Source organism: Photorhabdus caribbeanensis (assembly GCF_018448885.1).
Taxonomy (GTDB): Bacteria; Pseudomonadota; Gammaproteobacteria; order Enterobacterales; family Enterobacteriaceae; genus Photorhabdus; species Photorhabdus caribbeanensis.
Map to the genome: position 1 here is coordinate 57,672 of NZ_RCWB01000005.1, position 57,671 is coordinate 115,342.

Genomic DNA, 57,671 nt, shown 5'->3' on the forward strand with positions numbered 1-57,671 from the left:
GTCTGCATTAACCTTGACACCTTTACCGGCTTTGACTGAAACACCATTACTATCAACGTTAATTCCATTACCGGCTTTGATTGAAATACCATTATTATCACTGTTAATCCCATTACCGGCTTTGACTGAAACACCATTACTATCGACGTTAATCCCATTACCGGCTTTGACGGAAACACCATTATTATCAACGTTAATCCCATCACTGGCTTTAATATTTATTCCATCGCCTTTTGTGACTCCCAAACCAAGTCTTACCGATATCCCTGTAGATTCGACGTTAATTGTTTTATCTTTGTCTTTAACTTTGACAGAGACGCCATTAGTATCAACATTGATACCATTACCGAATTTGACTGCAACGCCATTGTCATCAACAGTAATACCGTTGGCGGCCTTGACCGCCACATTATCACCATTTACAACAATGCCATTGCCTTGACCAACACATATTCCATTGGTTTTATTAATCAAGCCGCTACCGAGGTCTACAGATAAAATATTATCTTTTAGGATTAATGGAGAAAAGTCTTGGCGGGAAAGCGTGCCCATTTTTAAATGAAGCGTACCGTCATCATCCAAATTTAATCCTTTTCCTGGTCCATTTTGTTGTGGCGCTTGACCACAGGCTTTGCGACCTATATCAGCAATATTAATCAGGTCAGCATAATCGGTCTGTAATGGAATACTGCCTTCTTTAAAACGCTGTTTTAAATCATCTATGGATGGGCCAGTTGATTGAGTATTGGCATTCTCTGGATTGCGTTTTGTGCTGTGTAGATTATATTCTTTTTCCATTTTTATCACCTGATATTATGTGTGCTATTGCATTAAAATGTATGCAAATAATAGTGGAGTTTTTAAAATTCTATTATGTGGGAATAAATTAGATATCTATTTTAGAATAAGGTACATATGATAGCTGATTATCTTTAATAATTTCTTCGTTCCATTGATCGCCCGATTCACCAATCACCTTAATACGCTGCTGTTCGGTGGCAATTCGCATATTGCCAATACCTGTCGCGGCTGAAGAGAGTCTTCCCAAGGTTAAGGTTTCTAAAATATAGTATGCTTCGTCCCCTAAAGGCGCACCATTGTTTTGCCAGCGTTTATAGGTATTGGCGAAATTTTCAAAATGCTTCGGTGACAGCCAGTGAATGATCATGGAAATGTGTGCGGGAAATTCCGCTAGAATTTCTGTTTTTATCCAAGATTCCAGTTTGTAAGGGGCAACTTTTTGACTCTCAAGAAATTGGTGATCTACAACTACGCTGACTACAAATGAAAAGCGATCGGCCAAGGCATATTTTTCGTTGGAGAAGTACCAACGATAACGCCATGCTTCTGCTTCATGTGGGAAATTATCCCGTGAATCTGCGTTGCGTTTAATTAATATCTTACCTTTAATGCGATCAAATTTAATAACGTTTGCTTTAAGTTCATATTCGTATTGTGGTTCATTATGAACTATGTCAGTTAGTATTTGTTTGGATGGCTTGGAAGGTGTAATGACATATTTCAGGGTGATTTCGTCATTTTCTTCAATCATGGCAGGAAAGGGGCTTTGAGGGCTGGAGGTGATCCAGCGTTCATCTTCGGCATTATTTTGATATGTCGCGTCGGCATAAACTAATTGATAATCCATATCTTCCATCCATACCGGGCTATTACACCAATACAGATTACCTTCATTATATGCTTTCTGCACGTCATTCAAATTGTTCTCTAGCGCCGTGCTATTACAGGCATTCAGAGAGAAGGCGTCTCCCGTAGTATTAGTGATCATTTGGCCCCGTAGGGTGAATTTGGTTTTAGCTTCTTTGTCTTTAATAATCAGATTAATCACTTGCCCGTATTGTAATTGGCCTGACGTTCCTTTCTGGGTAATGATTAATTGATGATGGGGAGAGTTGGGTTCGTTTTTTATTTCAAGATTGTCAGGCTTCTGTTCATGGTCGAATTTCTTGTTGGGTTTTACCGGTAATAGCTGGCGATGTTCAATCAAATAGAAAGGCAGGTTAGCCAGATCTGGCGTTTCATTGAAACATTCTCCACCCAAGCCAAGTCGGGCAGTAATACGTTTTTGTAGTGCTGATACTTTATTAATACGGATATTATTACGCTGATAAATCAACTCAGGTTGCTGCGCCAGATAACCGCGTTGAGTAGAGAGAAAATCCAGTGAGTCTTGGGGAAGTGGTCTGGCTGTACGATGAGTGCCAAAATATCCTAACAGATAGTCTAGAATAGCGAGTTCCTGAGTATAATTTTGATCCTGGATTTTACCTTTGTTATAGATTTGAACGTCACTGTCAAATTTTTCTTTTAAATCGGATTCTATATTCTGGAGAACTTTTCCACTGATGGTATTAGTTTTATAGGGCCACTGTACACCATGTACATGATTTCCCCGTTGTTTAAAGGCCAATAATTTCGGCAATAGGGCGAGTTCGGCGCAGCCATTAGCCAGTATCTGTTCGAAAGGCAGCATAAATTGGTGCAACTGTATTTGTTGCTGGGTGCTGGCGTCGGTTTGTAATCCATAGCAGGCGGGTAATTTATTGCTTACTGGGTAGTAGTCTAGAACTTTACGATATTTTCCCCAATTCAATAATTCCGCTTTTGTCTCAATTAGCGGCTCTGTAATTATCTTTTTTGCGACCTCTTTTTTGGAAACGAGAATATTAATCCCACCTTTGGCGGTAATTTTGAGGGGATTTGTTGTTGATGATGAAGTAATGAGTTTTAGTGGATCATGCCCCCATAGTTTGGGATAGTATCCTTGAGCGATTTCCCAAGACCAGTTATCTTTCTCCTGAACTGGAGTAATGATCTTATTTTCCTGACTTAAATCTAATGTCAGTCGGCTAATACTCTGTATCCCTGGAATGTCCAATAATTGATTAACCAGAGGGCTTAAGTTTACTATTGTCGATTTGGTATAATCTTTAGCCGCCGGTAATTCGGGAATCCAGCCGTGATGTAAATAAGGTCCGTCAAAAATTTCTTCATGAGTGTAATCCTGTTTTATCATGGCCTGCGTGGTATAACGTATAGGTTTTGCCTGTACCATTTGTTCCGCCGTCATATAAACTTTGGCAAAGATGTCGGCAATATCTTTAACGTCATCATCCAGCTCAATATCAATCTGTAATAAGAAATTTGTTGGTTTTAACCAGATAATATTACTGATCGATTCCCCCAGATTACGGTTCTCTTTCAGGAAAACTTCCAGCTTTTCCTGAACCAGTTTATTATTGGCCTGAGCTTCCCGACTGGGGACTAAATAGAGCCAGTAGTTTCCTCTTAATGCTAATTTGCTGTCTGAACCGGAATTTCTAAAGCTGTATTCACGTTTCTGTTTGTTATACCAGTATTCATAGCGCCCGCTTTCAGGTTCACGAATAAGTTGTACATCGTTAAAGAAAAAATAACCTTCTTTTGTCTCATTAACGGTGTCGCTGCTATGAAGATCCAGTAAAACCCGACGATAATCTTCCGCAGTAATGGGGCTACAAGTCAGGGTTTGTTGTGGGCCGAATTCTTTAGGGAAAATACCATCGCCGGGTGTTTGTTCTTCTTTTTTAGGCGTAAGCAGATCTTTGAGTGGTAATGTATGGCGGTAAGCTAAGTCGGATGCATTATAACAACACGCTTCTAATAAAGTGATGCCGGGATCACTGATATTTGTATTGCTCCAGTATTGGCCGGATTGCTGCTCAATCACTATTTTGGCCTGAGTGAGTAAGGCATCGAAGGTAATATCGTCTTTGACGATAGGAAATAGGGCATTTTGATTATTCATTAATTCACTCCTTGGCTTGAGGAATTCGTCTCTGGCCAGACTAAAATCAATACTTCATCATCGGCGGCCTCAATACTTTTACCTACGGTGGTTGTGGATTGGTCAGCGTTATTTTCATGGATATTACTCACCGTCGGCATCACTTTTTCCAGAGTTAAATCTGTGACTCGTTTAACCAGAGAGGATTGTTGGATGGCGGCTAATAATTGGTAATAGTCAATGTGATTACCGGTTGTCACGCTGATAGCTGTATTTTCTCCCCACGGCATATATTTCTGACTAATTTCTTGCTGTAGCTGACGATGACCATATTCAGGATTAACGCCTGAAATAAATTTCACTTGATAATTGACATTGACGTTAATGTATTTTGGATTATCAATCTTAATCTCTGTCCAAGGGCTGCTTAATTGACTTATCCATTCGACCATCTTGGCTAATCGGGCGGGGTTCAGCGTTGGACGCAGTGCATCATCGTTATCTTTGTAGCGGCTGTCTGGGATCACAATCAATTGTTGTGTTTCCGGGGCCGGTATTTTCGTTAAGTCATTGCTGGAAGGGTATTTGACATCAAATAAGCTGATAAAACGCTCTTTGAGTAAGGTGACAATATTTTCCCAACTCTGCGCTCGGTTACGATGAGATAAACGAGCCGGGATGCGCGTCAGGAAGGCTTGTTCTGTCTCTTTTGGGCGGCCATTCCAGGATGACCAAGGTTGAGTGATGCTGCTGATTGCAACTGATGCGTTGACCGGCTGTTGAATGCTGCCGGCGGCCAATCCGTTAATAAAGTGGGCATTCTCAACCCGTTCTGCGTTGATTAGGGTGGCGGTGGTGGCGTTATACAGTATGCTTTTAATGATTGGATAATCCTGAGGATCATTCTGATGCGCCATTCTCGCTTTTATCCAGTACCGTCCTGCCGGCATCATAACTGCTTGATTTGATGCGTCTTGTGGCAGTCGCGCACGCCAGATGCCTTGGTTAAATAGATTATGCGTTTGGTCATCAACTAATTGATCCAATTTGTTCCAGTTATTGCGCTTACTGAGATAAAACCAGGATAAATTGAGCGACTTGAAGCCTTCTAATTGCCAATATAGGGATAAAATCTGTCCCGGAACGACACCGGTAAAGCCTAAATAGAATGCTTCATGGGTTAATGCCGGTATTTCTGCTGTTGTCGCGCTTCGGCCGAAAGGCGCTAAGGGATAGACGGAAAATTGCTTGGTCTTAGCTTTGAATTGGATCTGCAACGTACTGATTTGTGGCGTATAGGGCAGATTTTTACCGGTCGGATCTTTCCAATATTGGGGATGCATAAAATCTTGTTCGATCAGTTCTATGCGCACTGATGCAGGCCATTCATTGGGTGATGGGCTGTTTGCGACAGGGTAATCCATCGCCGGTAAGGTAAAATTCAGGTTCTGTCCTTGTGGTGCGCCTGTCCCGCTAAATAATGACTGGGCTGCATTGAGCGCCTTTCTTCCCTGTGGCGTGACTAAATAACCCTGTACTTTAAATACGCCATTGTTGCCGGGTTTGGGATCATACTTTTCATACCATGTTGAAAAGTTCACTTTGGGCAAGCCAATCCATTGAGGCGTCAGGGTAAGTGTCGCGTTTTCTGAACTATACCAATCAGGGGCAACCAGATTAAAGCCGGAGCCCAATGATGGCAATTGACCAAAGGGAAAGCTGGTTTTATCTGCGGGTTCAATACCGGCGTCAGAGGCGTAGCGCACACTGCGGTTGCCGTTAATGTTGATTTCAATACCGGCAATTTTGGGTAAAGTAGGTTTCTGAGTGGTGCCTAATTTTAATACCGGTACGTCAAACGTTATCCCATCAAGGTTGTCCGGTGGACTCGTCGGATCATCAAAGGGTGATAATCCCAGTTCAATATTCTTGTTGTCGATAAGTTTTACTGACAACGATAACCAACGATCTTTTGCACTGATTCTCGCGGTGATATTTTCAGCTTTACCTTGCCAATCATTTTCCAGCGTCACTTTAATACGACGCTCTTCTGTAGACATGGCAAACAAAGAGGAGGTAATCAGATAACCGAACAGAATCGGCACATCATTGGCTGTTGGGCCAAGAAGCCGGATACCGTTTTCAGGTAATGCAACGTTATCTGAGAGATTGAGGAGAATTGCCGATTGCCAACCGTCATTGTCTCGCCAATACCAACGCAGGTCGGTTAGCGCTCCCTGATTCGCCGATAAATCTGTGTCTGAGGCATACTGTAACGGATTACCGCTACTATCTTGCCCGGCATCAAACAGGGTGCCTTGTGCGACCAGAAATTCCGCATTATTTGTATTGAGATTAATGCCGATGGCAACACTATCCGCTTGGGCGCCTTTGGGTTTTAATCCTAATAATTCTCGGTAATAAAGATCACGGTGTCGGGCCGGGAAAGTATTTAATAAGAGTTTGGTTGTTTCTAATAGTTTTAAAAAAGCCAGTACAAAAGCTTGATGTGGCGGTAAAAGGCCATTAGCTTGATTAACTTGTTGGTAAATATTGGCTAATTGTTGAGGATCATTTTTCTGAATAAAGTAGAAACTGTCCCAAAACTGTTTTTTAGCTTGATCGAAAGGAATAATTGCGGCGTAATCTTTAAGCCAATTTAAAATATCCAGCGTACTTCTTCCATCAAGTTTAAACTCAGTATTTGGTACGATAGCGGAGAGTTTATTTTTCAGCTCGGCTTGTCCCATATTTATGGCACCTATTATTTGAATAAATTTCTGATAGAGCTCAGGAGATAAAAATAGAGTTGAGGGGATGAATTATTTAGCTCTGACGATATATTGGTTGGCAATAAATCTACCTTTTCCCATGCTTGGTATGATGATATCCGGGCCTAACGGACCATTTGCCGGTTGTATCGGGATAAAATGGGCGGTAAATTGCTGTCCGACCACAATCACGGTAGCTGGGCTGCGGCAAAAGTTTGCCTGCTGGTTAGCATTCAACTGAACAATAATGACCATCCCCATACCGGGTATCGGGTGATTAGGGGTGATATATTGCGCCTGAAATTGGAGCTGTTTTTCGTCACCCACAATGGCGATCTTTTTGCCTCGGATTTGGGCGTGCCCGCTACCCCTGATGGTTGCTGGCCTTAGCAGAGTGACGAGTCGGTTGCCGAATAATGGTTCAAATAGTAGGCTGTCGCCATCCACCACCAATCGTTCACTCATAGGTTCACCTGCACCCGTCCTTCGCTGATCTCAAGGATGCCGTCAAGCTGTTGGTTGATTTCGCTGCCTCTCAGGGTGTAAATGACCTGAATATGCAGGATATTGGGTGAGTCCATTTTTTGAATGACTTGAATGTCGGTAATGTTTGCGCGCGGTTCATAACGTAGTATCCGTTCTTCAATCCGGGTTTGGAGTTCTGCCATTAATTCATCGCTGATATTGGCAAACAGATAATCATTCAGGCCACAACCGTAATCTTCACGCATAATGCGTTCGCCAGGTTCGGTGAGAAAAAGAATTTTTATACTTTGGCTAACATTCTCCGCACCTTCAGACATTTTGACACCGGTGGGTATTTCAGGTTGCGCATTATCTTGGATAAAAAACTGTGGCGGAAATGCCCAGCCACGGCCATAAATATTGACTAATATGTTGTCTGTCATCTCATGGTCCTGTTATTGCGTTAAGTTAATTTTTATACCTTTAATATCGACACTAAACTTTCCTGTGGCTGATAGGGATCTTTCGGCCTGTAGGTTAATTTCCTGGGCATTCGTGTTTAAATTTCTAGCCGAATTAAGCGTAATATCTTTATCTTGTTGCAGTGATAGCGAATGTTTTCCGCTATTAAGGGCGGCAATTTTATCTTGATGATTGAACATTAATGCTTGTTGATTATTTCCTTGTTTAATAACCAGGGTTTTTATCAGGTTTTTCTCACTGGGTTCGATTGGCGCTTTATTTTTCGGGTTGTGCATGGCGCCTAATATCACCGGGAAGCGCGGATCACATTCAAAGAAGCCGATAATCACCTCATCCCCCGGTTCCGGGTAGAAACAGAATCCGCTTTCATGACTGGCATAAGGTTTACCTAGCCGGGCAAAAAGTACGCTGTTGGTTAAGTTTAATGCCGGTATCCTGACGGGAATACGATTCAGCGATAGCTTGTCTAATTGGTATTTTTCCACAATACCGATATGCAATTCTTTAACTTGCGGGACCGCCGGTTCTGTCTCCGACAACAGGCCCAGGGTTAACCGGGTACGCCAGCCTTGCCGCTGGCTGATGGTCTGACTGACGCCGGTGATAATCCCTTGACCATCCATCCCTTGACCAAAGCCGGTTAATGCCAGCAGATCACCCGGTTGATAGCGGTTATCTCCTATAACTTCAAAATTGCCGGAGACATTATCGCTTCGCAGGTTATTCATCATGCCTTGAGCAAGGTGTTTGGCTTGTTCATTATCTTGCGGATAGCTAAAAACCCATTGCCATTCCTGATCGGTCAAGGTTGCCAGACTGTCCGGCGCGAGCTGATCACTGCCAAGTCCGCTGTTTTTTGCCTGAGGAGCCTGAGACAGTTTTTGTTGAGCAATATCCCAGGATTGTATGCTCACCGTTTTGGGGCTGTGTTGGTTATCAAAGCGTAGATCTGCTTCAAACAGTACAATGTCCTGATCGCTGCCGCGTTGTTTAATCGTATGCACGGTTGACTGATTAAGTGATTCCGGCGTCGCCAGCGTGACAGTTTCATTGCCGGGCAACAGCCAGGTGTTGGTCGCGGCCAGTCGGCTTTTTAAGAATCGCCAGTCATTACAGCGAAACTGGACCATTTGTTCATGTTCAATTTTAAGCTGAGGCGCCTGTTTTATCGTGACGGCTATCCCTGCCTGACTGAATAGCTTCTTGATAATGGTTTCATCACTCTGTTGGCTGAAGAGTTGCGAATGGAAACCGTCGGTGAGTTTTTGCAGTGGATGTTTTGCCGTTAAGGTAATCAGACTGTCCTGACCTTTGAACTTAAGCGCTTGCCGAACAATGATCCCTTTGAACAACACGGTTTTTTGCATCTGAACGATAATTTCTTGATTAGGACGGCAGCTTGTCAGTTCAGCCTGCGTTTCGGCAGTAAAAATCGCGTTGGCGTCACCGGCTATATCAAGGGTAATTTTGGCTGTCGGGATACCGTTGATTTGATGGTTTACGGTCAGGCTAATCACAGAAAGTTGGCTAAGAGTTTTTCCTGCTATTTTAAGGTCTATTTCTGGTATCTTCATGCATCCCTCTTTGCCTGTAGTGTTTGCCCTGGGGTGAAGTCATTAAGATTATCCATATTGTTTTGCCAGGCCAGAGAGAGATAATCAATGCCGCTTGCCATAGTCGCGCCGGCGCCTAACGCTATTAATGGTAGAGAGACCATATCAGCGACGCTGATTGCGGTAACTGGCGGCGATTTTAATTGTTGCTCGGTGGCTTGAATGACAAAACTTTCGTCCGCCACCAGAGATAAAGTCGCACTGGCTCGCAGCGGGGTGGCGTCCCGGTCAAACAGGGTGTAATTGATGGTGAGGCCAGTGGCCCGGCAGGCGAAATAACCTTTGTTTTCCCACCGCATTTTGCCCCATTTGATTTTAAGAAAGTGAGATACCTTGGTGCTGGCATCCACGGTGCACAGAGCTTTCAGAGTTTCCAGTTGGCTTTCTACCGGGATGGTATTGCCGGGCATGGTGGCGTCAAACAACAGGACTAAGGTCAGCCCGGCGGGTTGCGCTAATATATAGCGGCTGCTTTGGCTGGCATTGTTAATGCTTTCATCCTGGTGATAGCGAGTTTGATAATTCAGTTGTAACCCATCGGGGTTATACATCGCCTGCAAACTGCCTACAAGGCCGCCGCCTTCTCGATCTTTAAAGGCAGTCAGGGTGAGCTTGGACAGGCTGCGTTCAATTAGACTCATAATGGCCTCCCGCTTCACGCAATGCCTCTAACACTTCCTGTTTCACGATCTCAATCAAACGGGCATTGTCCAGCGCTTCCTGAGCTAATGTGCGCGAGGTGGTGGGAGCCTTCGTGGAATCAGTCACTTTGGCCTGAATAATCAACTCCTTAATTTCAACAGTCATACTTTTACTCCTAACCAGCGCATATCTTGATAACGTAATTCCAGTGAGTTCACGAGAATGGCATTGCTATTGGCATCAAAGTCGCCGGTGGACCAGCGTACCGGTAGCGCGTTGCTTAATGTCCAACTTGCCACGGGTAACGAATTTTCATTCAGTAACATAATCACGACATCGGCATAGACCGCTTTTTCGCCACGCAGAACACGATCAAACACCAACGTGAGGGGCGTCACTGTCATCACGCCACGCTCCAGCACCAGACTGCCATGTTGAATTTTTTCGGGCAGCCAGGTATTTCTGGCGTTTTCCCCGCCCTGGCTGTGTTGGCTGGTTTGTAACTCACGGCTCAGGCCCGATATTCGTTGAAAGGCGATATCCAGTGGGCTGGGAATGCTGTTAAAAAGGAAACTGGCGATAAAACGGTGTGATACTGCCGGGGTGTAGAGGTTGTTCATATTTTGCCTCTGTTTAACTTTTGCCTCTGTTTAATTTTTATTTCTGTTTAACTTAGCGGGTGGTACCGGAATGGGTATCAAATGTCAGGTTTAGCTCAATAAATTCGGCGGGAATTAAGACCGCGAGGCTGATTTTTATGATCATTTTCCCGGCCCGGATGTCGGCTTCACTCATTGATTCATCCATACCCAATAACACCTTGAACGCTTGATCTTCCTGAGTGCCTCGTAGCCCGCCGTTTAACCATAACTGGCGCAGCCAGTTATAAGCTTGTCCTTTAAACTTCATCCAGGTGATGGCGTTATTAGGTTCAAACATGAAAGCCCGGCCGAGTTGGGTCATATGAGCTTCGATATAAGAAACCAGACGACGGATCTGGATATAACGCCAGAGGGAACCGGGGGTATTGTCCAGGGTTCGGCATCCCCAGATCCTAATGCCTTTGCCGGGAAAGCTGCGGACCAGATTCAGCGAGGCGCCATCCGGGTTAAACAATGCATTCGCTTCAATATAAGAGCGTACCGGACTGATTACTTTGGCTAACGCGATGTTGGCTGGCGCGGTCCAGACGCCTTGTTGATTATCGTTACGCTGGATAACGGCCGCCACTGCGGCGGTCGGTGAAAGTACGATAGGATTTTGTGTATTATCCTGATAGGCGCTCTTTAGCTGCGGCCAGTATACGGCGCCCCATTGTTGATCTGCGGAAGAAAACTGTTTTAAACACTCAGCGGCTAATGTGGGATCGTCTGGGGCATCCAATAACCCCATGATACCGCGTCGGCTCTTGCAGAGATTGAGCGCCGATTGCCAAAACTGTAACCAGAGATCTCTTTGAGTATAGGAAACCTCGGTCTGATTAAAGCGGATAACATCCGGGGTGACAATCAGGGTAATGTTGTTCTCTGCGGAAATCGTTTGTATCAGCCACTCTTGTTGCAGTGCGGTGATCAATGACGAAAAATCGCTTAATTGTTGCTCCGTACCCAGTGACAGCACATAAGCCTGTTGACCGCCGTTTTCGAAGAAATGGCGCACGGAATAGTACATTAATCCTGTTTTTTTAAATGACAGAGTAAAATCGGCTAAGCTATTGAGTTTGATGGTGGTTTTATCACTGACATGGCTATTTTCAGCAGGTTGGGTATAACCAATAAAAACCGGTATACCGATAAACGTGTCATTTTGCTTTGGGAATATCAGGTTTTCTGTGATGGTGACGCTCGGCTGGGTTATCTCCATTATTATCGTCTCCTTAACGACTGAATAGACGCGGTGTTTAACCGCGTCTCAGTACGATTACTGTGCTACATGTTGTGAAAACTGAAGGATAATAAATTCAGCCGGACGTACCGCGGCCATGCCCACTTTGACAATCATTTTCCCTTGTTTAATGTCGTCGTCAGACATGGTGATACCTTTGCCAATCTGAACAAAATAGGCTTCTTGCGGTTTATTTCCCGCTAATGCCCCTTGTTGCCATAAGGAATAGAGATAGTTGTCAATGGCTGCTTTCACCCGCTCCCAGGTAGGTTGGCTATTGGGTTCAAAAACGGCAATGCGCATTGCCTGTTTGATATCCCGCTCTGCGCTATTAAAGAGCCGCCGTACCGGAATGTAACGCCAGTTGTCATCATCTTGCAGAGTACGGGCGCCCCAGACGACAAAACCTTTATTGGTGAAGTAGCGAATGGCATTGATACCTTTTTGATTCATGGCGCTTTGCTCATCTTCCGTGAGTCGAGCCGCTACATCACTAATCCCGCTGAGAACAACATTCGCCGGTGCTTTCCAGACGCCACGATTGGCGTCAGTGGCGCAGTAGATTCCCGCCATGACAGCACTGGCAGGAATGGTGTTGCCGTTGGCGGCTATTTTATTCTGTATTGCTTGAGCGGCTTGTTGGTAAACAGTGAGGTTTTTCTGTTTGAGCTGCGCCAGATTTTTAATGGCATCGGGCTTTGTTTCTGCATCTTCATAACCTGAAACTGCAATCAGGCTATCTTCCACAGGAATAAGTTGTGAGACTTTCACTGCCGGGTAATACGTTGCAGTTTGCGATTGCACATTAACGCCCGGTACGCTGGTTTTCGTTTGGCTGTCAGCGATCAGGAAATAGCCGGCATTCAATAATGTGGGGGTTAAGCTGTTGTATATTGCACTCTGGTAAGCAGAATCCTGTTCAGGGCAGACGATTAAGGTAATCTCCAGAGCTTGCTCAATTAATTCGGGAATTAATGCCGAAGTGGCAGCGTCTTGGGGATTCACAATCGGCAAGATATAACAAGGTCCGCCGCCATTTTGAAAATAGAGTTTTACCGCATCACTACTTGTGGTGTAGGTACCGACAGTTACAGCGTAAGTGTAACCGGAGCCTGTATTACCTGCGTCAAGAGCGATATCGGTGGTAGCAGCGACGGCTGTATCGCCTGCAACTTTCCCGGAAGGAGGAGTGGGTGGCGTTGGTTTAGTCGATGTGATGGCGATTGACGTAATACAGCCGACATTAAATAAATTGGTAAAATCCAGCCAGCTACTCACGTGTATCATTTTTAGAGTTGCGCTGGTTTTTTTAGGCTGGAAGCGGCCGATAAAAACAGGTATTGCGGTGTTCCCGTGGCTGATAGAGAGCGATAATGACGCATCTTCTTCAATATAAACGCCGGGATAGGTCGGTGTTGTTGGCATGATGCCTCCAATTATTGAGCGGTATTCTGGGTGAACTGCAAGATAATGAATTCGGCCGGACGAACCGCTGCCATGCCGATTTTGACGATCATTTTGCCCTGCTTGATATCGTCATCGGTCATGGTGACGCCTTTACCGATTTGAACAAAATAAGCCTGTTCAGCTTTGTCGCCCATCAATCCGCCTTGCTGCCAGAGGGCATGGAGATAGTTATCAATCGCCCGACGCACCGCTTCCCAGGTCGGTTGGCTGTTGGGTTCAAACATCGCGAAACTCATGGCGTTTTTAATGTCCCGTTCCGCGCTGTTAAACAGGCGGCGAACCGGGATATAACGCCAGTTATCGCTGTCCTCAAGGGTTCTGGCGCCCCAGACCAGCGTCCCGCTCTTAGGAAAGGTCCGGATCATATTCAGTGCCTTACCTTGGTTATATCTTCCTTGCAGATCGTCAGTCATCGGATATTTAGGCTGTAATCCGCCCTGAACAGGAACATTGGCGGGAGCCTGCCAGACGCCCCGGCTGTTATCGACACTGGCATAAATACCGGCCATGACGGCACTGGGTGGAATATCAATGGAGGCTTTATTTTCTCCCCACTCAGCGGTCAGCCAGGGGTAGTAAACTGCGCCATATTGAGTTGCCGGATAAGATTTAACAACATCGTCGGGTTTTAGGCTTGAAGTTATTTGAGTTTTAGGGCCATCAAAAATGGCGAATAATCCTTTGCCTAATTGACACAGTGTCCCGACGGCGGCGCTGATCTCTTCTCCGGCGGCAACCAATAGCGTGACATCATCAAGTACCGGCACTTGCTTTTCTAAATCTTGAGTTTTGACGAGGTAGCCATATCCACCGCCGTTAATAAAATAGGCACGCAGCGCGATATCCAGTTTATCGGTGGGATCAAATTGTCCATCTTTGAGTGTCAGATATTCCAGCCAGCTACCAATGCGAATATAGGGCTTACCTGATACTAATGAATTATTATTTGCGACGGCAAAAACAGGCACTGCCGTTGCACCCGCACGAACTGAGAGTGCGGGTGAGGCGTCCTCTTCAATATAAACGCCGGGATAAGTTGGGGTGATTGGCATATTGCCTCCAAGTTATTGTGCGATATTTTGCGCGAATTGTAGGATGGTGAATTCAGTCGAACTGATGAGCCATGCCAATGTTGATTATCATGTATTGGCGCATGGATAATTGGCTATATCAGACGATTGCTTTATAAACACTGGGATAGATCGTTATTGTGGATCTATTAAGGTGCTTGAATGGTGATTCGATCCGCGACCAGCGCTATTTCTTGAATAGCGATATCATTGCTGGCGGCATCAAAAGAGGGGGAGGTGAATGACGTTGGGAAGGCGTTTGTCACATTCCAGGTCATCAGAATTTCGGTGCCGGCTTCGTTGGTCAGGCTAATGGCGATATCTTTTTTCTCAACCTGATTAAGTTGAATGGAATTAATCCAGTCGAAAAGCTTAGTATCGCCGGGAAAGACGCCTTTACGCAGGGTAATATTGATCGATTGACGCTGGCCGGGCATTTTATAGTAATTACCAATACCGTCTTTATATTCGATGACATCATGAGAAATATCGAGCCCGGAAACGTTGTTAAAAGGGATTTTCTCATTACCAATAGAGACAACAAACCGATAAGTAGGAATGGGATAGTCAACAGCAATTTGTTCTGGAGTTATAGCCATGATTTTTTCCTTAATTGTTTACATTTTAAAGATAAGAAAAACGTCTATTACTTTATTTTCCTTAGTACCTAACGATTGGGTATAGCTACCGCAATAACCTGATTTATAGAGGTCTTTATTTATATTAAAGAGTTTGTTAAATGATTGTTAAATCGCCTTTGATAAAGATAGGTGATTATATAGAATGGATTTTTAGGTGGTAGCATCAATTAATAATGATATTTATTCTTAATTGATGTGGCGGATTTTTATGATTTTGTGTATCAGCGTTAATTTATTACTTTCAGTGAACATGAAAATAAATAACAGGTGTGATTTTCATACTGAATAATATCACGCGATTATGGGGTTTTTCATTGGCAGGTGGTTTTTTCTTTAATAATTTCAACGATAAATTAATTGTTGAATAAAAATATAATCATGAAAATGATTGCTAGTGAAATGAGTTAGAATGTTTATTGGGATGAAAAGAGAGAACAGCGATTTCAGAAGCACGTGGATTCAAACCCACTCTTTCGCTTGGAATGTAAATGTGCCGCTTCTATGCGTTTTGTGCATTGACTCAAGTATTTTTATGCCGATAACGTATCAATAGTAAGTTTGTCGGACGTTTGTTCAAGTTCACCTTGGTGATTTCCATCACCGTTTCACGGTCGAGATTCATTCCTCGGTGACTGTTCTGCCAGTCACCGTAAGATTCTCTTTTAACACGAATCGTTGAATACTGATTAAGAACTCCCAGCACGAGTTAGTGGCGTATTTGCTCAAGTTCGTTTTGACTCAGACCGGTGGTTTCCATCACCGTTTCACGATCGATTCCGCTGTTCAGCAATGCATGAGCAATTTTTAACGTTGCCTCCAGACGTCCTTCCTGACGCCCTTCCTGGCGTCCTTCCTGACGTCCTTCCTGGAGTCCTTCTTGGCGTCCTTCCTGGAGTCCTTCCTGGCGTCCTTCCTGACGTCCTTCCTGGAGTCCTTCTTGACGTCCTTCTTGACGTGCTTTATGTTCCAATCTTTGCGCTATTGTCATCAGTACCTCCTCATACCTCGGTGACTGCTCTGCCAGTCGCCGGATAAAACCCTCTGGATCGGCGGTATCTCCCGCCTGTAATAAGTAGTTTAGCACGCTTCTTAGCTGCTCTTCCGTATGGTAATCATACGCCAGCAATATGGACAGTTTTTGCAGTGATTCCATCATATCACGCTGCCAGATATGCTTTTGTACCATTTCCAGTAGCGCGACCCGTTTATGCGTCAGGATTTCATCATCCGAAATTACCGTCACATCTACCAACGGGAATGGACCGGAATAGAGCTCCTTCGCCAGAGCTGGATCATCGAAGCAGTTTAGCCAATTGGTACTCCAGGGATACGGCTGTATTTTCCCGTGATAAAACAACACCGGAATGACCAGCGGCAATTTTTCATGTCCCTGCTCCAGATGCCGTTGCATGGCTGAAATACTATAGCGCATCAATCGAAATGCCATCATTTTGTCTGGGGAACTCTGGTGTTCGATCACGCAGTACACATAACCGTCACCTTGCACCGTTTTCAGTGAATACAAAATGTCGGAATAATGCGCACGCAGATTGTCTTCAATAAACGATCCTGATGCTAATTGCAATGTATCCAGATCACAAACTGCCCGTAATGTCGCAGGCAAATGTATCTCCAGAAAGTCTCTGGCCGTATCAATATGACTTAAAAACTGTTTGAAAATAGCGTCATGTGGCGTTGGTGTGTTTTTTTTCTTCATAGGCGAATATAGCATACTTTCTTTTATATTGAAGGAATATTAAGCAAGAAACTGAGCGGACTGTGATGTCTTGAATTTTCCTCTTAATCGAAGTTCAGGTTAATTATCAACATAACTTGTTACTGGATTTGTATTGGTATAAAAACGCAAAGCTTGATCATTGCAACTAAAACAATAGCCTAAAATAACATGATAATCCGGGGAATTAATAGTTTCTTCCATCTCCTGATAGGTCATTTTTCTGATATCTTTGATATGTATTGGCTTACTTCTATAATAACTTCCTTTTCTATCATCTTTGTCTTCATTAAAAAATAGCTTTTCACGTAAGTCTTTTCTTCTGACTCCATTAGTATTAGCATCCCAATTGAACCCAAAATCATCTCCGTGAGATCCCGTTAGGATTAAGATTGGTTCACCGCCATAATGATGATTGGATGTAATCATTCTTATTGGGTGGTTTAAATCATTAGCTGTTATTGCGGTATCTGAACCTTAAATTTCTTTACCATTAAATAATATGGAATGCCAATTATTTCCATTAGCATTTCTTCTCTTGAGTTGTTGTTTTGTTAAAATACGTATTTGAGGATCATGCAACTGTTGAAACTCATTAGGTATATTAGGGGTAAATAAAGTTTAAATTGTTATTGATATTTTACTTTCATTTAAGAATTGATTAGATCAACTATAAATATATTAATAGAATGGGTGGTTATATATCTACCCATTTTTTTTACCGCCTTTTATTTTATCGGAAAGTATAGGTGTCTTATCTCGGGTAAATATAATTTGGTGTTTGAAGTTATATTTTTTCCTCATTTTATTTAAATGTTCTTGCATAGGGTTAATACTTAGGTGGGCATCTCCTATGGAGACAATAAATGTATTATTTTCTTTTTCAGCGGCATGCCTTGCTATTTTCTCTGCTAATGTTGGGTTGATATATTCATCACGCCATGTACCAGAAGTAAAACGGAGCATTTCTGACGCAACTTTTTCCAGATCTCCTTTGCTGCCAGCTTTCGCCATAATTTCATTCAATTCATTACCTAATTTTTCGAAATTAGGGAAAAAGCTCTGAATAGCAGTCATATAGAATTCATAAAATGAAGCAATATCTTTTTCCGTTAACTTCGTTGGTTCACTTATTGATGTCATCGATAGATCAAACATCTCCTTCATGGCGTTGGATAACGCTGAATCCTCCCACCCAACAATTTCAGCTCGCCTATTTTTATTCATGAATGGCCATGATCTTGCCATGAAATCTTTTGGTATATACTCTGCTTTATTTTTATTTATCTGTTCATCTGTTGCTTCAATATAAAGTTGAAGTGTGCCAGCATCAAAACTACTATTAACATCAGGTATATTTTTTGCGTATTGAAAGGGTGGTTTATTATGACCATCACCAGCAATAATGATTTTAGGTTGTTTATTTGAGAATATTTCTTTTACTCTTTCTGTAGAGAGTTCAACCTCTATATCATTTTCATAAGTAAACCATTTACTATATTTGCTATCCTCAGCGATGGGGGACGAAGAATTAGAATCTCTTCCTAGTTCTAAACCTAATGAGCTGCTTTCATGATGAGCCGAATTGTTTGACTGTAATAATGGATGTCTTTTTTTCTGCTCTTTTTCGCTATATTCGTGTTCCATGTTATCACCTATTTATTATACCCGTTATCTTTCAAGCTGCCTCTTTGTTGGCTGCACTCACTCACCCCGGTAACATAGTTTGCTATGCTCCCGGGGATTCGCTTCCTTGCCGTCGCGATCCATCTTGAAATCCATAGGGTATATGTTGATGTAATAAATATATTTTAAATTTATAATCTAACTATTTGAATTTATTGGTTGCTCCGTCCAAAATGATTAATTGTTAAGAACTTGTGATGTTTTTTTATCCTAAATTATGATGCATTGGGCAAGGATTTCTCAGCCTTGCCAAATGTCCTGTCATATATTTTTAAAATTTCTATAGGCGCATCTTTATTTGCGACAAAACCTGATTCACTTTCACTACCTAGTGATAAATATTTTGATTTTATTTCAACGACTACTCCATATCTGTTCCTTGAGAAACGATCAAATACGCTTTCATCTACTGAAAACTCGGGCAAATATGCACCTTTGCCGACTTGTTGGCGAACATTTTCTATTGTGGGAGGCGGGGTATTAATATTGGCAGGTTCTCCTCCCGCACTACTATTCTTATGCATGTTGAAGGCTGTTTTGCTGCTTACTCCACGATATAAAATGAAAGATGCCTCTGGGTCTATTGCTTCATTAATAGCTTTGGCTACTGTGTGATACTCTAACGTCTTAAATTTACCAGAAGTTATGTCGTCTGGTAGTGGGCCATCTTCGTCTTCATCTGAATCATAATTATCATCATCGTCAGGAAGTTGATTATAAGCTAAGAGTTGCTGTGAATTATCTTTTAGCCATTTACTCTTATCATCAGATTCATCACTTTTTTCTTGGTCTTTATATATAGGCATAATTGCTCCTTAAGATATTAGGGAAAGCCTTGTTTTTATGAAATTGCCAATTGATATTTATGTTATTAATCGATTAATTATATAACATGGAAAGTTCAAATAAACATATTAAAAATAATTAATTTTAATAAATAATTATTTATTAGATGAGTGATTGTTTGTTATTTTAGTATAAAAATTAATTTTAAATCCCAATTAACTTATCCGCATTTTCTTTAGAAACAACAATACCGACACCATTTATCTTAACAATAGCCTCTTGACTGCTTTTCCATTTGGTAAGTGTATCTTTTATTTGTGGTAAATAAGTTACGCTAGTAATACCCGAAACTTCAACAATAACGTTTTCATTTTCCTGATTTTGATTATTTTCTGTATCAGGTTTGGTTGTCAGATTCACTTTAGCCAAGGCAAGACGTACATCTTCTGTACCGCCTAATTCTACACATAATTTATCTATTAAAGCTTGGTTTATTTGTGAATTATCTAGATTGGGCTTTTGGTCCACAGAAGCAGATATTTTACTGACTGGGATTACATTGTCTTCAATACTTTGCAGTTTCATCGGTACAGTAATGGAATAAAGTAAAGAGAGACGAGGGCGATTACCAAGAGCCTGCCAAAAATTACCTAAGCTATTTAAATTTTCTTGTTGGGGAATAACCCGGGTGTAAGCACCGGGAATGCCGGTTAATTGGCGATTGTTAATCAATGCTCTTAAAACCCGCGTCATAACTTGTGCCGCTTGATTATCCGGCTGACTGTCTGGGTTGGCGCTGTCGTTCGATGGTTTATTCGGCTCCCAGTAAGTCATTAAATAATTGCAGTTAATATTTACCCATCCTGGTAATAATGTATTGGTTGCCGGGTTATAACGTCTTGATTCGGCAGAGCGTAATTGTAGATCTTCATGTATTTCATAAAGAAATACACTGATAGTCGGTTCTGATTGAATGGAATTCATTTCGGGTAGATCAAAACGAATATCAATTTTTTGACCGGGAATGTCTAAATATTTAATTAGAATATCATTTAATGCTTTATTAATTTCAATAATCGCATTGTCAGAAGCAATGATGGTTGTCATGTTGACTCCAATTCTACTTAATTTTTAAAATGCCAATCGGCCGGTTTTATTTAATTCAAGTATCACGGCCCGTTCTATATGTTTATTTTCAATCTGTCCAATGTTGTCATTTGCGGCCAATATGGATGATAATAAGGCAATATTTCTGATGTTCGCTCCGGTTAAGTCAGATCTTTTAGCCAGATGTTCAAAATCAATTTCGTCGGATAATGTCAGTTGTTCAGGCCAAATTTTTTGCCACATTTTCTTACGTAATGCTTCATCGGGATAGGTAAAACGGGTAATAAAGGTAAAGCGGCGATTAAACGCGCTGTCCAAATGGCTGCGGTTATTGGTGGCTAAAATCACTAACCCCGGATAATTCTCCAGCCGTTGTAATAAATAAGAAACTTCAATATTAGCATGTCTATCTTGGGCATCTTTGGTCTCGCTGCGTTTGCCAAATAAAGCATCCGCTTCATCGAAAAACAGCACTCCAGAATCCGCTTCGGCCAGATCAAAAATACGGGCGATATTTTTTTCCGTTTCACCAATGTATTTATTCACCACGGTAGAGAGATCCACTTTAATTAAATCCACGCCAAGATGACCGGCAATCACCTCGGCAGCCATCGTTTTGCCGGTACCCGATTCACCGTAAAATAGGGCGCTAATACCGGTTCCGTAACTGATTTTTTCCTGAAATCCTGCGCTTAGAATCTGGTCACGGTAATGAATGGCAGCGATAATTTCTTTTAACTGTTGCGCTAATGTATCTGAAACCACTAAATCATTGAAACTGCGTTTTGGGGTTATGCGCTGGGCTAATTTACCGAAATTCTGTTGAGCGCGAAAACTTAATGCCTTACGCAGATCTATTTCTTTTATTTGATCTTCTGGTTGCCGAATTATTTGATATTGATGAGCTTCTGCAAGAATGAGCGGTAATGTTTCTGCGGTAAAGGAAAAGCGCTGACAGAGCTGAGTAATATTGATTTCTTGAGCGACATTCTCCGGTAAACTTGCTTTCAGCATTGTTTTTCTCTCTACTGAAGTCATTACTGGCATATCAATTTGCACCATTGGCAGATGTTTAAGCCAGGCTAATCCATCTCCCGATTCTACCAGGCAAACCATACGTAATTTTGGCTGATGCAGTAAAATAGATAATTCATGGTGTAATATTTTCTTTTCCGCCGCAAGTAAAGAGAAATTGCGAATTAATAAACAAGCATCATGTAACCGGGTTTCCCGTATTGCGTCTGCGAGTAGGCCGGATATTAAGGGGGGGGCTTCTTCATCGGGCAGACAGGCTAAATCAAGGATTAAGGTATGAATACTATGATATGTCATAATATTACTGACCGCTAATTCTCTGGCGCTGCCTTCTTTTCCTCTGAGTATGACCAATGGCCGTATTTTATCGGTTTCATTCAATAATATCTTTTCCAGTGAATGATAAAGAGTTTGTGGATACCAATTATGTGAGGTGGGAGTATGCCAATTAGCACAGCTTATCAAAGGCGGTAAAAGTGTTCGTTGTCCCGATAAAAAATGCCAGATAGCGTTATGAGTTAAGAATTGTGTTTGTAGCCAAATAACTTCTTCGTGATTATTAAGCCGTAATAGTTGGTTATTGATTAACGGTGTTTGCGGTAAAAAGCTGTTTTGTAGTAATTGCCGGTCACTTTGGTGTTGGCTAAATAACTCAATCGCTAATGCGAAATTGGGCCACTGTTTTTTACTATTGCCATTCAGCGCAGCAAATAACGCATGATACCGGCTGTCAAAATGGGGTAATAAACCTAATAATAAAATATCACGCTCAAACTCAGTCAGTTCAAAACATTTGACCAACAATGATAATGTATCAAGGGAAGGGTTTCCCTTAATTTCTGGATAGCAAATAGGATTATTGACTTTAGTTAACCAATGAGGAACTCCCTGCGGTGATAGTAAACATTGTTCGATTTTATCTTCGGTCAATAAAAAACTTTCCGGTAATGAATCGTACTGACCGCTCTTTTGATAATAGTATTGCTGTAATAGCAGATCGATACGTTCCAAATGGGGATAAATCCAGCGTAATTCAGCCACAATACAGGGGGTATTTGTCAGTAGGTAGTCCATATAAACCTTCTAAATGTTTTGCCAGTCAATTTTTAAAGGGCAATCCAGCCAGGGAAGTTTGGCGATATTTAATGGCCACGGCCAGTCGGCCAACAGAATATCAAATGGTTGATGTTGTACCGTGATTTTGATTTCCTTCTCGTCTATGAATAATTCACCTGGTCGTTGTAAAAACAGTTGGCGTGCGTCATTGCGGGTTAATTTTTTCCAGCCGGGAAGCTGGCTAATAATGGCATCTAACCATTGATCTATGATCAATTTTTTTTCTGGTTCAACAGGCGCTGATTCAATAGGTTCGTTAACCATTAATCCGCACAGAGCGTTATTCAATATATTTAGCTCTGTCTGTATTTCTTCGTTTACCCAAATCAAATAGTTAAGGAGATTAACCGCGCTGAATTGGGCTTGACGATGAATAAATTTTTGCTCTTCAAGTAAGCCAAGTTGATTAAATAATATGGGTAGCATCGGCCATAAAACTAATATTCCAGCATTATTTACCTGATAGGGAAGAGTTTGTTGAGGCAATAAAACGTATTCTGAATGTGTTTTATCGATATTCTGTAATGGGTTAGAGTTATTTTCTGTAATATGTGGGTTATTCGATGCTGAAAATATTTTCTGGTTCTCGGATATTATCTCCTGATTTGTTGAATAGTTATATCTATGAACATTTTTAATATCAACATGAGTTACGGCTAATTTCTTGCTAGATTTATCTTTATCTGCATGGTTTGAAATAAAATGCTCAGATAAATATTGATATTCTTTAGTTGATAGATATTTTTTACTGAATTTTGCAACAGTAATAGTTTGCCAGATCTGTTTTAACCAATTATTTAATGGAATATTATCAGTAATAATCTGGCGAAATAACGTAATAATAGATGTTGCATTAAGTGTACCATTATCTAATTCAGAGGTGATATGTGATAGCACTTTCACATCCAGTTTAGGTATCTCCTGTGTATTATTTAGCTGTATATATTGCAACGCATTGAGTATCAGTTGTCCGGGGGAGACTGGCTCCCTTGGATATTGTGGTTTGTTTATTCCTTCGGATAGTCTGTGGTTAATAGTGCTTAATAAGGTGGGTTTCTTGAGCATTAATAACCGTTGTAGACTTGGCTCAGATAAACAGCTTTTTGCTAAAAACAAAGTCCATTTATCTTCTATTCCAGCTAATTGATTAATTAGCTGTTGAATATTGATATCAATATTCTGATAATTATCTATTACCTCTATTGAATTTAATGCTTTATTTTTATGGTTTAAATAATGAATAAAGTTTTCAATATTAATTAAGTTATTATCGTGTAATAAAGATGGGTTATTGTTTGTTTCCTGTAATTTTGATTGTCTTAGGAATGTTTTTTTCTCCTGATTATTAATTTGATATTGGTTTAATGCTTTATTCAGTGCAGTATTAAGCCGTGCCCGGAATAGTGGATTGAAATTATGTAAATTTATTTCGCCAAGATCTAGGATTAATGTTTCTAAATAGATATCATGATTAATGGGATGTTGAGTAAAGAAGGTATTAAATAAATTTTTTATATTGACCTGATGAAGCAGGGAGCCATGTAATACTTTTTTAGCTACCTGTGAATTATTAGCCTCAATAGTAATGGTAATCCGGTTTAACAGATTTGGCTCCCAAGGCATATTAATGTATCCTTTGTAATGAGAAAGTAATCGAATATTTAAATTTATCTGCGTGGAATGGAATTAAAGTTTCATAATAAAAGCTAATAAAAAATAGGGCGGAATAATATCAACACTATGGTTATGTAATGCGGGATCTACTTTTGCTGTTGCTGGATGATTATGTCCTTGTCCTCCTCCTGTGGATGATGTGTATGCGTAATGCGCACCATTGGCTGATTGCATTACACTATTTATATCATTACGTATATGTGAAGTATAATCGCCGTAATATCTGGGACCATATTTCATTCCATTACTAACCCAATAACCCATACCTCCAATATGGTTATGATTAGGTATTTGTGATTCTGTTAATGTTGTATTTTCCACATTAACAGTGACAGAAACTTGAGTTGATGTTGTATTTCTGGAATAGTTTTTTTCACTGCCGCTACCACTGGCTTTACTGCTGCTTTTTCCTGTCTCAGAAATGGTTTCACCACACATGATAAAACGGCTTCTTAAATCTGGGGTGCCGTTGTTGCCATCACAAAAAGCCCATCCGGTAGGAGCGCTATTACCAGAAAACATCACGATTATTCCCTTAGGGAGTACTGTGTTAGGATCAATACTGACGCCGCTTGAATTAACCGTGATACCATTCCCAGCTTTAACTTTTACACCTCCGTCAACTATTTCAATACCGTCATGATTATTGATTGTAAGCTTATTGTCATTATCTTTATCAAGTTGTAACCCTTTGCCATAATTTACTGATAATCCGTTAGTATCAGTTAGTAAGCTTTTATCTTTAAGTTTTACGCTTAATCCATCTTTATTTGCTCTTAAACCACCAGTGGGGTTAACTTTTACCAACAGTCCGGAGCTATTATCCAGTTCCAGTCCTGAATTTGGATTATCAGTCTGATCCGGTGCTTTGCCTACTGACCGACGACCAATATCAGCAATATCAATCAGGTCTGAATAATCAGTTTGTAGGGGAATGCTGCCCTCTTTAAAACGATTTTTTAATTCATTTGATGAAGGTCCTATTGATTTAGGATTGGTATTTTCTGTATTGGCTTGCGAAGTAGACAGATTATATTCTTTTTCCATTTTAATGACCTTGTATATAATATTGAATTATTCTGTTTTAAATATCCTGTCAATGTTGCCATATAATTAAATGGCAATTAGAGAGAATATTTTATTTAACTCTGAAATAGATATTATTCAACTAATCTATTTTTGCTATTATTGTTACTCAAATTTAATATTAACTTAAATTTTTGGAACATATAATAACTGATTATCTTTTATTACCTTTTCGTTCCATTCGGTTCCAGAGTCACCAATAACTTCCTTACGCTGCTGTTTGGTGGCGATCCGCATATTACCCGTACCGGTTGCCGTTGAAGGTAAACGCCCTAACGTTAAGGTTTCTAAAATATTATAGGCTTCATCACCAAGAGGCGCGCCATTGTTTTGCCAACGCTTATAAGTATCAGCAAAATTATTGAATTGTTCCGGTGATAGCCAATGAAAAATCATGGAAAGATGAGCGGGAAATTCGGCTAAGATTTCCGTTTTTACCCACGTCTCCAGTTTATAAGGATCGATCTTATCATTCTCAATAAGTTGACGATTAATTACTATACTGACTATAAATGAAAAACGATCAGCCAACGCGTATCTTTCATTGGAAAAGTACCAACGATAGCGCCATGCATTTTCTTTTTTCGGAAAATCATATTGTTGGCCTGACATTTTTTTAAGTAATATCCGACCCTTAATTCGTTCGAATTGGACTACACGTGCTTTAAGCTCATAATCGGAGGGAGAATCACTATTAGCCAATATTTTTGTCGGTGGCCCATCGGGGGTAATAACATATTTCAGGGTAATTTCGTCGTTTACTTTGATCATGGCAGGGAAGGGGTCTTGGATACTGGAGGTGATCCAGCGTTCATCTCCTGTTCCCGTTTGATATGTGTCACTGGCATAAACCAGTTGATAATCCATATCTTTCATCCATACTGGGCTATTGCGCCAGCGTAAATTACCTTGCTCAAACGCTTGTTTTACTCGATTTAGATTGCGCTCTAAATCAGTGCTATTGAGGGTGTCAAGCGAGAAGGTATCTCCCGTAATATCGGTAATCATTTGGCCTCGTAGTGTAAATTTTCTGTCACCTTCAATAATAATCAAGTTAATGACCTGACCATGCAATAGCTGGCCCGTTGTCCCATTTTGGGTAATGATTAATTGATGGTTTTTAGAATCGGGCACGCTTTTTATTTCCAGCTCATCGGGCTTTTGCTCACTGTCGAATTTCGTGTCAGGTTTTACTGGTAATAGCTGACGATGTTCAATTAGATAGAAAGGTAGATTAGCCACGTTGGGTTTTTCTTTGAAACATTCTCCTCCCAGACCAATACGGGCGGCAATCCGTTTTTGTAGTGCTGACACTTGATCAATGCGAATATTATTACGTTGATAGGTTAATTCGGGTTGCTGTGCTAAATAGCCACGTTGGGTAGAGAGAAAATCCAGAAAGTCTATGGTAAGTGGCCTGGCTGCGCGATGGGTACCAAAATACTCCAGCAAATAATTCAGGATTAACAATTCTTTTGCATAGTTTTGCCAATGCATACCGTCATCATTATTGATTTGGGAATCATTATTTAGCTGTTTGATTAAATTAGGCATGATTTGCTGATGGACTTTATAACCAACAGTATTGTTTTTAAAAGGCCATTGTGCGCCATATACCGCATTTCCCCGTTGTTTAAAGGCTAACAGTTTCGGCAAGATGGCAAGTTCAGCACAGCCATTAGCTAGCATTTGTTCAAAAGGCAGCATAAATTGATGCAAGTGGATTTGTTGTTGGGTCTCGGCGTAGGTTTGTAATCCATAGCAAGCCGGCAATTTATTGCTGACCGGATAGTAGTCCTGGATTTTACGATGTTTTCCCCAGTTTAATAACTCTGGCTGTGTTTCAATTAATGGCTCTTTAATGATCTTATTTTCTATATCTTGCTTAGAAATGGAGACTTTTATTCCACCTTTGGCAGTAATAATGAGCGGGCTTGTTGGTGAAGTTATTAAGCTTAATGGATCATTACCCCATAATCTGGGGTAATAGCCCTGAGCGATTGTCCAAGACCAATTGTCATTTGACAGCGGGGAAATGTTTTTATCGTGGTTATCTAATGCTAACCGGGTAATATTTTGTATCCCTGGGATAGCCAATAAGCGATTAACCAAGTGACTGAGTTTTAATTCTGTAGCCGTGGTGTAATCTTTGGCCGTGGGTAATTTAGGTATCCAGCCGTGATGTAAATAAGGTCCGGCAAATATTTCTTCATTACTGTAACCTGATTCTTTCATGGCTTGGGTGGTATAACGTAATGGTTTTGCTAATACCGTCTGTTCTGTTGTCATATAGACTTTAGCAAAGATGTCAGCGGTATCTTTAACATCATCATTCAGTTCAATATCAAGCTGTAATAAGAAATCCGTCGGTTGTAGCCAGATAATTTTACTGACAGATTCCCCCAGGTTACGGTTGTTTTTTAAGAAAGTGGCCAGATTTTGTTGAGCCAGTGTATTGTCAGTCTGAGTTTCCCGGTTAGGGAGTAAATAAAGCCAGTAGTTTCCTCTTAGTGTCAACTGTTGACTGTCTGGAGTGTGAGTGAAACTGTATTCACGTTTTTCTTTGTTATACCAGTATTCATAGCGTTGATTCTCAGGTTCACGAACTAGCTGTACATCGTTAAAGAAAAAATAACCTTCACTTTTGTTGTTAATATTATCGCTGCTATGCAAATCCAATAAGGCCCGGCGATAATCTTCCGCGGTAATTGGGCCGCAGGTCAGCATTTGTTGTGGGCCGAATTCTTGTGGAAAAATGCCGTCGCCCGGTGTCTGTTCTTGCTGTTCAGGGGTAAGGAGATCGATGAGAGGCAGCGAGAGGCGATAGGCCAAATCAGACGCGCCATAACAACAGGCTTCTAATAAAGTTATACCGGGATCGCTTTCACCTGTATTGCTCCAAAGTTGGCCGGATTGTTGCTCAATCACCGTCTTAGCTTGAGTGAGTAAAGTATCAAAGGCAATATTGTCTTTAACGATGGAAAACAGGGCGTTTTGATTACTCATGGTCAGCTCCTCTATTTGATGGATTCTTTTTTGACCAAACTAAAATCAGCACTTCATTATCACCAGCTTCTACACTGTCACTCACTGCTTCTGTGGTTTGGGTGGATTTTTTCAACGTTAAGCTGGTGACTCGTTCAACTAGAGACGACTGTTGAATGGTGGCTAATAACGGGTAGTAATCAATGCGATTACCGGTGGTTACACTAATTGCAGCGTCTTCTGCCCACGGCATATATTTCCGGCTGAGTTCTTGCTGTAACTGATGATGACCAAAATCGGGATTAATCCCCGCAGCAAACACCAGTTCATAACTGATCAGCACGTTAGTGTAGCTGGGATTGTCAATTTTAAGCGTGGTCCAGGGGCTGCTTAACTGGCTTAACCATTTGGCCATTTCTGTCAGCCGGGCAGCGTTGAGCATTGGGCGCAGCGCATCATCGTTATCTTTGTAACGGCTGTTAGGGATCACAATCAGTTGTTGTTCTTTCGGTGCCGGGATTCTAGTTAATTTATTGGCGTCGGGATATTTGACATCAAATATGCTGATGAAATGCTCTTTCAGTAGCGTGACAATGTTATCCCAGCTTAAAGCACGGTTACGATGGGACAACCGAGGTGGAATTCGCGCGAGAAAAGCGGGTTCTGTTTCTTTCGGACGACCGTTCCAGGATGTCCAGGGTTGCGTCACATGACTGATGGCGTCGGACACGCTGACGGTCTGTTTAATGCTATCGGCGGCCAATCTATTGATAAAGTGATCATTTTCAACAGTTTCTGAGTTGATTAATGTGGCGGTGGTGGCGTTATACAGTATGCCTTGCATTTTTGGGTAATTCTCAGGGGCGGTCTGCTGAATTATCTCCGCTTTCAGCCAATATCGTCCTGTCGGCATCAAGGCTGCCTGATTTGATGCGTCCTGTGGCAACAGCGTACTCCATGTCCCCCGGTCAAACAGGTTGTGAGTTTGATCGTGAACCAGTTGATTTAATGGTTGCCAGGTGTTTTGTTGATTCAGATAAGACCAAAATAGCGCAAGTTCTTGAATACCGACCAATTTCCAGTATAGGGATAAGGTTTGTCCCGGTGACACATTGGTGAAGCCTAAATAGAGTGCGTCATTAGCGAATGAAGGCGTTTTAGCATTCGTATTTCCCCAACCAAAAGGGGTGAGAGGATACACGGCATATTGTTCAGCTTTCATTGTGGCGTTAAATGTAACTTGTAATGCACTGATTTGCGGGGTGTAGGGTAAATTTTTACCGGTCGGATCTTGCCGGTATTGCGCATGCATAAAATCCTGCCCCGCCAATTCTATGCGTACTGATGCAGGCCAGTCATTGGGGGATGGACTGTCTGCAACAGGGTAGTTCATTGCCGGTAAGGTAAATGTCAGGCTTTGTCCTTGTGGTGCATCGGTTCCGCCAAATAATGATTGGAGGCCATCAATGGTCTTTTTTTCCTGAGGTGTGACTAAATAACCCTGTACTTTAAATACGCTGTTATCGGGTTCAGGGGTGTACCCTTTATACCACGCTTTAAAACTCTTTGTCGGCAAGCCAACCCATTGTGGAGTCAAGGTAAGCGTCGCGTTTTCAGAACCATACCATTCAGGGGCGACCAGATTAAAACCGGAACCCAACGATGGCAATTGACCGAAGGGAAAACTGGTTTTATCTGTTTGTTCAGTTCCGTCATCAGAGGCATAGCGCACACTGCGGTTGCCGTTAACATTGATTTTAATACCGATAATTTTGGGCAAAGTGGGTTGTTGAATGGTGCCTAATTTTAATACCGGTACGTTGAATGTCATGCCGTCAAGGTTATCTGGCGGGCTGATAGGATCATCAGTGGATAGTAAACCCAGTTTGATATTCTTTTTGTCGATAAGATTTACCGACAACGATAACCAGTGATCTTTGGCGCTAATTTTAGCGGTGATATTTTTAGCTTTACCCTGCCAATCATTTTCCAGCGTCAATGTAATATGACGTTCTCCTGCGGGCATGGCAAACAAAGAGGAGGTAATGAGATAACCGGATAGCACCGGGGTATCGTTGGCTGTTGGGCTAAAAAGCTGGATGCCGTTTTTCGGTAATTTAATGTTATCTGAGAGGCTAAGTGGTATTGCCGATTGCCAACCATCGTTATTTTTTCGATACCAACGCAAGTCGGTTAATGCTCCCTGATTCGCCAGTAAATCCGTGTTTGATGCATAGTGTAACGGATTACCGGCGCTATCTTGCCCGGCATCAAACAGCGTGCCTTGTGCGACCAGAAATTCCGTGTTATTCGTATTCAGGGTAATGCCGATAGCAACGCTATCTGCCTGAGCGTTTTTGGGGTTCAGTCCTAATAATTCCCGGTAATAAAGATTACGGTGTCGTGCCGGGAGGGTATTAAATAATATCTTGGGTGTTTCTAACAGTTTAAAAAAAGCCAAAACAAAAGCTTGATGTGCCGGTAAAAGACCATTCGCTTGATTAACGTTCTGGTAAAGATTCGCTAATTGCTGAGGGCTATTTTCCTGCGTAAAGTAGAAACTGTCCCAGAACTGTTTTTTCTCTTGATCGAAAGGAATAATTGCGGCGTACTCTTTGAGCCAGTTTAAAATATCCAGTGCACTTCTTTCATCAAGTTTAAATGCATTATCCGGCACGATAGCAGAGAGCTTATTATATAACTCGGCTTGTCCCATATTTATTACCACCTGTGGTTTGAATATAGTGTTTCAGGAGATCGTGATTATTTAAAAATAAGGTTAGAGGCGTTATTTATCCGGCGGTGACGATATATTGACTGGCAATAAAACGGCCTTTTCCCATACTGGGTGTGGTTACATCCGGGCCACTCGATGGATTATTCGCCGGTTGTGTCGGAGTGAAACGGGCGGTAAATTGCTGCCCGACGATAATCACTGCGGCAGGGCTGTGACAAAAATTTGCCTGTTGGCTGGCATCTAACTGGGCAATGGTGACTATGCCTGTACCGGGCGTTGGGTAATCGGGAGTAATATACTGTGCTTGGAGCTTTACCTCTTTTTCATCGCCCACAATGGCAATTTTTTTGTCCTGGATTTGTGCATGCCCGCTGCCCTGGATAGTTGCCGGCTCCAGGATTGTCACCTGTCGGTTGCCGAATAACGGTTCAAATAGTAGTTTGTCGCCATCCACCACCAGTTGTTTGCTCATAGGCTCACCTGTACCCGGCCTTCATTCACATCAAGGACGCCTTTAAGCTGTTGGTTGATATCGCTGCCTCTCAGGGAATAAGTCACCTGAACATGTAAGGTATTTAGCAAGTCTGTTCTCTGATCGACCTGAATCACCGTGATTTCCGCGCGCGGTTCATAGCGCAGTACGCGCTCTTCAATCCGGGTTTTAATTTCAGCTATCAATTCATCATTGATATTGGCAAACAGATAATCATTTAGGCCGCACCCATAATCTTCACGCATAATCCGTTCGCCGGGCTCGGTGAGAAAAAGAATTTTCATGCTTTGGCGAACATTTTCTGCACCTTCTGCCATTGTTACGCCGGTTTGTATTTGGGGATGAGAATTATCTTTGACAAAAAATTGCGGCGGAAATGTCCAGCCACGACCATAAATATCGGCTAATATTTTATTTGTCATTTTATTCCCCTGTTAATTGTGTTAGGTTAATTTTCTTACCCTTAATATCGACGCCGGACTTTCCAGTGGCTGACAGGGATTTCTCAGCCTGTATATTAATTTCCTGACCTGTGGTGATAATATTCTTCGCCGACTTTAGCGTAATATCTTTATCCTGTTGCAATGATAACGAATGTTCTCCGCTATTAATGGCGGCGATTTTATCTTGATGATTGAGCACTAATGCTTGTTTATTATCCCCTTGTTTAATGACTAAAGTTTTTATTGGATTTTTTTCACTGGGTTCTATCGGTGTTTTATTTTTTGGGTTGTGCATAGCGCCTAATATCACCGGGAAGCGCGGATCGCATTCAAAGAAACCGATAATCACCTCATCCCCCGGTTCAGGATAGAAACAGAACCCGCTTTCATGACTGGCATAAGGTTTACCCAGTCGGGCAAAAAGCACGCTGTTGGTTAAATCTAACGCCGGTATCCTGACCGGAATTCGGTCCAGTGACTGCTTGTCCTGTTGGTATTTTTCCACAATCCCCACATGCAGCTCTTTAACCTGCGGGACCACCGGTTCTGTTTCCGGCAACAAACCCAGAGTTAACCGGGTGCGCCAGCCTTGCCGTTGATTGATGGTCTGACTGACGCCGGTGATAACGCCTTGACCATCCATCCCTTGACCAAAGCCATTTAGCGCAAGCAGATCGCCCGGCTGATAGCGGCTATCCCCTGCAACTTCGAAATTGCCGGAAACGTTATCACTTCGCAGGTTATTCAGGATGCCCTGAGCAAGGTATTTGGCTTGTTCATTATCTTGGGGATAGCTGAAAACCCACTGCCATGCCTGATCGGTCAACGTCGCTAAACTGTCTGGCGCGAGTTGACCGCTGCCAACTTCGCTGTTTTTTGCCTGATTGGCCTGAGACAGTTTTTGTTGTGTAATATCCCAGGTTTGTACGCTCACCGTTTTAGGGTTGTGCCGATTATCCCATTGCAGATCCGCTTCAAACAGTACAATATCCTGATCGTCGGCACGTTGTTTAATTGTATGCACGGTTGACTGATTAAGTGATTCCGGCGTCGCTAATGTGACGGCCTCATTACCGGGCAACAGCCAGATATTGGCGGCGGCCAGTCGGCTTTTTAAGAATTTCCAGTCATTACAGCGAAACTGCACCATTTGCTCATGTTTAATTTTAAGCTGAGACGCCTGTTCTATCGTGACAGCTATCTCTGCCTGATTGAATAGCTTTTTGATAATGGCTTCATCATCCTGTTGGCTGAATAGTTGTGAATGGAAACCGTCAGTGAGTTTTTGCAGTGAATGTTTTGCCGTTAGGATAACCAGACTGTCCTGACCTTTGAACTTAAGCGCTTGTCGAACAATGATCCCCTTGAATACCACGGTTCCTTGCAGTTGCACGATCAGTTCTTGATTGGGCCGACAGCTTGTCAGTTCAGCTTGAGCTTGGGGGGCGAAAATTGCTTTGGCGTCACCGGCTACGCTAAGCGTGATATTGGCTGTGGGGATGCCGTTGATTTGATGGTTGACGGTCAAACTTATCATAGAAAACTGGCTGAGGGTTTTTCCCGCTATGTTAATGTCTACTGCCGGTATCTTCATGCGTCCCCCTGTGCTTGTAGCGTTTGCCCGGGGGTGAAATCATCAAGATTATCCAAATCGTTTTGTCTGGCGAGGGCGAGATAATCAATACCACCAACCAGAGCAGCACTGACGCCTAATGCAATCAACGGCAGAGAGAGCATATCGGTCACGTTGACTGCGATAACCGGCGGTGATTTTAACTGCTGTTCAGTGGCTTGAATAACCAGGCTTTCGTCTGCGATTAGCGATAAAGTGGCGCTGGCTCGCAGCGGGGTGGCGTCCCGGTCAAACAGGGTGTAATGGATGGAGAGACCAGTGGCTCGGCAAGCGAAATAGCCTTTGTTTTCCCAACGCATTTTGCCCCATTTGATTTTAAGGAAGTGGGGCACATTGGTGCTGGCGTCCACCGCACACAGGGTTTTCAGGGTTTCCAATTGGGTTTCTACCGGGATGTTGTTGCCCGGCATAGTCGCATCAAACAACAGAACTAATGTCAAACCGGCGGGTTGCGATAGCGTGTAGCGGCTGCTTTGGCGTACATAGTTAACGCTTTCATCTTGTTGATAGTGAGTTTGATAATCGAGCTGAATCCCATCAGGGTTATACATTGCCTGTAAACTGCCTACGGAAATTTTCCCCTCTCGGTCTTTAAAAGCGGTCAGGGTGAGTTTGGATAGACTCCGTTCAATTAGGCTCATAATGGACTCCTGCTTCACGCAACGCTTCTAACACTTCCCGTTTCACTATCTCAATCAGGCGAGCATTATCCAGCGTCTCTTGGGCTAAGGTTGGTGGTGAGGAAGAATTACTCGTGGAATCAGTGACTTTGGCCTGAATAATCAGTTCTTTAATTTCGACGGTCATACTTTTACTCCTAACCAGCGCATATCTTGATAACGTAATTCCAGCGAGTTCACCAAGACGGTATTGCTATTGGCGTCAAAGTCGCTGGTGGACCAGCGCACCGGTAGCGCGTTGCTTAATGTCCAACTTGCCGTGGGTAATGAATGTTCATTCAGTAACATAATCACGACATCGGCATAGACCGCTTTTTCGCCTCGCAGGACGCGATCGAACACTAGCGTGAGCGGCGTCACCGTCATCACGCCACGCTCTAGCAACAGGCTGCCGTGCTGGATCTTCTCGGCCAGCCAGATATTTCTGGCGTTTTCCCCGCCCTGGCTGTGTTGGGTGGTCTGCAACTCACGGCTGAGGCCCGATATCCGTTGAAAGGCGATATCGAGTGGACTGGGAATGTTGTTAAAAAGAAAACTGGCGATAAAACGGTGTGACACTGACGGGGTATAGAGGTTGCTCATATGTTGCCTCTGTTTAACTTTTGCCTCTGTTTAACTTAGCGGGTGGTGCTGGTACGGGTATCAAATGTCAGGCTCAGTTCAATAAATTCCGCTGGAATTAACACCGCCAGTTTAATTTTCATGATCATTTTTCCGGCCCGAATATCGGTTTCACTCATTGATTCACCCACACCCAGTAACAATTCAAACGCCTGATCTTCCTGAGTACCCCGTAGCCCGCCGTTTAACCATAACTGACGCAGCCAGTTGTAGGCTTGGCCTTTAAACTTCATCCAGGTGATAGCGTTATTGGGTTCAAAGATGAAGGTCCGGCCGAGTTGAGTCATATGAGCTTCAATATAGGAAACCAGACGGCGGATTTGGATATAGCGCCAGGGGGAACCGGGGGTATTTTCCAACGTTCGGCATCCCCAGACTCTTATGCCTTTGCCGGGAAAACTGCGAACCAGATTCAGCGAGGCACCATTCGGGTTAAACAGGGCATTTGCTTCAATATAAGAGCGTACCGGGCTGATCACTTTGGCTAACGCAACGTTGGCAGGGGCGGTCCAGACGCCTTGTTGGTTATCGTTATTTTGGATAACGGCGGCGACCGCGGCAGTAGGTGAAAGCACAATAGGGTTTTGCGCTTGATCCTGATAGGCGCTTTTTAGCCGCGGCCAGTATACGGCGCCCCATTGTTGATCTGCGGAAGCAAACTGTTTTAAACACTCTGCGGCTAATGTGGGATTGTCTGGGGCATCCAATAACCCCATAATGCCGCGCCGACTTTTGCAAAGATTGAGCACTGATTGCCAAAATTGTAACCAGAGATCACGTTGGATATAGGAAACCTCGGTCTGATTAAATCGGATAGCATCCGGGGTGACAAGCAGCGTAATATTGTTCTGTGCGGAAATCGCTTGGGTAATCCACGCTTGTTGCAGTGCGGCGCTCAATGACGAAAAATCGCTTAATTGTTGCTCCGTACCCAGTGACAGCACATAGGCTTGCTGGCCGCCATTTTCAAAAAAGTGGCGTACGGAATAGTACATTAATCCTGATTCGGGAAATGACCGGGTAAAATCGGCCAGGCTGTTGAGCTTGATAGCGATTTTATTGGCCGACGATGGGGTATAACCGATAAAAACCGGTATACCGATGAGTGCGTCATCCGGTTCTGGGGATATCAGGTTTTCGGTGACGGTGACACCCGGCTGTTTTATCTCCATTATCGTCTCCTTGTAAGACTGAATAGACGCGGCGTTCAACCGCGTCTCAGCACGGTTACTGTGCTACATTTTGTGAAAACTGAAGGATAATAAATTCAGCCGGACGTACTGCGGCCATGCCCACCTTGACAATCATTCTCCCTTGTTTAATGTCGTCGTCGGACATGGTGATGCCTTTACCAATCTGGACAAAATAGGCTTCCTGCGGCTTATTTCCCGCTAATGCCCCTTGCTGCCATAAGGAATAGAGATAGTTGTCAATGGCTGACTTCACCCGTTCCCAAGTAGGCTGGCTATTGGGTGCAAAAACGGCGGTGCGCATGGCTTGCTTAATATCCCGTTCTGCGCTGTTAAAGAGACGTCGAACCGGAATATAGCGCCAGTTGTCATTATTTTGCAGAGTACGAGCGCCCCACACGACAAAGCCACGCCCGTTGAAATAGCGAATAGCATTAATACCTAACAGGTTCATGGTGCCTTGTTCATCGTCATTAAGTCGTTCAGTGACATCACTAATTCCGCTCAGCACGACATTAGCCGGGGCTTTCCAGACACCACGGCTGGCATCAGTGGCGCAGTAGACCCCCGCCATGACAGCACTGGCGGGAATGGTGTTGCTGCTGGATTTTATTTTGCCCTGTATTGCTTGGACAGCTTGTTGGTAGACAGTTGGGTTTTTCCCTTTGAGTTGCGCCAGATTTTTGACTTCATTTGATGCTGCATCTTCATAACCTGAAACTGCGATCAAGCTATCTTCCGTTTGCATAAGTTGTGAGACTTTGACCGCAGGATAATAAGTCGCAGTTTGTGATTGCACATTAACTGTAGGTTTAGTTGCTTTATCCTGGCTGTCAGCGATCAGGAAATAGCCAGCATTCAATAATGCGGGGGTCAGGCTGTTGTATATTGCACTCTGGTAAGCAGAATCCTGTTCAGGACAGACGATTAGGGTGATCTCCAAAGCTTGTTCAATTAATTCAGGGATTAATGCGGTAGTCTTAACCTCTGCGGAATCAGCAATGGGCAGGATATAACAAGGCCCACCGCCATTTTGGAAATAAAGTTTTAGCGCATCACTGCTGGTGGTGTAGGTGCCGACAGCGACAGCGTAAGTGTAACTGGAACTTGTATCACTCGCGTTAAGCGCGATATTGGCAGTGGCTGTATCGCCTGCAACTTTCCCAGAAGGAGAAGGGGGAGGCGGTGGCGTTGGTTTAGTCGATGTGATGGCGATTGACGTAATACAGCCGACATTAAATAGATTGGTAAAATCCAGCCAGCTACTCACACGTATCGCTTTTAGAGTTGCGCTGGTTTTTTTAGGCTGGAAGCGGCCAATAAAAACAGGTATTGCGGTGTTCCCGTGGCTGATAGAGAGCGATAATGACGCATCTTCTTCAATATAAACGCCGGGATAAGTTGGTGTTGTTGGCATGATGCCTCCAATTATTGTGCGGTATTCTGGGTGAACTGCAAGATAATAAATTCGGCCGGACGCACTGCCGCCATGCCGATTTTGACGATCATTTTGCCCTGCTTGATATCGTCATCAGTCATAGTGACGCCTTTACCGATTTGAACAAAATAAGCCTGTTCAGCTTTGCTGCCCATCAATCCGCCTTGCTGCCAGAGGGCATGGAGATAGTTATCAATCGCCCGGCGCACCGCTTCCCAGGTGGGTTGGCTATTGGGCTCAAATACCGCGAAACTCATGGCGTTTTTAATGTCCCGTTCCGCGCTGTTAAACAGGCGGCGAACCGGGATATAACGCCAGTTATCGCTGTCCTCAAGGGTTCTGGCGCCCCAGACCAGCGTCCCGCTCTTAGGGAAGGTCCGGATCATATTCAGTGCCTTACCCTGGTTATATTTCCCTTGCAGATCATCAGTCATCGGATATTTAGGTTGTAATCCGCCCTGAACAGGAACATTAGCGGGGGCCTGCCAAACACCCCGGCTATTATCGACACTGGCATAAATACCGGCCATGACGGCACTCGGTGGAATATCGACCAGCGCTCTCTTTTCTCCCCATTCAGCGGTCAGCCAGGGATAGTAAACGGCGCCATATTGAGTTGCTGGATAAGGTTTAAGTACATCATCTGGTGTTTGGGTTGAGGTTATTTGGGCTGTTGGACCATCAAAAATAGCGAATAATCCTTTGCCTAATTGGCAAAGTTTTCCTACAGCGGTCGTAATATCTTCTCCGGCGGCAACCAGTAGTGTCACATCGTCAAGCTTTGGGACCTGACTTTCTAGATTTGTGGTTTTGACGAGATAAGCATATCCACCACCGCTAATAAAATAGGCGCGCAGTGCGATATCAAGTGTATTAGTGGGATCAAATTGCCCACCTTTTAGTGTTAAATATTCCAACCAGCTACTAATACGAATATAGGAATTGTCTGGTATTAATGAATTATTATTTGCGACGGCAAAAACAGGCACTGCCGTTGCACCCGAACGAATGGAGAGGGACAGTGAGGCGTCCTCTTCAATATAAACGCCGGGATAAGTTGGGGTTATTGGCATTATTGTCTCCGAGTTATGATGCGATACTCTACGTAAACTGTGGGATGATGAATTCAGTTGGATGGATGAACCATGACAGTGTTGATCATCATGGGTTGGCATATTGATAATTAATGCTGTTAGATAATTATCTTCTTCAATATAAACATTGGGATAGCTTGTTATTATGGACCTATTAAGGTGCTTGAATGGTAACGCGATCCGCGACCAGTGCTATCTCCTGAACGGCAATATCATTGCTGGCGGCATCAAAAGAGGGGGAGGTGAATGATGTTGGAAAGGCGTTTGCCACATTCCAGGTCATTAGAATCTGGGAGCCGGTTTCGTTGGTCAGGCTAATGGCAATATCCTTTTTTTCAACCTGATTAAGTTGAATAGAATTAATCCAGTCAAACAGTTTAGTGTCGCCAGGGAAGACCCCTTTACGCAGGGTGATATTGATCGATTGACGTTGACCCGGCATTTTATAGTAATTACCGGTGCCATCTTTATATTCGATAACATCATAGTGAACATCAAGCCCGGAAACATTGTTAAAAGGGATTTTCTCGTCACCAACCGAGACAACAAATCGATAAGCAGGGATAGGATAATCAACAGCAATTTGTTCTGGAGTTATAGTCATGGTTTTTTCCTTTATTGTTTACATGTGAAATATAATAAAAATATCTGTTATTTTGCTTCTTTTATTACTTAACGATTGGGTATAGCTACCGCAACAACCTGATTTACAGAGGTTATTGTTTATATTAAATGGTTTGTCTTACGATTATCTAAATTGTTTTTCGTAAAACAAATTGATTATAGATAATGAATTTTTATACGGATTATCAATTAATAATAATGGTGATTGTTAATTGATATAGCAGATTGTAATGATTTTATTTATCGACAATCTTTTATTGTCGTCTATAACGAAAAGATAAATAACGGGTGGTAACTTTCGGTGATTTTAATAATGGATAAGAGAAAGTAAATAAAAATGCGCCATAAATGGCGCAATAATTTGTGAAATATAATTTTGAGTTTGAATCGTAAACTTTGAGCAAATAGCTCATAGGCTACGCGCTAAAACTCCCTTTACTGGTGAATGAGGGAATATTTGCTATTACCTTGTGCCAGGCATTGTATTCCAGGTGTTTGTGCCTTTCTTTTTGTATGAAGTGATATAACTCAGGGGAATTGGTGTAATAAATGTTAGCTCTTCTGTACGTGCGGGTATCATTGCCACGAATTCTGATTGTTGAAGAGTCGGGTGGCTCATCAAGAAATGGGGATAATTGATTCCTCTTTTGTCTTGTCTAATTTCCTGACCAATAGTGTCTTTGTTCATTTCCTGTGGTTTGAGTCCAGGAATTTCCATCTTATACAGATAGGCAGACTGTTCGCCAAACCCTCCTGAATCCATATTCATTCCTGTCGATACGTAGTTTTTATTTGGACTCCTGACATGTCCTATCATATGCGCTGATGGGCCATCTTTAATAAACGCATCCGTCAATTCGCTCTTAATTCTGCTAACATGCTGTTTTGACCAGGGATAGAATCCACCTGCTGCTGCGATTGTTTCAGGATCTCGATTATCTCCCCTAAAGACAACAACGTTTTCTTGATGTGTCAGTTCTAATTCATATTTACCAACCGTTAACGTTGAGGGTGTTGTTCTATTAAAACCTGATGCTAATGGTTTCTCAGAAGATACAATAGAAGATGCTGATTGATTAACTGGCGATATTGTATTTACCGCAGTTGTAATAACTGATGGTGTTTTTACCGGCGATGTTCTGGATTTAATATTTACAACCGGTTTACTGAGTGCAGGCGGCCTTGTAAATTGAGAAGATGGTTGTTTGTTATCAGATAACCCTCTTTCATTGAGTGCCTTGATACGCTCACTCAATGTCAATCCACGGTCAGAAGAACCTGGTCTATCATTATTGAAATGTGATCCTAATTCTAATGGATTGCTGTCATGATGAGCCGCGTTCTTTAACTGTAAGGGGCTGCTTTTCTGTTTTTCTTTTTCGCTATATTCGGATTTCATAATTATCACCTATTAATTTGGAGAAAAATATATTGAGAGCATTGTGTTTAATGTGATTAGCTAAGTTTAAAGTGTAATGCTATATATTTTTATCTTGTTGTTTAAGTCTTTGTATTTTACAATCAAATTATTAAATAAATATTTAATTAAAATACATTTTCAGATTTGTCTGGTTTTCTATGAAAGCTTTGTCGCAATAATTACCTGACTAATCAGAAAAATAATAAAATAGATAGATTTCAAAGATCAATTATTATAGAGAGTAATGGGGACTATATTACCAAATATAGCCCCCAGATTTCCACGTAAGTTATGGTATATTATTTAACGTTTATAAGATTAAATCTCACTTTGATGTAATAACTGTTTTCACTTCCACGCTTTAGATATAAATTATTAACACCTAGGATACTTGTTTCAAGTTTCCCATTTTCTACTCTTCCGGCTTTAAAATCTTGGGAATTGCTATTAATGATATTTGCCAGATAGACTCCCATCATATTTAAATTTTGAACCTTTATTGCCAACGAGCGGAAACCTTCTGAATCATTGATCTCTAAAATGACATTACCATCTGATTTTTCTCCTCCTTTGAAATATAAATATTGTCCTGTCGTTATTTCACTGAAATCAAATAAATTATTACTATATATATTGAAATCGGATAGGGAATGATTATCTATTACTGTTTGTCTTTGCATTAATTCAGGGCTATCTTCTTCTTTGCCCGGTAAAAAAATATCATAGTCTGCTCTTTTTAAAGAATCATCAAAGGTAATAATTTTATCATCTGTTGTCACCACGCCAATTACATATTCACTATAACTTATCGCATTGTTACCATTTGTAAATAACATCGATGTTAAAAGATATTTTATATCTCGCGGCTCATTAAGATATTCATGGCTATTAATAGCGGAAATATCTCGTTTGGTTCTGCTTGAACTCGCCGCTTTAGATTGTGGCAGCGTTTTCAATGCTTTATTTTCCCAATACTGTTCATGTTCATTTCTATAGCCGCGAGCGACTGCATAAGAGCGAGTTGTACTTCTGGGCTTGCCATTATCCCAAACTTCTCTACACGCTACTATATGAATATTTTCATAATTTTTCTCTTTAACGAAATCAATAAGATCTTTAATACTGACTTTTTTATCAATAGGAACATTCGGACTGATGCTTAATAAATCAACCGCCGGTGTTCCATCATTTGCTCTTATTATGGTTTTTCTGTTTTCGATTAATGCTGAAACATACTCTTTTTCTTTATCTTTTTCATACCAAGAAAATTGATATTCTGCGACTTTGGGCACTGAACTGTTTTTTAATTTTGCAGCGCTGATACCTGTTGCATCTTCTGCGGTTAAATTTGTGTGTTTTTCTATAACATTACCAATGTTCTTTAACTGTTCAAGTTTCTTTTCAGTAAATAGCGACTTTAATAAATCATAATCTTTATATCTGTCAGGGAATGCTGTCCAGAATTTTTCATAATTTCCACCAATAGCCGAATGAGGGTTTAACTGATTAAACTCATTAACAAACCGTTCAATAAGCGGATCATCTAACCGGTATTCATCTGGCGCCCAAAATATAAGATTTTTATTTTTTGGGAATATAATTGGTCTTGCTGAATTTTCACGACCACCATGAGCGGAAAAAATAGCGGTTTTGCTGGTGGCAGGACTTTCATTTTTATTCCAGGTCGTATAGATATTGAATTTAGAGTTAGATTCATCAACCCCTACAATATAGTTTGGGTCACTGTTATCCAATATTTTAAATTTCCCAATTTCCCCTTTATCCCTTGGTAGATAAAATTCATCCTGGCGAACATCTCCGGTTGGTGATCTAACGAATGTTTTAGGTCTATTGGCATTCTCGGTCAGTATCTTTTCTGATGCGTTGGTTAACGCTTGAAATTTTCTATGCTTATTAATATATGCCAGAGCATAAGCTGATCTGGCTACTCTGCCATTCCCATTGCCAAAAGGATGAATTTCAATTAACGTTGAATAGATGAGGAAAGGATCAACGCCATTAACGCTTTTTGTCCTGGTTAGATAATAAGGAAGAATAGTTTTGGATGATTCCATATGTGGAAATATCTGATCACCAAAACCACGATAATGTCTTAAATTAGTGCCCGGTTTTAAGCGATATAGTTCATCGTGCAATTGCGTTAATACATTAAAATCACTGATATCTTTGTCAATATATTTGGATAGTACACTGGCGACATGTTGTGTGTTATTAGCATTTGATGTACTTTTACTGACAATCCAGTTGGCTGCTTTATCTAAATCACTGCTTCCTGAAATATCTTCAACATTAATAAATTTTCCTAGCTGATCTGAAAAGGTTAATTTCTCATCGAGGAAATTTGCTATGTTATTAATTCGTCTTCTGTCATTTATTAAAGTATAACTTCTTGCTGCTACTTCATCTTCAAGATTCCTGAATGATAATTTATTGATTGGATTCCCTTCATAATCTAATGTGATTGAGTCCTTTATCATCTTATTAAGTTTTTCCCACCCAACAATTTCAGCTAACTCTTTAGCTTCTTGCGTTTTCATCAGGTGTGATTGTAAAATTTCTGTCTTTTTCTCAACATTAAATCTTGACCAATATTTTCGATCAAAAAACCATTTATAGCTATTGCGAATGTCTTCTAGTTTCCATGGATTAGTACCTGAACCAGGAATTTTCTTGATACTCTCTTTGGCTAATTGAGAGTTTCCTTTGTAATTAACATTTATTTTTTTAATACTAAATTTATCAGTAATATATCCGCCGCTATTTTTAATTAGTTTTGCGCCTTTGGTAATTTTTCTACTGATTGCCCGATTTGTCTGATTATTGAAAATAACATGGAAAGCGGATAAAACAGCAAAATTAACCCAAGCTTCTTGTTTTAATGCGCTGCTCTCTTCATTAGTGTTCGCAATCGCTGATTGAATGAGCGGTATGATGGTATTGGCGGTAATAGAAACCAAATAACCTTTGAGTGGGCTGGCAGGGAAAATCATTGAGGCAGCATCAAGGACTTGTCTGAGTATATTAAGATAATAATCAGCTATAATTTCATCTTCCGTATAGCTTATTTCATCCATATGCTCTATATATTTATCAAGAAATTCGTCTACTGTTGTCCCGGTAGAACTGGGTAGCTTATTAATTCCTTCATTGATATAATATTTCACATCTTCATTATTTCTAAATCTATTGATATATTTTTCATAATCGCCGGTAACATCGTTCAATCTAATTATAACATTTTCAATGTCGCTATTTAATACGTATCGTATCTCTTTTCCACTATATTCAACTTTATTGAACTCTTTTTGATGAATGTTTCTAATAAAATCATAAACCGTGAAGTATTTAGTTATCGGTTTTGGTTGATTTTTACATACATCAAATTTTCTATTAATCTTAGGCTTGCATTTATCAAGTATTCTCTTTGAAATAATAACGGTAATTTGTTGATCTAAACTAACACGACTGCTAGAGATCTCTTTAACTCTAGATTCAATATACTGATAAGGTGATAATATTTTTGATACCGTATCTTCCGCTGCGGCCAATCTTTGCAGTTTTGCAATAACGTATTGATTAAACTCTTCTACTTTATTGGCCAAATTATTATTAAGCAGATCTTGCTGCATTTCAACTGTGATCGATTCAGGGAAAATAATTCTTTGTTTAATATCATCTGATATATTACCCTTCAATAACCCCAGAAGCGACACTCTGACAATGCTATCTGCAACTGCAAGGCTGGTTTCTATATCAATCTTAGAATTAAGATCATGTTCTTGACGCCATCCTTCAAAATAATTAATCAAAATGATGTCATTAAGTTCTTCATTATCAAAATTAGAGTTATGGTAATGGTTTAATTCTTCGGAATATTTAGTCTTTAAATATTGTAGCGAAGTGTATCCATAAAAATCATAATCATAAGGAATATGATTGGACATCATTGTGGCAGAATTGGTATCAGATTCAAATTGCCGATTGTTATTAAGGTAGATCATTTCTTCATATTTGTTTTCTAACTCAGGTACTGAATAAGTCTGTTTATGAATATCTGTATGATGAAAGGCGCTGAAATATCTCGCATAAGGCTCTTGTTCTACCTTTAATCTATGATAGTTAAAATCTTTAGCGTGGTATATTTCATAAGCCTTTGTAAAATCTTGTTCAGAGAAAATTGCGATAGGAATATCAGAATGATAACCGTTATAAAATGATTCACTTATTTGATAATTAAATTTCATTTTGTTAATCTCTTTTCTGTTTATTATATTGTTAGATAATGTTCAATTCGATGTGGTATTATTTTTTTAAGGTGATTAAACCTCCCTATTTTTTGTTTGGAATGTTTCCAACTGTTAATTTTATAATGAAAAATATATTGGGGGTAAATAATATATATACCCTATGGATTTCAAGATGGATCGCGGCGGCAAGGGAGTGAATCCCCGGGAGCATAGATAACTATGTGACCGGGGTGAGTGAGTGCAGCCAACAAAGAAGCAACTTGAAAGATGACGGGTATATTAATTGTTATTGATATTCTTCCTGCTATATCCAGGGACTTTCATATTTTTGAAGGTAAAGGTATCGGCTTCAATTAAAGGCTTATTAAATGGCAACCAACTAGATTTAGTTTCTATATTTATGATATTAGGGGCTGCGGCTATTTTCTGATAGTGAAGTTGCCATTGTTTTTCCTCTGGGTTAAATTTTAAGAATGCAAAACCATAGGTATTTTCTATAACTTTGCCATCAGCCTTGTGATATCCATAATCGCGGAATTCCATTGCCGTAATCATACCCATTCCGTGATCAATATTTTGGTTATTATATTCAACATCTTCTTGACCACCTTGTACGTGCCGAACTCGGAGAGTATCTTTATTCATTTTATCGACCACAAATGAACATCCACTGAAATTTGGGGTAAATACATACTGTGGATTGCGGCTGATATCGGGTTGGGCCGGGATATCAACATATCCTCCTTGTGGTGCCCAATAAGCTAAAATAGACATGTCTTGATCCGGTATTTCATTTTGCCAGGTATCGACAATTTTTAATGCATTGAATGGCAGAGTTTCATCCGATGGTTTAATCTGTAGTGCCTTGAACACCAGATCTCCGCCGCCTTCTTTGTTATTTAAAATATTTTTTACGCCGTCTGACATTTTTATTTTTTGCGGATTAATTAAATCAGTAATAATTGGTTGTGAAGTCAGTGCGCTTTCATCTAATATATCAGACATTGCTATGGGGCTGGTACTATATTTTTTTTGTTTCGAAGGGGATGGAATAAAAGGTTGTGCATCTTCTATATTTCGTTCATTCCCTGTTCTTAATTTTTTGTTAAAATCCAATCCTAACCCCAATGTACAGTTATTCATATTATATTGGCTAGAATGTATCGAGCATTTTTCCGCTCTATTTGCTGAGTGGTTAACTTTTTCACTATATTTGCTGTTTGGCATATTATCACCTGTTAGTTTTTGGTGAGGGATTTATTTTATTATCATATGATTGAATGGAAATAAAATTAAACTCCAGTTAATTTGTCAGAATTTGCTGTGGAAATAATAATGCCGACACCATTTATCTCAACAACAGCATTATGGCTATTTTTCCATGTTGAAAGAATATCTTTTATTTTCGGTAAATAATTTGAATGGGTAACACCAGAGATTTCAAGGATCATACTTCTATTTTGCTGATTTTCATTATTGACTGTAGAAAATTCAGTAATCAGATTGACTTTAGTCAGAGCAAGGCGAATATCTTCTGTGCCATCTAAATCGGCACATAATTTATCTGTTAGAGCTTGGTTGATTTGTGAATTATTTAGATTGGGTTTCTGATCCACCGAAGCAGAAATTTGGTTAATGGGTGTAATATTGCCTTTAATATCTTGCAGTTTCATCGGTACGGTAATTGAATACATTAGAGATAGGCGAGGGCGATTACCGAGGGCTTGCCAAAAGTTACCCAGGCTATTTAAGTTTTCCTGTTGTGGAATAATTCGGGTATAGGCGCCGGGAATGCCGGTTAATTGGCGGTTATTAATTAATGCATTCAGAACACGAGTCATCACTTGCGCCGCTTGATTATTCGGTTGGCTATCCGGGCTTGAACTGTCGCTTGATGGTTTATTGGCATCCCAGTAAGTAATTAAATAGTGACAATTGATATTGACCCATCCCGGTAATAATGTGCTGGTCATCGGGTTATAACGCCTTGGTTCGGCAGAGCGTAATTGTAAATCTTCATTGATGTCATAAAGAAATACACTGACCGTCGGTTCCGATTGAATGGAATTAATTTCGGGTAGATCAAAACGGATATCAATTTTATTGCCATTGATATTTAGATACTGGGATAAAATAGTGTTTAATGCATTATTTACTTCAATAATCGCATTGTCAGAAGCAATTAGGGTTGTCATGTTTATTCCAATTTTGTTAAATGTTTAAAAAACCAATCGGCCAGTTTTATTTAATTCGAGTGTAATGGCTCGATTGATATGTTTATTTTCGATTTGTTTACAGTGGTCATTTTTCGCTAACGTTGCTGCTAATAGAGCAATATTTCTGATATTAGCCCCGGTTAAATCAGCTCGTTTAGCCAGATGGGTAAAATCAATGGTATCGGATAATTTAATTTGTTCTGGCCAAATGACTTGCCACATTTTTTTACGTAGCATTTCGTCGGGATAAGCAAAGCGGGTAATAAAGGTAAAACGGCGATTAAAAGCACTGTCTAAATGGCTGCGATTATTGGTGGCTAAAATCACTAATCCCGGATAATTTTCCAATCGTTGTAATAAATAAGAGACTTCAATATTAGCATGCCTGTCTTGAGCATCTTTGGTTTCGCTGCGTTTGCCAAATAAAGCATCCGCTTCATCGAAAAATAGCACGCCGGAATCCGCTTCGGCCAGATCGAAAATACGGGAGATATTTTTTTCCGTTTCACCGATATATTTATTCACCACGGTAGAGAGATCCACTTTAATCAGATCAACGCCAAGATTACCGGCAATCACCTCTGCGGCCATTGTTTTTCCGGTACCGGATTCTCCATAAAATAGCGCACTAATACCGGTGCCATAACCGATTTTTTCCTGAAAGCCGGTAGCCAGAATCTGGTCACGGTAATGAATGGCGGCAATAATCTCTTTTAATTGTTGCGTTAATGTGTCTGAAATAACTAAATCATTAAGGCTGCGTTTGGGGGTTATTCGTTGCGCTAATTTACCGAAATTCTGTTGAGCACGGAAACTTAATGCCTTACGTAGATCGGTTTCTTCCAATTGACCTTCTGGTTGTCGGAGTATTTGATATTGATTTGCTTCTTGAAGGATTTGCGGCAATGTTTCTGCGGTGAATGAAAAACGTTGGCATAGCTCGGTAATATTTATTTTCTGGGCGATATTATCCGATAAACTTGCTTCCAGCATGGTTTTTTTATCTGCCAGAGTCAGGGCTGGCATATTAATTTGTACTATTGGTAAATGTTTAATCCACACTAATGAATCTTGTGGTTCTGCCAGACAAACTACACGTAATTTTGGCTGATTCAATAAAGTGGAGAATTCTCTGTGTAATATTTTCTTTTCATCTTTAAGTAAAGAAAAATTGCGAATTAATAAACAGCCATCGTGTAATCGTACTTCCCGTACTGCATCTATCAGCAAATTAGGGTTATTTTCCTCCGGCAGTTGAGCTAAATCTAGCGTTAAGGTACTGATATTATGAAACGCCATAATATTGCTTACCGCTAATTCTCTGGCGCTATCTTGTTTTCCTCTGAGTATTACCAGCGGGCGTATTTCGTCAGTTTTATTTAATAATATCTTTTCAAGTGAAGGGTAAAGGGATTGTGGATACCAACCATGTGAGGCAGAAGAGTGCCAATAAGCACAAGTTGTCAGCGGCGGTAAAATAACCCGTTGGCCTGATAAGAAATGCCAGACAGCGCTGTGAGTTAGAAATTGAGTTTGTAACCAAATAGACTCTTCGTGGTTATTAAGCCGTAATAGTTGATGACTGATTAATGGTGTTTGCGGTAGAAAGCTATTTTGTCGTAATGGCTGATCACTTTGGCGTTGGCTAAATAATTCAATGGCTAATTCAAAGCTAGGCCACTGTTTTCTACTGTTACCGTGCAGAGCAGCAAATAACGCATGATAACGGCTATCAAAATGAGGTAATAAACCTAATAATAAAATATCCCGTTCAAATTCAGTCAGTTTAAAACGTTCAACTAATTGTGATAATGCATTGGGGTTTTCGTCGATTTCAGGGAAATTAATAATATTATCCTGTTTAGTGATCCAATGAGGAATACCCAGTGGCTTTGTCAGACGCTGGTTTAATTCATCCTCGCTAAGGAGAAAACTATCCGGTAAATAATCGTATTTCTCTCCATTTTGGTAATAGTAATGTTGTAATCGCAGATCAATACGTTCCAGATGGGGATAAATCCAGTGAAATTCTGTCGCCATGTAATGGTTGTTTTTAAGTAAAGCGTTCATATAAACCTGTTAAATATTTTTCCAGTCGATTAATAAAGAGCGATCCAGCCAGGGAAGTTTAGCGATATTTAATGGCCACGGCCAGTCAGCCAACAATGCATCAAATGGCTGTGGCTGGATGGTGATTTTGATTTCTTGCTCGTTTACCAATAATTCACCCGGTCGTTGTAAGAACAATTGGCGGACGTCATTGCAGCTTAATTTTTTCCAGCCGGGAAGCTGAGCAATAACGCTATCCAGCCATTGCGTGGTGATTAATTGTTTTTCGGGTTCAACAGAGATTGATTCGGTATTTTCATTGATCATAAGTCCGCACAGAATGTTATTGAGCCTCTTACGTTCTGCCGGTGTTTCTTCGGTTCCCCAAATCAGATAATCAAGGAAATTAACAGCATGGTATTGGGCTTGACGATGGATAAATTTTTTCCCCTTAAGTAGGTCAAGTTGATTAAATAATGCGGGTAGCATCGGCCAGAGCATTAATATGCCGGCATTATTGATTTGATATGGAACGGTTTTTTCTGGTAATAAAACTGATTCAGATTGTGGCTTGTTGATAGTTTGAAGTTGATTGCGGCTATTGATTGTAATATGTGCATTATCTGATGTTGATAGTATTTTCTGATCTTCGGTCATGACCTTCTTATTTACCAGACATTGATATTGCTGAACATTTGAAAAATTAATGTTATTCATGGCTGATTTTTTACCGGATGTATTTTTATCTATGCGGTTTGGCATAAAGCATGCCAATAGGTATTGGTATTCCTTAACCGAAAAATGCTTTTGGCAAAGCCGTGAAACAGAAACGGTTTGCCAGAGTTGTTTCAGCCAATTATTTAATGGAATATTGTGGTTCATAGCTTGGCGAAATAGCTTAATAATAGGATCGGTATTAAGTACGCCGTTATTGAGTTCAGTGGTAATACGGGAAATGATTTTAGCATCGGGTTTAGGTATTTCCTGAATATTATGCCGCTGTAGATATTCCAGTGCATTGAGTATTAGTTGCCCGGAGGAGACAAGCTCCTCCTGATGTTGTGGTTTGTTTGTTTTTTCGGATAATCTGCGATTAATGGCAATGAATAAAGCGGGTTGTTTGATAGCTAAAAGTCGTTGTAGACCATGTTCAGATAGGCAGCTTTTTGCCAGTAATAATATCCACTTTCTCTCTATTTGTGCTAATTGATGAATAAGTTTATTAATATTAATGTTTTTATTGTGCGTTATTGTCTCCATTGTGTTTGGTTGGGAATCTTGTTGATATAAAGAGTGAATGAAGTTCTCCGCATCAATTAAATTATTATCGCAGAATGCGGAAGGGTTATCGGTAAATTTACTGGATGTTGGCTTGTTCAGTAGAGTTTCTTCCTGATGGTTGTTTATCTGATATTGGTTAAGTGCTTTATTCAGCTCAACCTTGAGGCGAGCAGGGAATAATGAATTAAAGTTATGGAAACTTATTTCACCAAGATTAAGGGTTAATGTCTCCAAGGAGATATTCTGATGAATATCATATTCATCAAAGTATAAGTTGAGTAATTGATTTATATTGACCTGATTAAATACGGAGCCATGCAATACTTTCTTAGCGACCTGTTGATTATTAGCTGCAATAGTAATGGTAATCCGGTTTAACAGATTTGGCTCCGAAGTCATATTGATATTTCCTTGGTAATGAGTAAATAATAGGTAATTTAAGTCTGTATTTTTAGAATAGAATTAGAGTTTCATAATAAAGGCTAATAGATAATAAGGCGGAACTACATCAACGCTATGATAATGTGAAGGGGATGACGCTGTTGCTTGGTGATTATGTCCTTCTCCTCCACCTGTGGGTGATGTGTGTGGGTAAATACGATATCCGGTTTTCATCATTACTTTGTCATTGTCGCTGGAATTATATATTGCATCTCCCGTCGTTTGATCAGCAAATTTTTCATATCTAATTGCATTATTCAAACAGTAAGGCATACCTCCAATATGATCATGCTTAGGTATTTGTGCTACTGTTAATGTAGTTTCTTGCACATTAACAGTGACAGAAACTTGAGTTGGTTCTGTACTTATGGAAAAGTTTTTTCTATTCCCACCCCCACTGGCTTTATTACTGCTTTTCCCTGTCTCAGAAATAGTTTCACTACACATGACAAAACGACTTCTTAAATCTGGGGTTCCATTACTACCATCACAGAAAGCCCAACCTGTAGGAGCGCTATCACCAGAAAACATCACGATCATTCCTGTGGGGAGTATTTTATTGGTATCAATACTGACACCGTTATTGTCTACCTTAATGCCATTACCAGCTTTAACTTTTACACCTTCATTAACTATTTCAATACCGTGATAATTACCGACTTCAAGCTTATCGTTGTTAATTCTCAATCCTCTGCCAGTATTGATTGCTAATCCACTATTATCAACTGACAGGCTTTTATTCTTGATTTTTACACTTAATCCATCGTTATCTGTCTTTAAACCGCCGTTGTCATTAAGTTTTACCGCTAGTGCACCGTCATTACCCAGTTTCAGGGCTGAATTTGGGTTATCCGTTTGACCGGGCGCTTTACCAACGGCCCGACGACCTATATCAGCAATATTAATCAGATCGGCATAATCGGTTTGTAATGGAATACTGCCTTCTTTAAAGCGTCTTTTTAAATCATCTGCTGATGGGCCATTTGATTTGATATTTTCCATATTGGATTTTACATCAGATAGATTAGATTTTTTTTCCATTTTTATCATCCTAGACTGTATAATGTTAAATTATTATAATTTAAATATCTTGTAGATGTTTCTGTATAATTAAGAGTAAAAAGATATTTAATCTTAGAATAAGTCTTTTGTGGTGCTATATTAATTTGTTTTTATTTTGGATAAATTAATTTCTATTTTTTCTATTATCCTTATTAATAATTGCATTGAGTTTAGCTATGCCTGCGGCTTAGGCACATATAATAATTGATTACTTTTTATGACTTCTTCGTTCCATTTATCTCCAGACTCACCAATGACCTCGGTACGTTGCTGTTTAGTAGCAATTCGCATATTACCAATACCGGTTGCATCAGAAGGTAAGCGTCCCAAGGTTAAGGTCTCTAAAATATGGTATGCCTCGTCTCCTAAAGGCGCATCATTGTTTTGCCAGCGTTTATAGGTGCTGGCAAAATCTTTAAAATGTTCCGGTGATAACCAGTGAATAATCATTGAAATATGTGCGGGGAATTCAGCTAATATTTCTGTTTTCACCCAAGATTCCAACTTATAAGGATCAACTTTGTCATTCTCAATTAACTGACGATTCACTACTACGCTAACCACAAATGAAAAGCGATCGGCCAAAGCATATTTTTCGCTGGAGAAATACCAGCGATAACGCCATGCTTCGGCCTCTTTTGGAAAGTTTTTATTCGGTGAGTCTTGGTTGCGTTTAATTAATATCTTGCCTTGAATACGATCAAATTTAACCACCCGCGCTTTGAGTTCATATTCGGGTGGTTCCGTGAGAACTGTACGAGCTGATATTTTTGGGGCTGGCCCAGATGGGGTAATCACATATTTCAGGGTGATTTCGTCATTTTCTTCAATCATAGCAGGGAAGGGGCTTTGAGCACTGGAAGTAATCCAACGTTGATCTTCGGTAGCATTTTGATATGTGGTATCGGCATAAACCAATTGATAATCCATATCTTCCAGCCACACTGGGCTATTTTGCCAGCGCAGATTACCATCCTTAAATGCCTGTTGCACCTTGTACAGATTGTACTCCAGATCCGTGCTGTTACGTGTACTAAGGGAAAAGGTATCTCCTGTCACTTCGGTGATCATTTGGCTCCGTAATATAAACTCTCTATCACCTTCAATAATAATTAGGTTAATTACCTGACCTTGTAATAACCGACCTGCTGTACCTTGCTGTGTGATGATGAGTTGATGATTTTTAGAGCCTGAATTCTCTTCAATTATTTCCAGATTATTTGGTTTTTGTTTATCGTCGAATTTCGTGTCGGGTTTTATCGGCAAAAGTTGACGATGTTCAATTAAATAAAAAGGCAAGCCATCCAGATTAGGTGTTTTACTGAAACATTCCCCGCCTAAACCCAATCGGGCAGCAATCCGTTTTTGCAGTGCCGACACTTTATCAATCCGAATATTATTACGTTGATAGGTCAGTTCCGGTTGTTGAGCCAGATAGCCGCGTTGAGTATTGAGAAAATCGAGTGTATTTAGTGTTAAAGGTCTGGCTGCGCGATGAGTACCAAAATAGCCTAATAGGTAATCCAGAATTGTCAGCTCCTTGGCATAGTTTTTATCTTTATTATTGCCTTTATCATAATGGATTTGAGAATCATTATTGAGCTTTTCTATTAAATCAGTTTCTATGTTTTGATGGGCTTGTTGACTGACAGTATCGGCTTTAAAAGGCCATTGAGTACCGTATACTGTTTCTCCTCGTTGTTTAAAGGATAATAGTTTTGGTAAAAGGGCAAGTTCGGCACAGCCGTTAGCCAACATTTGTTCAAATGGTAGCATAAATTGGTGTAATTGCATTTGCTGTGGCGTAGGTTTGCTGGTCTGCAATCCATAGCAAGCCGGTAATTTATTACTTACTGGATAGTAATCCAGAACTTTACGATATTTACCCCAATGCAGTAATTCCGGCTGTGTATTAATCAGTGGTTCTGCAATAAGCTTTTCCTCGATATCTTGTTTGGAAACGCCAATTTTAACGCCCCCTTTGGCGGTAATGGTAAGCGGGCTGTTTGCTGAGGTAATTAATGCCAGTGGATCGCTCCCCCATAATCTGGGGTAATATTTTTGAGCGATTTCCCAAGACCAATTATCGTTCGACAATGGCGTAATAGTTGTGTCGTGATGAGCTAATGCTAGCCGGGTGACACTCTGAATACCTTTAATCGCTAATAATCGATTAACCAGATGGCTGAGATTTAATACCATATCGCCGGTGTAATCTTTGGCTTGAGGTAAGGTCGGTATCCAACCGTGATGTAAATAAGGGCCGGAAAATATCTCTTCATGATTGTAACCCTGATCTTTCATGGCCTGAGTGGTATAACGTTTGGGTTTTGCCAGCACCATCTGTTCCGCGGTCATATAAACTTGGGCGAAGATATCAGGAAGATCAATGACGTTATCTTCAAGTTCAATATCAATCTGCAAGGGGAGATCAATGGGTTTCAACCAGATAATATTGCTGATGAATTCCCCCAGATTACGGTTATCTTTTAGGAAAGTTTTCAGCCTCTCCTCAGCCAGTGTTTTATTAGTTTCAGTTTCCCGACCAGGCAGTAAATAGAGCCAATAATTTCCTCTTAGTGCTAATTGGCTATCTGATCCGGAGTTTTTAAAGCTATATTCACGTTTTTCTTTGTTATACCAATATTCATAGCGTTCGTTTTCAGGTTCACGAATTAATTGGACATCATTAAAGAAAAAATAACCTTCGTTTGTTTCATTAGCCGTGTCGCAGCTATGTAAATCCAATAAAGCCCGGCGATAATCTTCCGCAGTGATTGGGCCACAGGTCAGCGTTTGTTGTGGGCCAAATTCTCGGGGAAAAATGCCGTCGACGGGTGTTTGGTCCGCTGGTTTTGGCGTTAGAAGATCTCTCAGTGGTAATGTGTGGCGATAGGCCAGATCGGAGACGCCATAACAACAGGCTTCCAATAAGGTGATGCCGGGATCATTTTCACTGGTATTGCTCCAATATTGGCCGGATTGTTGCTCAATCACTGTTTTGGCCTGAGTAAGTAAGGCATCGAAGGTAATATCGTCTTTGACAATGGGAAACAAGGCATCCTGATGATTCATTGGTTAACTCCTTGGTTTGAGGGACGCTGCTCTGGCCAGACTAAAATCAGCACTTCATTATCGGCGGCTTCGATACTTTTACCCACGGCGCCTGTGACTCGGTTAGCGATGGTTAGGCTTAAATCGGTGACGCGTTCCACCAAAGGCGATTGCTGGATGGCGGCTAATAACTGGTAGTAGTCAATGTGATTACCGGTTGTCACGCCGACAGCGGTATTTTCGCCCCACGGCATATATTTGCGGCTTAACTCCTGTTGTAGCTGATGATATCCGTAGTCGGGGTTAACGCTTGCGATAAAGGTCACTTGGTAGTTCACATTAACGTCAACGTAAGTGGGATTGCTGATCTCAAGAGTTGCCCAAGGGCTGCTGAGTTGTTTGATCCATTCGACCATCTCCGCCAGCCGAGCGGGATTTAACGTTGGACGCAGCGCATCATCGTTATCTTTGTAACGGCTGTCAGGGATCACAATCAGTTGCTGTTTTTCCGGTGCTGGGATTTTGGTTAATTCACCGGCAGACGGGTATTTGACATCAAACAGGCTGACAAATTGCTCTTTTAATAAGGTGACAATGTTGCCCCAACTCAGCGCCCGGTTACGGTGAGATAACCGAGCCGGGAGCCGCGTCAGGAAGGCTTGCTCGGTTTCTTGCGGCTGACCATTCCAAGAGGCCCAAGGTTGGGCGACGTTGCTGACGGCAGCAATGGCGTTTACCGGTTGTTTAATGCTGTCGGCGGCTAATCCGTTGATAAAGTGCTCCTGCTCAACGGTTTCTGCGTTGATCAAGGTCGCTGTAGTAGCGTTATACAGTAGACCTTTAATGCGAGGGTAATCTTGGGGATCGGTTTGATGAGTTATCTCAGCTTTCAGCCAGTAGCGCCCCGTTGGCATCAGAGCCGCCTGATCTGCCGCATCCTGTGGCAATAAGGTGCGCCAGATACCCCGGTCAAACAGGTTGCGGGTTTGGTCATCAACTAATTTATCTAATTTGCTCCAGGTGTTGTTTTTATTGAGATAAGACCAAGACAATGCGAGCGATTTAATGCCTGCTAATTGCCAATAGAGAGATAGAGTTTGTCCCGGTGATACGCCCGTAAAGCCTAAATAGAAGGCTTCATGAGTTAATGCAGGCGTTTCTGTTGTTGCCTCGCCCCGGCCAAAAGGTGTCAGGGGATAGACGACGAACTGCTCAGGTTTAGCTTTGGCGCTGAATTGAACCTGTAATGCACTGATTTGCGGCGTATAAGGGACATTTTTACCCGTGGGATTTTGCCAGTATTGGGTGTGCATAAAATCTTGTCCGGCCAGTTCTATGCGCACGGATGCGGGCCATTCGTTGGGTGATGGAGTGTCTGCAACAGGGTAATTCATCGACGGCAAGGTAAATGTCAGGCTTCGTCCTTGTGGCGCCTCTTTTCCATCGAATAATGCTTGTGCTTCATTAAGCTTTTCTCTCTTTTGAGATGTGATTAAGTAACCCTGTACTTTAAAGGCACTATTGTCGGGTTTAGTTTCATATCCTCCATACCATTTTGAAAAGTTTTGTTGAGGCAATCCCACCCATTGAGGAGTCATCGTCAATGTTGCGTTTTCAGAGCCATACCATTCCGGGGCAATCAGATTAAAACCGGAACCTAACGACGGTGATTGACCCAATGGGAAGCTGGTGGCATCCGTCTGTTCGATGCCTCCGTCAGAGGCATAGTGCACACTGCGATTACCGTTAATGCTGACTTCAATATTGGTAATCTTGGGTAGAGTCGGGCCTTGAGTGGTGGCTAGTTTTAACACCGGTACATCAAACGCCATATTATCCAAGCCATCAGGGGAACTGATGGCGTCATTATTAGCTGATAAACAAAGTGTAAGATAATGGGTATTGTTGCCCTGTTCTTTTTTTGCGGAGAGAGAAAGCCAGTGATCGCCCGAACTCATTTGAGCGGTAATGTGCTCAGCATTACCTGTCCATTCGCTGGCTAATGTGGCTTTAATCGTGCGCTCTCCTGCTGACATGGCAAATAAAGGAGAAGTGATCAGATAACCGGACAGAACTGGAACATCATTGGCCGTTGGGCTAAAAAGTCGAATACCGTTTTCTGGCAATGCCATGTTATCTGCAAGATTTAATGCTATTGCCGATAACCAACCATCATGCTTTTTCCGGTACCAACGTAAGTCAGTTAATTCCCCTTGGTTCGCCAGTAAATCCGTATCTGATGCATAGTGTAATGGATTGCCGGCGTTGTCTTGCCCGGCATCAAATAGCGTGCCTTGGGCTATCATCGATTGTGTATTGTCGGGATTGAGCGTAATTCCTATCGCAACTTTATCTGCTTGCGCTTTTTTGGGTTTCAATCCCAATAATTCCCGGTAATAAAGATTGCGATGCCGGGCCGGAAAGGTATTAAATAATCGATTAGTTGTTTCTAATAATTTTAAAAAAGCTAAAATAAAAGCTTGATGGGCGGGTAATAGGCCATCGGCTTTATTAACGTTTTGGTAAATATCCGCTAATTGTTGAGGATTATTTTCCTGAATAAAGTAGAAACTATCCCAGAACTGTTTTTTCTCTTGATCAAAAGGAATTTCTTTAGCGTAAGCTTTAAGCCAATTTAAAATATCTAGCGTACTTCTTTCATCAAGTTTAAATGCAGTATCCGGCACAATAGCAGAGAGTTTATTTTCTAACTCGGCTTGTCCCATATTTTTACCACCTGTTATGCAATGATTTCTGATAGATTTTCAGGGATCGTGATTATTTGAAGATATTGTTATTTAAAATATAATTAAAAAGATTATTTATCCGGCAGTGACTATATATTGGCTGGCAATAAATCGGCCTTTACCCATACTGGGGGCTGTCACATCCGG

The 57,671-nt window shown here is 41.2% G+C and carries 44 protein-coding genes (2 of these 44 cut by a window edge); all 44 read right to left on the reverse strand.

Features of this window, described 5'->3' with window-relative positions; genetic code table 11:
- Positions 1-798, reverse strand: partial view of a tail fiber protein gene (locus EAE90_RS05275; RefSeq protein ID WP_214052593.1) — the 5' portion only. Its footprint begins 474 nt before the window's first position; only the first 798 of its 1,272 coding nucleotides appear in the window; it begins with the start codon at positions 796-798; the stop codon falls past the left edge of the window.
- An 88-nt stretch (positions 799-886) separates the two neighbouring features.
- Positions 887-3,808 (reverse strand): hypothetical protein, encoded by a 2,922-nt coding sequence (locus EAE90_RS05280; protein ID WP_214052594.1) that lies wholly within the window; start codon positions 3,806-3,808, stop codon positions 887-889.
- Positions 3,808-6,537, reverse strand: coding sequence for a hypothetical protein (locus tag EAE90_RS05285; RefSeq protein WP_214052595.1), 2,730 nt, complete (start codon positions 6,535-6,537; stop codon positions 3,808-3,810). The genes EAE90_RS05280 and EAE90_RS05285 overlap by 1 nt, the downstream gene beginning before the upstream one ends.
- A gap of 72 nt (positions 6,538-6,609) precedes the next feature.
- Positions 6,610-7,023, reverse strand: coding sequence for a hypothetical protein (locus EAE90_RS05290; protein ID WP_214052596.1), 414 nt, complete (start codon positions 7,021-7,023; stop codon positions 6,610-6,612).
- On the reverse strand, positions 7,020-7,466 hold the full coding sequence (locus EAE90_RS05295; protein WP_214052597.1) for a GPW/gp25 family protein: 447 nt from the start codon (positions 7,464-7,466) through the stop codon (positions 7,020-7,022). The genes EAE90_RS05290 and EAE90_RS05295 overlap by 4 nt, the downstream gene beginning before the upstream one ends.
- 12 nt (positions 7,467-7,478) lie before the next feature.
- A complete protein-coding gene (locus EAE90_RS05300; protein ID WP_214052598.1) occupies positions 7,479-9,080 on the reverse strand; it encodes a phage baseplate assembly protein V in 1,602 nt (533 codons plus the stop codon).
- Positions 9,077-9,760, reverse strand: a complete 684-nt coding sequence (locus EAE90_RS05305) for a CIS tube protein (RefSeq protein ID WP_214052599.1) — start codon at positions 9,758-9,760, stop codon at positions 9,077-9,079. The genes EAE90_RS05300 and EAE90_RS05305 overlap by 4 nt, the downstream gene beginning before the upstream one ends.
- The gene (locus EAE90_RS05310) at positions 9,747-9,926 is read right to left on the reverse strand and encodes a DUF5908 family protein (RefSeq protein WP_214052600.1); all 180 of its coding nucleotides are present in this window, start codon (positions 9,924-9,926) and stop codon (positions 9,747-9,749) included. Before EAE90_RS05310 ends, EAE90_RS05305 begins: the two co-directional genes overlap by 14 nt.
- A complete protein-coding gene (locus EAE90_RS05315; protein ID WP_214052601.1) occupies positions 9,923-10,381 on the reverse strand; it encodes a phage tail protein in 459 nt (152 codons plus the stop codon). Before EAE90_RS05315 ends, EAE90_RS05310 begins: the two co-directional genes overlap by 4 nt.
- Positions 10,382-10,433: 52 nt before the next feature.
- Positions 10,434-11,624 (reverse strand): phage tail sheath family protein, encoded by a 1,191-nt coding sequence (locus EAE90_RS05320; RefSeq protein WP_214052602.1) that lies wholly within the window; start codon positions 11,622-11,624, stop codon positions 10,434-10,436.
- Between the two features lie 57 nt (positions 11,625-11,681).
- The gene (locus EAE90_RS05325) at positions 11,682-13,070 is read right to left on the reverse strand and encodes a phage tail sheath family protein (protein WP_214052603.1); all 1,389 of its coding nucleotides are present in this window, start codon (positions 13,068-13,070) and stop codon (positions 11,682-11,684) included.
- An 11-nt stretch (positions 13,071-13,081) separates the two neighbouring features.
- Positions 13,082-14,164 carry a phage tail sheath family protein gene (locus EAE90_RS05330; RefSeq protein WP_214052604.1) on the reverse strand — a complete coding sequence of 361 codons (1,083 nt, stop codon included), beginning with the start codon at positions 14,162-14,164 and terminating at the stop codon, positions 13,082-13,084.
- A gap of 167 nt (positions 14,165-14,331) precedes the next feature.
- Complete coding sequence (locus tag EAE90_RS05335; RefSeq protein ID WP_214052605.1) at positions 14,332-14,781, reverse strand: phage tail protein; 450 nt, start codon at positions 14,779-14,781, stop codon at positions 14,332-14,334.
- A 562-nt stretch (positions 14,782-15,343) separates the two neighbouring features.
- Positions 15,344-15,526, reverse strand: a complete 183-nt coding sequence (locus tag EAE90_RS05340) for a hypothetical protein (RefSeq protein ID WP_214052606.1) — start codon at positions 15,524-15,526, stop codon at positions 15,344-15,346.
- Between the two features lie 3 nt (positions 15,527-15,529).
- Positions 15,530-16,540: an Rpn family recombination-promoting nuclease/putative transposase gene (locus EAE90_RS05345; protein WP_214052607.1), complete on the reverse strand. Its 1,011-nt coding sequence runs from the start codon at positions 16,538-16,540 to the stop codon at positions 15,530-15,532.
- Positions 16,541-16,639: 99 nt separating this feature from the next.
- Positions 16,640-17,020, reverse strand: coding sequence for a hypothetical protein (locus EAE90_RS05350; protein WP_339920871.1), 381 nt, complete (start codon positions 17,018-17,020; stop codon positions 16,640-16,642).
- A 243-nt stretch (positions 17,021-17,263) separates the two neighbouring features.
- Positions 17,264-18,205, reverse strand: coding sequence for a hypothetical protein (locus tag EAE90_RS05355; protein ID WP_214052608.1), 942 nt, complete (start codon positions 18,203-18,205; stop codon positions 17,264-17,266).
- A gap of 254 nt (positions 18,206-18,459) precedes the next feature.
- On the reverse strand, positions 18,460-19,050 hold the full coding sequence (locus EAE90_RS05360) for a DUF4765 family protein (protein ID WP_214052609.1): 591 nt from the start codon (positions 19,048-19,050) through the stop codon (positions 18,460-18,462).
- Between the two features lie 184 nt (positions 19,051-19,234).
- The gene (locus EAE90_RS05365) at positions 19,235-20,137 is read right to left on the reverse strand and encodes a Pvc16 family protein (RefSeq protein WP_214052610.1); all 903 of its coding nucleotides are present in this window, start codon (positions 20,135-20,137) and stop codon (positions 19,235-19,237) included.
- Between the two features lie 24 nt (positions 20,138-20,161).
- Positions 20,162-22,246: an ATP-binding protein gene (locus EAE90_RS05370; protein ID WP_214052611.1), complete on the reverse strand. Its 2,085-nt coding sequence runs from the start codon at positions 22,244-22,246 to the stop codon at positions 20,162-20,164.
- 9 nt (positions 22,247-22,255) lie between these two features.
- A complete protein-coding gene (locus EAE90_RS05375) occupies positions 22,256-23,911 on the reverse strand; it encodes a contractile injection system tape measure protein (protein ID WP_214052612.1) in 1,656 nt (551 codons plus the stop codon).
- Positions 23,912-23,974: 63 nt separating this feature from the next.
- A complete protein-coding gene (locus tag EAE90_RS05380) occupies positions 23,975-25,009 on the reverse strand; it encodes a tail fiber protein (RefSeq protein WP_214052613.1) in 1,035 nt (344 codons plus the stop codon).
- Between the two features lie 165 nt (positions 25,010-25,174).
- The gene (locus tag EAE90_RS05385) at positions 25,175-28,054 is read right to left on the reverse strand and encodes a hypothetical protein (protein ID WP_214052614.1); all 2,880 of its coding nucleotides are present in this window, start codon (positions 28,052-28,054) and stop codon (positions 25,175-25,177) included.
- A complete protein-coding gene (locus EAE90_RS05390) occupies positions 28,047-30,749 on the reverse strand; it encodes a hypothetical protein (protein WP_214052615.1) in 2,703 nt (900 codons plus the stop codon). The genes EAE90_RS05385 and EAE90_RS05390 overlap by 8 nt, the downstream gene beginning before the upstream one ends.
- 76 nt (positions 30,750-30,825) lie before the next feature.
- Positions 30,826-31,242, reverse strand: coding sequence for a hypothetical protein (locus tag EAE90_RS05395; RefSeq protein WP_214052616.1), 417 nt, complete (start codon positions 31,240-31,242; stop codon positions 30,826-30,828).
- A complete protein-coding gene (locus EAE90_RS05400; protein ID WP_214052617.1) occupies positions 31,239-31,685 on the reverse strand; it encodes a GPW/gp25 family protein in 447 nt (148 codons plus the stop codon). Before EAE90_RS05400 ends, EAE90_RS05395 begins: the two co-directional genes overlap by 4 nt.
- Position 31,686: 1 nt before the next feature.
- Positions 31,687-33,300, reverse strand: a complete 1,614-nt coding sequence (locus EAE90_RS05405; protein ID WP_214052618.1) for a phage baseplate assembly protein V — start codon at positions 33,298-33,300, stop codon at positions 31,687-31,689.
- A complete protein-coding gene (locus EAE90_RS05410) occupies positions 33,297-33,980 on the reverse strand; it encodes a CIS tube protein (protein ID WP_214052619.1) in 684 nt (227 codons plus the stop codon). Before EAE90_RS05410 ends, EAE90_RS05405 begins: the two co-directional genes overlap by 4 nt.
- Positions 33,967-34,146: a DUF5908 family protein gene (locus tag EAE90_RS05415; RefSeq protein WP_011145968.1), complete on the reverse strand. Its 180-nt coding sequence runs from the start codon at positions 34,144-34,146 to the stop codon at positions 33,967-33,969. Before EAE90_RS05415 ends, EAE90_RS05410 begins: the two co-directional genes overlap by 14 nt.
- Positions 34,143-34,601, reverse strand: coding sequence for a phage tail protein (locus EAE90_RS05420; RefSeq protein ID WP_214052620.1), 459 nt, complete (start codon positions 34,599-34,601; stop codon positions 34,143-34,145). Before EAE90_RS05420 ends, EAE90_RS05415 begins: the two co-directional genes overlap by 4 nt.
- Before the next feature lie 35 nt (positions 34,602-34,636).
- Positions 34,637-35,812 (reverse strand): phage tail sheath family protein, encoded by a 1,176-nt coding sequence (locus tag EAE90_RS05425; protein WP_214052621.1) that lies wholly within the window; start codon positions 35,810-35,812, stop codon positions 34,637-34,639.
- 55 nt (positions 35,813-35,867) lie between these two features.
- A complete protein-coding gene (locus EAE90_RS05430; protein ID WP_214052622.1) occupies positions 35,868-37,247 on the reverse strand; it encodes a phage tail sheath family protein in 1,380 nt (459 codons plus the stop codon).
- 11 nt (positions 37,248-37,258) lie between these two features.
- Positions 37,259-38,341, reverse strand: coding sequence for a phage tail sheath family protein (locus tag EAE90_RS05435; RefSeq protein ID WP_214052623.1), 1,083 nt, complete (start codon positions 38,339-38,341; stop codon positions 37,259-37,261).
- A gap of 175 nt (positions 38,342-38,516) precedes the next feature.
- The gene (locus EAE90_RS05440) at positions 38,517-38,966 is read right to left on the reverse strand and encodes a phage tail protein (RefSeq protein ID WP_214052624.1); all 450 of its coding nucleotides are present in this window, start codon (positions 38,964-38,966) and stop codon (positions 38,517-38,519) included.
- A 483-nt stretch (positions 38,967-39,449) separates the two neighbouring features.
- Complete coding sequence (locus EAE90_RS05445) at positions 39,450-40,385, reverse strand: hypothetical protein (RefSeq protein WP_214052625.1); 936 nt, start codon at positions 40,383-40,385, stop codon at positions 39,450-39,452.
- A gap of 320 nt (positions 40,386-40,705) precedes the next feature.
- A complete protein-coding gene (locus EAE90_RS05450; protein ID WP_214052626.1) occupies positions 40,706-44,671 on the reverse strand; it encodes a putative adhesin in 3,966 nt (1,321 codons plus the stop codon).
- A 282-nt stretch (positions 44,672-44,953) separates the two neighbouring features.
- Positions 44,954-45,901: a hypothetical protein gene (locus tag EAE90_RS05455; protein ID WP_214052627.1), complete on the reverse strand. Its 948-nt coding sequence runs from the start codon at positions 45,899-45,901 to the stop codon at positions 44,954-44,956.
- A gap of 65 nt (positions 45,902-45,966) precedes the next feature.
- Positions 45,967-46,869 carry a Pvc16 family protein gene (locus EAE90_RS05460; protein WP_214052628.1) on the reverse strand — a complete coding sequence of 301 codons (903 nt, stop codon included), beginning with the start codon at positions 46,867-46,869 and terminating at the stop codon, positions 45,967-45,969.
- Positions 46,870-46,893: 24 nt separating this feature from the next.
- Positions 46,894-48,960 carry an ATP-binding protein gene (locus EAE90_RS05465; RefSeq protein ID WP_214052629.1) on the reverse strand — a complete coding sequence of 689 codons (2,067 nt, stop codon included), beginning with the start codon at positions 48,958-48,960 and terminating at the stop codon, positions 46,894-46,896.
- Between the two features lie 9 nt (positions 48,961-48,969).
- Positions 48,970-50,619 (reverse strand): contractile injection system tape measure protein, encoded by a 1,650-nt coding sequence (locus EAE90_RS05470; protein WP_214052630.1) that lies wholly within the window; start codon positions 50,617-50,619, stop codon positions 48,970-48,972.
- 63 nt (positions 50,620-50,682) lie between these two features.
- Positions 50,683-51,702, reverse strand: coding sequence for a tail fiber protein (locus tag EAE90_RS05475; protein WP_214052631.1), 1,020 nt, complete (start codon positions 51,700-51,702; stop codon positions 50,683-50,685).
- Between the two features lie 195 nt (positions 51,703-51,897).
- Positions 51,898-54,798, reverse strand: a complete 2,901-nt coding sequence (locus EAE90_RS05480) for a hypothetical protein (RefSeq protein WP_214052632.1) — start codon at positions 54,796-54,798, stop codon at positions 51,898-51,900.
- Entirely contained in the window at positions 54,795-57,503 is a 2,709-nt protein-coding gene (locus EAE90_RS05485) for a hypothetical protein (protein WP_214052633.1), read from the reverse strand. The genes EAE90_RS05480 and EAE90_RS05485 overlap by 4 nt, the downstream gene beginning before the upstream one ends.
- A 96-nt stretch (positions 57,504-57,599) precedes the next feature.
- Positions 57,600-57,671: the end of a hypothetical protein gene (locus EAE90_RS05490; RefSeq protein ID WP_214052634.1), read on the reverse strand. Its footprint extends 345 nt past the window's final position; the window shows 72 of its 417 coding nt (coding positions 346-417); its start codon lies off the right edge, out of view — the gene reads right to left on this strand; it ends in the stop codon at positions 57,600-57,602.

Bases quoted from the DNA above. Each gene is read 5' to 3' on its own strand.
- EAE90_RS05280 (WP_214052594.1), bottom strand. From the start codon at position 3,808: ATGAATAATCAAAATGCCCTATTTCCTATCGTCAAAGACGATATTACC.
- EAE90_RS05285 (WP_214052595.1), bottom strand. From the start codon at position 6,537: ATGGGACAAGCCGAGCTGAAAAATAAACTCTCCGCTATCGTACCAAAT.
- EAE90_RS05290 (WP_214052596.1), bottom strand. From the start codon at position 7,023: ATGAGTGAACGATTGGTGGTGGATGGCGACAGCCTACTATTTGAACCA.
- EAE90_RS05295 (WP_214052597.1), bottom strand. From the start codon at position 7,466: ATGACAGACAACATATTAGTCAATATTTATGGCCGTGGCTGGGCATTT.
- EAE90_RS05300 (WP_214052598.1), bottom strand. From the start codon at position 9,080: ATGAAGATACCAGAAATAGACCTTAAAATAGCAGGAAAAACTCTTAGC.
- EAE90_RS05305 (WP_214052599.1), bottom strand. From the start codon at position 9,760: ATGAGTCTAATTGAACGCAGCCTGTCCAAGCTCACCCTGACTGCCTTT.
- EAE90_RS05310 (WP_214052600.1), bottom strand. From the start codon at position 9,926: ATGACTGTTGAAATTAAGGAGTTGATTATTCAGGCCAAAGTGACTGAT.
- EAE90_RS05315 (WP_214052601.1), bottom strand. From the start codon at position 10,381: ATGAACAACCTCTACACCCCGGCAGTATCACACCGTTTTATCGCCAGT.
- EAE90_RS05320 (WP_214052602.1), bottom strand. From the start codon at position 11,624: ATGGAGATAACCCAGCCGAGCGTCACCATCACAGAAAACCTGATATTC.
- EAE90_RS05325 (WP_214052603.1), bottom strand. From the start codon at position 13,070: ATGCCAACAACACCGACCTATCCCGGCGTTTATATTGAAGAAGATGCG.
- EAE90_RS05330 (WP_214052604.1), bottom strand. From the start codon at position 14,164: ATGCCAATCACCCCAACTTATCCCGGCGTTTATATTGAAGAGGACGCC.
- EAE90_RS05335 (WP_214052605.1), bottom strand. From the start codon at position 14,781: ATGGCTATAACTCCAGAACAAATTGCTGTTGACTATCCCATTCCTACT.
- EAE90_RS05345 (WP_214052607.1), bottom strand. From the start codon at position 16,540: ATGAAGAAAAAAAACACACCAACGCCACATGACGCTATTTTCAAACAG.
- EAE90_RS05355 (WP_214052608.1), bottom strand. From the start codon at position 18,205: ATGGAACACGAATATAGCGAAAAAGAGCAGAAAAAAAGACATCCATTA.
- EAE90_RS05360 (WP_214052609.1), bottom strand. From the start codon at position 19,050: ATGCCTATATATAAAGACCAAGAAAAAAGTGATGAATCTGATGATAAG.
- EAE90_RS05365 (WP_214052610.1), bottom strand. From the start codon at position 20,137: ATGACAACCATCATTGCTTCTGACAATGCGATTATTGAAATTAATAAA.
- EAE90_RS05370 (WP_214052611.1), bottom strand. From the start codon at position 22,246: ATGGACTACCTACTGACAAATACCCCCTGTATTGTGGCTGAATTACGC.
- EAE90_RS05375 (WP_214052612.1), bottom strand. From the start codon at position 23,911: ATGCCTTGGGAGCCAAATCTGTTAAACCGGATTACCATTACTATTGAG.
- EAE90_RS05380 (WP_214052613.1), bottom strand. From the start codon at position 25,009: ATGGAAAAAGAATATAATCTGTCTACTTCGCAAGCCAATACAGAAAAT.
- EAE90_RS05385 (WP_214052614.1), bottom strand. From the start codon at position 28,054: ATGAGTAATCAAAACGCCCTGTTTTCCATCGTTAAAGACAATATTGCC.
- EAE90_RS05390 (WP_214052615.1), bottom strand. From the start codon at position 30,749: ATGGGACAAGCCGAGTTATATAATAAGCTCTCTGCTATCGTGCCGGAT.
- EAE90_RS05395 (WP_214052616.1), bottom strand. From the start codon at position 31,242: ATGAGCAAACAACTGGTGGTGGATGGCGACAAACTACTATTTGAACCG.
- EAE90_RS05400 (WP_214052617.1), bottom strand. From the start codon at position 31,685: ATGACAAATAAAATATTAGCCGATATTTATGGTCGTGGCTGGACATTT.
- EAE90_RS05405 (WP_214052618.1), bottom strand. From the start codon at position 33,300: ATGAAGATACCGGCAGTAGACATTAACATAGCGGGAAAAACCCTCAGC.
- EAE90_RS05410 (WP_214052619.1), bottom strand. From the start codon at position 33,980: ATGAGCCTAATTGAACGGAGTCTATCCAAACTCACCCTGACCGCTTTT.
- EAE90_RS05415 (WP_011145968.1), bottom strand. From the start codon at position 34,146: ATGACCGTCGAAATTAAAGAACTGATTATTCAGGCCAAAGTCACTGAT.
- EAE90_RS05420 (WP_214052620.1), bottom strand. From the start codon at position 34,601: ATGAGCAACCTCTATACCCCGTCAGTGTCACACCGTTTTATCGCCAGT.
- EAE90_RS05425 (WP_214052621.1), bottom strand. From the start codon at position 35,812: ATGGAGATAAAACAGCCGGGTGTCACCGTCACCGAAAACCTGATATCC.
- EAE90_RS05430 (WP_214052622.1), bottom strand. From the start codon at position 37,247: ATGCCAACAACACCAACTTATCCCGGCGTTTATATTGAAGAAGATGCG.
- EAE90_RS05435 (WP_214052623.1), bottom strand. From the start codon at position 38,341: ATGCCAATAACCCCAACTTATCCCGGCGTTTATATTGAAGAGGACGCC.
- EAE90_RS05440 (WP_214052624.1), bottom strand. From the start codon at position 38,966: ATGACTATAACTCCAGAACAAATTGCTGTTGATTATCCTATCCCTGCT.
- EAE90_RS05445 (WP_214052625.1), bottom strand. From the start codon at position 40,385: ATGAAATCCGAATATAGCGAAAAAGAAAAACAGAAAAGCAGCCCCTTA.
- EAE90_RS05450 (WP_214052626.1), bottom strand. From the start codon at position 44,671: ATGAAATTTAATTATCAAATAAGTGAATCATTTTATAACGGTTATCAT.
- EAE90_RS05455 (WP_214052627.1), bottom strand. From the start codon at position 45,901: ATGCCAAACAGCAAATATAGTGAAAAAGTTAACCACTCAGCAAATAGA.
- EAE90_RS05460 (WP_214052628.1), bottom strand. From the start codon at position 46,869: ATGACAACCCTAATTGCTTCTGACAATGCGATTATTGAAGTAAATAAT.
- EAE90_RS05465 (WP_214052629.1), bottom strand. From the start codon at position 48,960: ATGAACGCTTTACTTAAAAACAACCATTACATGGCGACAGAATTTCAC.
- EAE90_RS05470 (WP_214052630.1), bottom strand. From the start codon at position 50,619: ATGACTTCGGAGCCAAATCTGTTAAACCGGATTACCATTACTATTGCA.
- EAE90_RS05475 (WP_214052631.1), bottom strand. From the start codon at position 51,702: ATGGAAAAAAAATCTAATCTATCTGATGTAAAATCCAATATGGAAAAT.
- EAE90_RS05480 (WP_214052632.1), bottom strand. From the start codon at position 54,798: ATGAATCATCAGGATGCCTTGTTTCCCATTGTCAAAGACGATATTACC.
- EAE90_RS05485 (WP_214052633.1), bottom strand. From the start codon at position 57,503: ATGGGACAAGCCGAGTTAGAAAATAAACTCTCTGCTATTGTGCCGGAT.